Source organism: Streptomyces sp. NPDC051664 (assembly GCF_044453545.1).
Classification (GTDB): Bacteria; Actinomycetota; Actinomycetes; order Streptomycetales; family Streptomycetaceae; genus Streptomyces.
Genome location: NZ_JBITCU010000014.1, coordinates 57,672 through 112,977, shown reverse-complemented (window position 1 = coordinate 112,977; position 55,306 = coordinate 57,672). Strand labels below are relative to the sequence as shown.

Below are 55,306 nucleotides of genomic sequence, written 5' to 3'. Positions count from 1 at the left end.
GCCCGGCCTGACCGCGGATGACCATGGCGAGCTTCCAGGCCAGGTTGTACGAGTCCTGGATCGAGGTGTTGGAACCGAGGCCGTTGGACGGCGGATGCCGGTGCACCGCGTCCCCGGCGCAGAACACGCGCCCGGCCGAGTAGGTCGTGGCGTAGCTGTGGTTGACCGTCCACAGCGAGCTCGACGTGATCTCGACGGGGATGTCCCGGTCGCCGATGAGGTCGTGGACGATGTCCCGGGCGGTTGCTTCGTCCATCGCGGGCGGGGGCTGGTCGATGTCGTATCCCCACACCAGCAGCCATTCGTTCCATGGCCGCACCATGCGCACCAGGCCCATGCCGATGCCGCCCATGTGGGCGCCGGGACGCATCACCCAGTACAGAACGCTCGGGCGGTGGGCCACGTGCCGGGAGAGATCGGCCTTGAAGGTGATGTTCATGCTGCCGGCCTTGCCGCTCTGCCCGGCGATCGGCAGCCCGATCTGCTCGGCCACACTGCTGCGGCCGCCGTCCGCGCCGATCAGATAGCGGGCGCGCACGGTGAACTCGTCTCCGCGCAGCCGGTCCCGGAGCCGTGCGGTCACTCCGTCGGCGTCCTGTTCCAGGCTGAGGAACTCGGTGTCGAAACGAACCTTGGCGCCCCGCTCCGCGGCGTTCTTCACCAGGATCGGTTCCAGATAGGTCTGCGGAAGGTCGATCATCTGCACGGGGCTGGCGGCGCCGTACTCGGTCGCCGCGTGCGGGCCGGTGCCCCAGCTGCGGATCCGGCCGATCTCCTCGCCGGCCAGGGCGGTGCACAGGACGGTGTCGCCCATGAGTTCGGCTGGGCTTCCGGCCGCGGTGGCTTCGGCGTCGACGCCGAGGTCGCGCAGCACCTCCATGGTGCGCTGATTGGTGATGTGCGCGCGGGGGGTGTTGGCCAGCCAGCCGTACTTGGTGACCAGCAGGGTGCGGATGCCGTACGTGGCCAGAAGCAGGGCCGCGGAGCCGCCGGCGGGGCCGCTGCCGACCACAAGGACGTCGGTGTCGTAGGAGTGGGTCGATTCCATGGGACTGCTCCTCGTCAGCTTGCCGGTGCGTCGGCGATGCGGGCGATGCGGAAGGTGAACTGCAGGCTGCGCCACTCCCCGTCGACGGCGCGGCCGTCCGGGGTAGGGCCGGTGCGGGGCGCGAAGTCGATGACGAGGCCCTCCTTGACGCCGAACACGGTGTCGGAGTCCAGGTAGGGGCCGCCCTTCACGAACAACTGGGTGACCAGGCGCCGGTGGCCGGGTGCGGAGATCATGAAGTGGAGGTGGGGAGCACGGTAGGGATGACGGCTGACGGCCTGGAGCATCTGCCCCACCGGACCGTCGTCCGGGATCGGATACTCGGCCGGCAGGATCGTCCAGAAGCGCAGCCGTCCCTCGTCGTCCGTGCGCAGGCGCCCCCGCAGTACCGGGCCTTCGCGCTCGGGCAGCTGGACGTCGTAGAACCCGTCCTTGTTGGCCTGCCACACATCCACGACGGCGTCCGGCAGGGGGTGGTCGTCCGTGTCGGTGATGCGGATGTCGGCCCACAGGGGAGTGCCGGCGACACCCCGTGAGATGTCGGCGCCCTGTGCGGTCTCCGGGGGGCCGTCCGTGTAGAACGGTCCGAGCACCGCGGACGGTGTGGTCTCGGGGGTGCGCGAATTGGTGAGCAGGTCGACGATGCTGGAGACCCCGAGCGTGTCGGACAGCAGCACGAACTCCTGACGGGTGCTGGTGCAGATCTGCCCGGTGCGGGTCAGGAAGTCGACGGCGTGCTGCCACTCCGATTCGGTGACGTCGTTGCTCGTCACGAAGTGGTGCAGGTGCCGTACGAGGTCACCGAGCAGCTGCCCGACCCGCGGATCCGGTGCGTCGGCGAAGCTCGCCACCACCTGCTCGGTCAGGCGCTCCAGGTCCGCAGTCGCACCGCGTGCCGGGGGAGCCTGCACCGCGGGAGCTGCCGGACGGCGGCCCCGCCAGGCATCCTGCAGCAGGCTCTCGATGCCCTGGTACGTCAGCTCCCGGGGGTTCGGGTACGGCGTGGCGACGGCCAGCCGCGCGGCCTCCGGCAGATCCGCTTGCGCCATGCCCAGCCGGTCCAGCGAGGTGGGGCCTCCCACGGAGGCGATCAGGTCGAACACCCCGCTCGGGGCGTCCGCCACACCCAGTGCTTCGGCGATCCGGCTCATGACGTCCCTGGCCGCAGGGGCGTTGTAGGCCATGGCGTGCGGCAGGATCACCGCGTGTGTTTCGGCGTGCGGCAGGCCGAACGTACCGCCCAGTGTGTGGCACAGCTTGTGATGGAGTCCCATGCCGACGGAGGCCAGGCAGGTACCGGCCAGCCATGCGGCATGCAGAAGGTCGGCGCGTGCCGCGGTGTCGGACGGCTCGGCGACGAGCGCCGGCAGGGCGCGGGCGATCCTGCCGACCGCGTCGAGCGCCATGCCGTCGATCACCGGGTTCGCCTGCGGCGAGTACAAGGCCTCCACGGCGTGGGCGAGGGCGTTGACTCCGCTGGTGACCGACATGCCTACCGGCAGGTCACGGGTGAACTCGACGTCGTAGACGACGGTCTCGGGCAGAATCGCGGGCGAGGACTGGGTGACCTTGCGTCCGGCCTGCGTCTCGCCCAGCACGGGGGTGACCTCGGAGCCCGCGTATGTGGTGGGAAGGATCAGCTGCGGGAGATCGGTGCGCAGCGCCAGTGCTTTGGCGAGCCCTGTCGTGGAACCGCCGCCGACAGCCACCAGACAGTCGGCGGAGTGTTCCCGGAGCACGTCGAGCGCTCGCTCGGTCACCTCCACCGGGGTGTGCATCGCGGCACCGTCGAACTCCGCCACGGTGAGGTCCCCGAGGACGTCACGCACACGGGCGGCAGCCTTGGCCACCGCCGGGCCGGCCAGGAGCAGGACGCGGGAGCAGCCGAGCCGCTCGACTTCGTCGCGGACCTGACCGACCGTTCCCGTGCCGAAGATGACCCGCGAGGGGTGGGAGGTGTGGACGAAGTTCCTCATCGCTTTCCGCCTTCGCATGTGCCGTGGGTCCTTGGATGTCTGCCACCGAGTGTCGGGGCCGTGGACATCCCGTTTCCTGCACGTTTCGCGCGTATCTTCTGCCGGATTGGCGCGGCGCCATGGTCGTGAGAGGGGCCGCGGACGGGTTTGCGCCACATCGGAAGGCGGAGCAGTGCGCATGCGGTGGGGCAGGCCGGAGTGAATGCGGCGGCGCGGGGCGCGGAATCGAAGGTCAGCAAGCCCGACGGAAGGCAGCAGGGGTCGTGCCCAGCTTGGCGCGCATCACGCGGGTCAGGTGCTCCTGATGGGAGAAGCCGCAGTGGGCGGCCAGGTCGGCTATGGGCAGCGTTGTGGTGCGCAGCAGCCGACGTGCGTGGTCCAGCCGCAGTTGGAGCAGGAACTGGTGGGGTGACTTACCGGTGCTGGCTCTGAACTGCCTGCTGAACTGGCTCGCGCTCAGACCGGTGGCCGAGGCCAACTCGGCGACGGGCAGCGGCTCGGAGAGCCGTGTCTCCATCAACTCACGTGCGGACATGAGCTGTCGGCTCGTCAGACCTGATGACGCGCTGTCGCGGTCCATGGGCCGGCCGGCCGCGTGTGCCCGGGCGAGCTGAGCAGCGAGCGTGCCCACAAGGTGATCCACGTAGGTACGGGCGGAGGGCTCCCGGAGCCGCACGACGCCGTCCAGTGCCAGGACGAGTTGCTCGATCAGCGGATCGGAGCTGCCCAGCTCCTCGGCGAGTTCCACCGTCCCGCCCTCACCGTGCGCTTCCTGCAGGACCGAGTCGCTGAGATAGAGGTGGACGGTGTCGAGTCCCCCTTGGAGCTCCACGTCCAGCGCGCGGCCCGCGGGGTGGAGGAAGATCCCCCCGGCCGGAATCCGCTGGGCCCGCATCGACCGGCTGATGCGGCGCCGGACGGTCACCGGGCCGCCCAGGTGCAGGATCAGCAGGTGGGTGGGTGCAGCCTCGAATGTGGCGCGATACGGCTGTTCCCGCTGGGTGGAGACGTAGACGTGCTCCCATCCCAGTCCTGAGCTGGTCCGCTCCGGGCTGACCCCTGGCCGGCGCAGGATGCCAGTGGTGTCGAGGAGTCCCAGCTCAGGCATCGCTTCGCCCGAGGTTGAAAGTCCCATGCGATTCTCCCGTGCGGTCCGCGCCGTATTAGTTTTATTGAATGTTGGATCATTGTGATGTATTCCCTGCCGGGCCGCCAGGGCCTGCCCACTGATCCGGTCGGCCATCGGCGAGCGTTTGCCCGAGTCGCACAGGTTGCCGCCGCCGCGGCGGCCCCTTCCGACTTGAAACCCGACGTCAGCACCCCTGACACCTCTCGTGTGCTGAGCCGCGCGGGCAGGCCGGCGACGGCAACAGGTGAGGGGCGGGGCGGGCCCCCGCCCCTCACGGTCGACCTCCGGCCGGACCAGGCCGGCGCCTCGCGGATCGGTGCGCTGTCCTGGAGCGCTCCTACCGTTGCTCAGCAGCTCACAGGCTTCATCCAGGAGCATTCGAGGTCGGTGCGCCCGGACTGCTCATCCCTGGCAGCGGGCGCATCGGTCGAGGCACGGTCGGACCGGGCCGTACCTTGCGTCTGCTGTGCGCCCTCCACGCTGTAGCCGGCGAGCGCCGCTCCGACCGCATCCTCGATGTTCTTGACCGAGCTCGCGACGTAGTTGTTGCTGACGAAGCTGAAGACGAGCTTCCGGCCGTCGGCGTCCGTGACATAGCCGGAGAGCCCCGAGACGCCGGTCAGCGAGCCGGTCTTGCCGTGCAGATTGCCCGCAGCCGAGGTCCCGCACATGCGGGAGCGCAGCGTCCCGCCGGTCATCCGGTCGGACACGCAGGCGATCGGCAGGGCGTCGTACCACTCCTGGAACCACGGTTGATGGCGTGCGGCGACCAGCAGTTCGGTGAACTGCTCGGTGGACACCACGTCCATCCTCGACAGGCCGGAGCCGTCCATCTGACGCAGGTCAGCGGGGTCCAATCCGAGGGTACGCAGGTGGTCGGCGATCGCCGACAGCCCGGCCGACCAGGTGCCGCTGCCCTTCACCTCGTAACCGATGGTCTTGACCAGCACCTCGGCATGGTTGTTGTTGGACAGCTTCAGAAACGGCGTCAGAAGATCCTTCAGAGGCATCGACGGATGGGAGGCCAGTGTCGTGGCACCTTGCGGAACGGCCTCGCCCAGCACCGTCCCTCGGGTGACCTTCACTCCGTGTGCGGCCAGCGCGTCCGCGAAGACGGCGGTCGCATAGCCTGTGGGCTCCCAGACGCTGGTCCACGACGTGGCGGGTGCGCTCTCGACGGGGATCTTCCCGCTGACCACGATGGTGTTGCTGCCGTGCATGCGATCGACGGTGATCGTACGACTCTCACCGGCGGCGACCGTGGTGGCACGGTTGTCGATGCGGACGTAGTCGTTGGACGGGGTGACTTTCACCGCGGGCGCTGCACCGGGCGCGGAGCCCGGGGTCACCGAGAGGAGCACGGTGCCCGCGTCGTAGTCGGTGTCCGGGGCCACCGTCAGTGGAGAGATCTGCGACGAGTAGTAGGCGGACTCGTCGTCGGCCGCCCAGGACGCGCCCAGCCGGTTGCTGTCGAACCGGGTGTCGTCAGCGACCAGTCGGCCGGTGATCCGGCGGATCCCGGATGCGGCGACCGTGGCGGCCAGCCGGTCGTAGTCCTCGGCCAGCATCGTGGGGTCGCCGGTGCCGCGAAGATACAGGTCGCCCCGGACCACGGACCCGTGGCGGGAGCCGTCCGCGAGTACATCGGTGCTGAACCGGTAGTCGGGGCCGAGCAGCGCCATGGCCGCGGTCGACGTCAGAAGCTTGGTACTGGATGCGGGCACCAGGCGGCCGTCGCCGTTGCGTTGATAGAGCGTCTGCCCGGTTTCGGCGTCCCTGACGACGACTCCGGCCTGGGCGCCGTTCAGCCGTGTGTCGCTGAGAATCTGGTCAAGGGTCTGCGACAGGCCGGGCGCCGGGGCGTCGGCCCCGGCCGGGGCTCCTGAGGTGGCGGTGAGTGCCAGGCTCGCGGCGACGGCCCAGAGCAACGCCCGATGGCGGAATCTTCGGTGAATCGTTGGCATGCGCATGGAAAGAGATGATCAGGCATCCGGATCCTAGGCGGAAGGCCTACGTCGTTCGGATCCGGGGGCAACCGGGTCGGGGTGCAAAGGGGAGGCAGCTGGACCGGAGCCCTACTCCTGTCCGCAACCGGTACAGCTGCCCGTTCATGCAGTGAACAGGGTGGATCTGGAGGGAATCTGATGAGGATTCAGGGGGCATTGACTGATTCGACCGTCCCGGAATGCACCCTGCCCCCGCTCCGTCGCAACGTACCTGATGCGCGACGGAATTTATGCCGGGCCGAATCGATTACGAGGGCCGCGCAATGTGGGAACACAGCAGGCGTCAAGGGGTAGCGAGCTCATTCCGACTTACGGGGCGTGATTCAACACGGCGTCTCCTGTGATGAATCGATCGAGTTGGACAGGATTATGGGTGGAAGGAGTCGAGTGGTGGAATGTGCGTCTCTCGACTCCGTGGCACTTCCCCTTCTTCCAGCGATCTCTGTATCAACGCAGGGCGGCAAGTGGGGGGTTACCGTATTGCTTCCGGGGCGGGCGTGCGCACACCGCTGGTTTCGACGCGCAGGATCAGGATGGTTCGCATGAGCAGCCGAGGCGTCGACTGTCATCAAGAGCTGTCCCGCAACGCCGAGCAGAGGTCTCGCTGCATTGCTGCGGCCTGCCGTGTGACCGATTCCTGATTCCTCCGCGAAGCGGACGGGCCCAAGGGGTACTCGTCCGAAGAGGATGAAGAGAGGGATCTTGCGAAGCTCGCCCGCTTTGTTGAGAAGCTGAAGAAGATCGATTCAGCAGCCTTCGAAGGCTACGTCGGGTTCATCCGGCCGGAGCCCCTCGACATCCCTTAGCGATGGCGATCACGATGCGCCTCGTCCGGACGCCCGGTATGCAGCAAGCCGGTGGGCCGGGCGATGCTTCGCGGCGAGAGCGACACGGAGATCAGCCCCCGGCCCTCCATCGCCGGCACGCCGCTTGCGCTTCCGGACGGCCCCGGTGGGCGGGCAGGGCGTTTGCGCACCGTGACGGCCATGCCGAAGGCGTGCGGCACCTCCTGCGCCCATCGGGACCGTCGTTCGTGTGAGCCTGCGCGACCTGGCCGGAGTGCGGCCGCCTGTGCGCCGCAGCCGGTGGAGATGCGTGACGCGCTGTCGCCTCCCGCGGGGGGACGTCCGCCCCGACGAGGCGAAGGCATCGCTCGGCCGCCCGCCAATGTCTCGAATGTCCCAATTTTGGCAATAGAGATAAATTGCTCTCTTTGCTGGCGAATGCATGACTCGCACAGGCCGAGGTCCTGCCTGTCGGGCAAATCGCCCTTTTCGGACTAAGTGGCGAGAGTCACTTTCCGGGACCGCGGACGCGACGGCGTACCGCTCGGTTCCCTTCTGCGCGAAGGAATTTGGCTTCGCGGGCGGGCATGGATTGCCGATAATTCCCCGACTCGATCTTGTAAATGAATTGTGATCGAAAAGTGGGGGCTTGTTCAGGTCGGAGTTTCTCGCTTACGGTCACCGTCAATCCGGATGGAACGCCGAATCCTGCCGCCGTCCGGGAATCCGACCACTCACGTACGGCAGGAGCGGGGGACCCAGGTAAGCAGCCGATCCGGTATCCGGAACGGCTAGGGGTGAAGCCGTATTCCCATACGGCCAGGCAACTCCAGCCTGAACCCGACAGCTCACCTCGTAGGCGCCGGAGAGGAACGCATCATGCCCGCAACGGGTAACCACCGTCGTCGTAAGTCCGGTTCGCTGACTCGCGGCTTCATCGCCGTGGGCGCGGGCGGAGCCGCTCTCGCACTTCCTGTGATCGGTGCGACCGCTGCCTCGGCAGCGCCGGCGCAGTCCGTCGCCACCGTCGCAAAGACTGTGGCGCCTGCTGCGGCCCCTGCCAAGGGAATTTCCGCCGCGAAGGCTACGCCCTCCGTCTATTCCGTGATAGCCGGTGACACCCTTTACAAGATCGCCACTGGGCATTCCGTGACTGGCGGCTGGCAGCAGCTGTACCAGGACAATCGCGAGGTCATCGGAGCCAACCCCGCTCTGATCAGCCCGGGCATGAAGCTGACCCTCGGTGCCAAGGCCGAGACCGCGGCTGTCGAGTCCAAGCCGGCCGCGAGCAGTGCCACTCCCGCCGCCGTGAAGCCCGCGACGTACACGAACGACCTCGACGGCTGGATCAAGGAGTCGCTGGCCGTCATGGCGCAGCACGGCATCCCCGGCAGCTACGACGGCATCCACCGCAACATCATGCGCGAGTCCTCGGGCAATCCCAAGGCCATCAACAACTGGGACTCGAACGCCGCCAAGGGCACGCCGTCCAAGGGGCTCCTGCAGGTCATCGACCCCACGTTCAAGGCCTACCACGTGCCCGGCACGTCGATGGACCCCTACGACCCGGTCGCCAACATCACGGCCGCGTGCAACTATGCCGCCGCCAAGTACGGTTCGATCGACAACGTGTTCGGGGCGTACTGACGCCCGGTTGCGTTGATGCCGGTTCAGGAGTGACGGGTGGCGAGGTCCGAGGGGGCCTCGCCACCCGTTCCTGTCTCTGCCCGATGGATGCACACGCGACCGCCGCGATCAGCGGCGCGCGGGCGACCATCAGAAGTCGATCCGCATGACGGCCCGCCTGAGTGTGGGCCTGCTCACCTCGACGAACCCTGCGTCGGCGAAAACGTCACGGCTGCCGACGTGGAGTTCGCCCCAGGTGATTTCCACCCCTGGCCGCGTGATCATCGGGTAGCCCTCGATCGCGCGGGCCCCGCGGTCGCGCGCGAAGCCGATCGTGGCGCGCGCGAGTGCGTACGTGATGCCGCGCAGACGGAAGCCCTTGCGGGTGACGAAACAGGTCACGGCCCAGACGCTGTCGTCGGTCCTGTCCTCCTGCCGTCCGGTCCAGGGGACGCGGGCGCGGAGCAGGCGGGGGTAGGACGTCCGGGGCTCGATCGCGCACCATCCGACCGGCTCGTCGTCCAGATAGGCGACGAGACCGCTTGTCGAAGGAGCACCGGCATTTCCGCAACCGGTCTGCTCACGCAGGCGCTCGGCACGTTCGGCCAGGGGGACCGAACCCCACTGGGAGCCCCTGATCTTGAAGCGCTGGCACTGGCACATGGACGGATAGTCCGTGGTGCCGAAGATCGTCTGCAGGTCGTCCCACGATGCTTCGTCGGCGGGGACGATAGCGAGCTGGTCATCCGAGATCGGCTGGGCCATGCCTGACATCATCACCACCCCGCCGCTACCGGAACCGGCCTGTCCGAGAGTGTCGGTTTCATCGTGGCGGGTCCTCTCCGACGAGCCCGTCGATGGATTCGCGGATGAGGTCGGCGTGTCCGACATGGCGTGCGTACTCCTCGATGAGGTCGATCAGCAGACGCCGGAGACTGGGTGACTGCCCGCGGGAGTTGGTGAACGCCGCGAGGTGTCCGACGCCATGCTCGGCCAGCGCCTGCCGGACGTTGGCGCGGGAGCGGACCGCAGTGTCCTGCCAGAGCGCCATGAGCTGCTCGGGGGTGTCCCCGGCGGCCGAGGACCACTCCCAGTCGGGATCGGCGTCCCAGTCCACCGTGTCCCACGGGGGAGCCGGCTCCCGCCCGAGCAGCTTCTGGGACAAGACGTCGTCCTCCACGAGGGCCAGGTGCTTGAGCAGCCCGCCCAGGCTGATCTTCGAGGCGGCGGCCGTCGTCCGCAGACCGGCCGCGTCCAGGCCCGCGCACTTCCACGCCAGCGTCCTGCGCTGGCGTTCCAGGGAACCCACCAGGGTGTCGATCTCGTTGCCCGCGACCGGTGGTTCCTCGAGCAACGGCTCGTTGTTCTCGCTCATGGTGGGCAGGCTACGGTCCATTCCGGTCGATCTGCTTCCGGAATATGGGGAGTTGTTGTCGGAGCGCGAGGAGTCCCGATCGAATCCGTCCGAGCACCTCACGGGGCTACTGCATCGGCCGCGGATTCCAGCTTCCTCGCCTGATGTTCGCGACCCGTCATCGGACCCTGCTGCATGAGTCGGTGCTCGGTGCTCGGCTGCGGTCGAGCGGCACCGAGCCGGGACCGGCCCGCTGTGCGCTGACGCACGGCGTGGTGTGTCCGGGGCGTGCCGTGAGCGGGCGCAAGTTACCCGCAGGTATGTAGTGACTTGACACGCAAACGGCAGTAGAACCAGTTTCACTCCGTCGAGAGTGAGGCGTGTCACATGAGTGACTCTACCATGCATGATATAGGCCCCAAGGGCGTTTCGCGGCGAAGATTCATCACAGGAACTGGTTCTATTTTAGGAGCCGTGGCCCTCGCGGGTCACAGCACCCCGGCCCAGGCCGGGGTCGGCTCCGCAGCCGCTCCGATCGACTCCGGGGCCCATGTCCCGGCCCTCGTGATCGGCACCGGATACGGCGGATCCGTCGCCGCTCTGCGTCTCGCCCAGTCGGGCGTCGACGTGCACATGATCGAAATGGGCATGGCCTGGGACACCGCCGGCCCGGACGGCAAGATCTTCTCCAACACGACATCCCCGGACAGCCGGTCGTACTGGCTCCGCACCAGGACCAAGCAGCCCCTCAGCAACTTCCTCGGCTTCCCCATCGACAAGGACGTCACCCGCAGCACCGGAATCCTCGACGCCGAGGAGTTCAGCGGGATCACGGTCTACCAGGGCCGCGGCGTCGGCGGCGGCTCGCTGGTCAACGGTGGCATGGCCGTCACCCCCAAGCGCGAGAACTTCGGAGCCGTACTCCCGTCGGTGGACGCCGACGAGATGTACGGCATCTACTACCCGCGCGCCAATGCCGGCCTCGGGGTCGGCACCATCGATCCCGTCTGGTTCGAGACCGCCGCGTGCTACCAGTACGCCAGGGTCGGGCGTAAGCACGCCCAGCGTGCCGGCTTCCCGTTCGTCTTCGTGCCCACGGTGTACGACTGGGACTACATGAAGCAGGAAGAGGCCGGAACCGTTCCCAGGTCGGCGCTGGCCGGCGAGATCCTGTACGGCAACAACTACGGCAAGAAATCGCTGCAGAAGACGTACATCGACCGGATCAGGGCCACCGGCCGGGTCGTCATCTCGCCGCTGCACAAGGTCACTTCGGTCGCACCGGCGACAGGCGGCGGCTACACGGTCGTCATCGACCAGATCGACACCGGCGGTGCCACCACGGCAACCAAGACGGTGACCGCGGACCGGGTGTTCTTCGCGGCCGGCAGCGTGGGCACCAGCAAGCTGCTGGTCAAGCTGAAGGCCACCGGCGCGCTCCCCGTCCTGAACAACGAGATCGGCAAAGGGTGGGGCGACAACGGCAACGTCATGTGCGGCCGGGCCAACCACCTGTGGGACCCGACCGGCAGCCTCCAGGCTTCCATTCCCACGGGCGGTATCGACAACTGGGCCGCCGGTGGTGCGTTCGCCGAGGTCGCCCCGCTGCCCACCGGTATCGAGACGTTCGCATCGTTCTACCTGTCCATCACCAAGAACCCGAACCGGGCCGAATTCACGTGGAACGCCGCGACGGGCAAGGTCGACCTGAACTGGCAGACCGCCTGGAAACAGCCGTCCATCGACGCCGCCAAGACGATCTTCGACAGGATCAACCAGAAGGAGGGGACGATCTACCGGACCGATCTCTTCGGTACCTACAAGATCTGGGGCGACCACCTCACGTACCACCCGCTCGGCGGCGCGGTGCTGAACCGGGCCACCGACAACTACGGCCGCCTGCACGGCTACTCCGGCCTGTACGTCATCGACGGCTCGCTGATCCCCGGCAACACCAGCGTCAATCCGTTCGTCACCATCACCGCGCTCGCCGAACGGAACATCGAGAAGATCATCGCCACCGACCTGTGACGATCAACGGCCGGGCAGCGCACACACGGTGTCGAGGCCCAGCACATGGTTGAGCCGGCCGAACGCCAGCCATGATCCGATGCTCATGCTCAGCTCCACGATCTCGAGCTGGCTGTAGTGCGCGCTCATCCGGGACCAGAACGCGTCGTCGAGGTTGTGGTGATCGAGGGCGTACCGCTCGGCGTATTCGGCGGCCAACCGGGTCCGGTCGTCGAAAACGTCGGTGGTACGCCACCGGGCCACCGCGTCGGCGAAATCCTCCTCGACCTTCACGCCGTCCCGTTCGGTCCGCCAGTCGAGGCAGAAGACGCACCCGTTGATCTGGGCGATCCGCAACCGCGCAGCTTCGAACTCGCGCAGTCCCAGGGTCGTATGGGCGTACACCGCCAGCGAGAAGTTCGATGCGGCGATCCCGATCCCGGGCACCATCTCGCCCCACACGTACTCGATCGCGTCCTTGCCCTCGGGGATGTCGATGTTCAAGGTTGTCTCCTTCCGAGCCTGCCGACTGCGGGGCGCAGCGGGACGTCGAGCGCGTCGTAGAGTCCTGGTTCCGCATTCACGAGCCAGTCGATGGCGCTCACGAGCCGGCCCACCGCGGTGGCGTTCCCGCCCGCGGATCTGTTCTCGCCCTCGTCGGTGGCCTCGACCGTGACCTCGATGCGCGGGCGGCCCTCGATGATCACTCGATGTGCGCCGTCGCCGTCGGGCGGCGTCGGCCAGTCCGGTGCGCAGGAGGGGTGAATGCGCGTGATGTGCTCGATGACGATGCGGGGCTCGCCCCCGACGATGCCCTGCACTTCGAACCGCACCGCGCCCTGGGTGCCGGCCTCGAACGAGCCCATCGTCCTGGTGCTCACCGTGGCGTCGAGCGGGCGCCGGTCCAACGTCTCCCGGATGTCCTCGAGTTCGGCTCCCAGGGCCCTGGCCATCAGCCGTATCTGCCCACCCCACACCATGGTCGGGACGGTCGGTGCGAGCATCAGCGGTTCGTACTCCATCGGCTGGCCCATGCCGACCAGGTACCGGACCGATTCCTCCTGCTCGTAGGTGGAGTAGTCGAAGATCTCCTGACAGCGGATCACGTCAACGGAGGTGCCGAGGCCGCTGATCAGCAACGGGAGTACGTCATTGCCCCAGCCGGGATCGACACCGGAGACGAACAGCGAACCGCCACCGTCCGCGATGGCCGCCAGCACCGGATCACGCAGCTCCGGCGGGGCGCCCAGCTGGTCGTACAGGGCGTACAGCGCGGGGGTGACGACCACGGCCCCCGCACGGATCGCCCTGCTGATGTCGGCGAGGGCATCGTCGGGGCGGATGTCGCCGGACGCGGCGTACACCACGGCCCGGGGGCCGGTGGCCAGCACGGCACCGACGTCGTCGTCCGCCACGACCCCCAGCGGACGACCGAGCCCACCGAGCTCACCCGCGTCACGCCCCACCTTGTCCGGGTTGTGGACGAGCACGGCCGTGAGCTCGAGCGCCGGATGGGCCTCGACAGCGCGGATTGCGGCGCGGCCGACGTTGCCCGTGCCCCAGACCACCGTGGAAATCATGCGCGGAGGGTAGCGAGAGGGCCTATCAGTTCCTAGTGCCGTGACGCGACGAGTTTGCCGGGCGGGGACACGGGAGTCGGCCCCACCGGGACGCGGCTCGGGCTGCGCCCGCTACGTCGTCAGGGCAATGGCTGCACCGCGGCACCGGGTGTGCTGCGCACCGGGCTCGCGTGGTTGGTTCCGGTCACGCTGCCCCGGCCTCCGAACGACTGGGAGAGGTGTGCGGCGAGCGAAGTATGTGGGCTGAGCACACGGCCACGACGCAGAACCCGAGTGGCAGCAGAAAAGTCAGGTTGAGCGGCATGAAATGCGTCAGCGGTCCGATGACGGCGGGGCCGGCGAGCATACCGAGATAGCCCAGGCCGGCGACGCGCGAGACATTCCTTCCGGCGGCGCTCGGATCGGCGTGGCCCGCGGCGCTGAAGAGCTGGGGGATACAGCCGGACAGCCCGGCCCCGAACACGGCCCAGCCGGCCAGGGCCAGCGGGATCCACGTGGAGAAGGTGGCCGTCGTCAGACCGACCGCGGCCAGCGCCGCCCCGTAGCGAAGGATGGCCACCGGCCCGAAGCGCATGGCCACTCGGTCGGCCAGCAGTCGACCGATGGTCATGGCGGTCGAGAACGCGCCGTAGGCGAGAGCGGCGATGGCGGCGGAGGCGTTCAGGACATCCCGCAGATGCAGAGTGCTCCAGTCGTTGGCGACGCCTTCGCAGAGCATGAGCATCAGCGCGAGCGCGGCCAGCGCCCAGATACGGGGGGATGTCCGGTGCACCGGTTTCGTGGCGGGAGCCTCCGCGGCAGGCGAGGGGGCCTGTGCGGCCGGCAGGAGCCCGCGGGCGGCGAGCACAGCGACGGCGAGACCGAGAACGGCGACTGAGCCGAGGGTCACCGCCGGGCTCCAGCCCCAGCTGAGCGTGCACGCGCCGAGCAGCGCGGCAAGGACGCCGCCGATGGAGAACGTGGCGTGGAAGGCGGACATGACGGGGCGTCCGTAGCCCCGCTCGACCTGGATGGCGTGGGCGTTCATGCTGACGTCCAGACAGCCGTTGCCGAGCCCGAGCAGCGCAAGTGCCGCTCCCAGCGTCCACGCGTCCGTGGCCAGGCCCGGCAGGACCACGGCTGCGCTGCACAGCGCAGCGCTCAGCGGTACGACGGTGCGGGCGCCCCACCGATCGGTGAGCGGGCCCGTGATCCGCATCCCCGCGAAGGCTCCCGCGCCGAGGAGCAGCAGCAGCCAGCCGAGCACGGCATGAGTGATGCCCACGTGGCCCTCGACGGCAGGGATGTGGACGACCCACATTCCCAGGACGAAGCCGTTCAGGGCGAAGTAGGCGGTAGTGACCAGTCGGCCGGCCCGCAGTGATCTCTCCATGCCGATGAACATATCGAACATGTTTGATGTTTGAAAGATTGCATTTTGAACATCGATGGTGTTCTATCGCTGATGTGGCGAGTACGGATCGACTGAGACGGATCACCGAGGCGGTACGCGACGCGGGCAGTGCCGGCGTCGCGGAGTTGGCTGCCCTGACCGGCGCGTCGGAGATGACCATCCGCCGTGACCTGGAGACCCTGGCCGAGCAGGGCGTCCTGGAGCGGTGCCGCGGAGGAGCGAGGAGCCTGCTGCTGCGCGGCGACGAACCGCCCTTCGGGCTGCGGGCGACGGAGGGACTGGAGGCCAAGCGACGCATTGCCGCCGAGGCCGCCGGGCTGATCGCCGACGGGGAGTCCGTGGTCCTCGACAGCGGTACCACCTGTCTGGAAGTGGCCCGCGCGCTGGAGCACCGGCGCCTGACGGTCATGCCGCTCTCCCTGCACGCGGTGAACGCCCTGACCGGAGGGCCGGACCTCACGCTGCTGGTGCCGGGCGGCCGCCCCCGGCGGGGCGAGCTCGCACTCACCGGCCCGCTCGCCGAGGCATCGCCGGCCGCCCTGCGTTTCGACACCGCGGTCATCGGCTGCTGCGGACTGAACGCGGCGAACGGGCTGACGGCGTACGACTTGGACGACGCCGCCACCAAGCGGGCCGCGATCGCATCGGCCCGCCGGGTCATCACGGTCACGGACGGCGCGAAGTTGTCCCGTACCGCCCTTGCCTTTGTCGCGCCCGCCACCGCACTGCACGCCGTGGTCACCGACGAGACCGCGCCCGAGGACGAGGTCGACGCACTGGCCGCGGCGGGCGTGCACGTGCGACAGGTTTGACCTGGGCACGAGCTGAACGGTACGCGCCCCAGCGTTCCGTCTTGATGCTGTCCAGAATGTGAGTGCTCGACGCGTTGAGCGCACTGCGGAGCACATCATGGCCACGGACAGGGCGTGCGACCGACCGCTCTCGTGTCGCGTACCGCTCAGTTACCGCGTCGCGTCACTCGACTGTGCGCCCTCCCCATCGGACGTTCCGTCGGCCGACGAACAAGCAGAGCGAGCCGACTCAGCACAGCTCCGACAACGCGCACGCCAGCGGCTCCAGCGCGGTCGGTGTGTACGGCGGCCGCAAGTAGACGATCGCGAGCTCCGCGCCTGCCGCGTGGAGTGCCGCGGCTGTTGCGGCCGTCGCTGCCGGGTCGCCGGTGAACTGCACCTGGCTGGACAGCAGGATCTCTGCCGGGTCGCGACCGACGTCCGCGCAGTGCTGGTGCAGCACGTACCGCGCCCGGCTGAACTGTTCGAGTGTGCCACTGTCGAAGTTCCAGTGCTGGGCAAAACGGGCCGCGGTGCGGAGTGTGCGTTTCTCCCCACTGCCGCCGATGCAGATCGGCGGGTGCGGCTGCTGTACAGGCCTGGGGTTGCACCGCGCGTCGGTCAGTTCGTAGTAACTGCCCTTGAACGTGGTGGTCTCCTGAGGAGACAGAAGTCCGATGAGCACCTCGCAGGCCTCTTCGAACCGGTCGCTGCGCTGCCTGGGCGTGCCCAGCTCGATGCCGTAGGCGCCGGACTCCTGCTCGTTCCAGCCGGCGCCGAGGCCGAGCTCCAGTCGGCCTCCGGAAATGATGTCAAGCGTGGCTGCCATGTTGGCCAGTACCGCCGGATGCCGGTAGTGAATGCCGCTGACCAGTGTGCCCATCCGCAGTCGTCTCGTCGCCTGTGCAAGTGCGGTCAACGTGGTCCAGCCCTCAAGACGGGGGTCGGCGGGGGAGGAGGTGTGGGTCGGGTAGAAGTGGTCGGAGGTCCAACCGGACTCGAAGACCTCGATGTCGTCGGCCGCCCGCCATACATCGAGCATGGCGTCCCAAGTGGTGTTCTGGGGCGAAGTCTTGAAGGCGAATCGCATGGCTCCAAGCTAAGGCTTGTCCCTTAAATGATCTTTGGCTGGGTGTGGACGCGGTCGGTGGCCGGTCCGGCTGCTCGCATATCCGGCGAGGTCGAGGTTGTGCAGGCGGGCGATGCCGAGCAGCACCTGGTCCTCCGGCGGAAGGCCCACAGGCGCCCTTTCGGACCGGATCTGCACCTTAACGGTGCAACGTAGTCACCGGCTTGCCGAAAGGACGCGGGCTCAGCCCGGTGAACGGGGCTGTCCGGACGCCTCAGGCATTCAGCGCGTCAAATTCGGCCGCGATCGGGCGACTTCGTTGTCGAACACGGACTCCTCGATTTGAGGTGCTCGACGAGGGCGAATGCGGCCGGAACACCATGACTGACGACCTTGGCGCCGACCTGGCTGCTTGACGGCAATTGGCGGAACAGCCCGTTCGCAGTAGCTGTTCCAGCCGCAGTCGTGCTGCTGTCTGATCTGACCAGGTACGTCACGACAGATGCGTACACGATTCCACTGCCGCTCGGGTGATCTTCGACTACGACACGAGCGGCTCGCGATCATCAGTTCGGCGGCGCTGAAGAATAGCTCTACCCGTTCCTATGGGTGATGTGACACGTATGCAATTGAACACACCCACGACATGCGCGTAATTGCGATGTGTTTACTTCAAGTTCCGCAAGGAAGGTCCTCTGGTGAGTCGCAAAACCATCCGTAATTCCCGGCTGAAAACAACCACGTTGGTATCGGCGAGCACACTTGCCGTAGTGCTCAACGTTGTTCCGAGCACGGCGGCCGTCGCCGACGCGATCTACAAGTCTGCTACCGAGCACAGCCTCGGACTGCCTGGCCCGAACGGGGCTATTTCCGCTGACCGGGACCGTGACAAGCACAAGCACAAGGACAAGCACCGTGGGCCGAAGGGAGATCGAGGAGAGAGGGGTCCGCAGGGTCCACCGGGTGCCCAGGGCGGTACGGGCGCGCAGGGTCCGCAGGGCGACACGGGCGTTGGTGTGCAAGGCCCGCAGGGCACTCAAGGTGGTACCGGTGCGCAGGGGGCCACGGGTGTTGGTGTGCAGGGTCCGCACGGCACCCAGGGCGACATCGGCGTCGGCGTGCAAGGCCCGCAGGGTGACACCGGTCTGCAGGGCGGTATGGGTGCCCAGGGTCCGCAGGGCGACACGGGGGTTGGTGTGCAAGGCCCGCAGGGTACCCAGGGCGACATCGGTGTCGGTGTGCAAGGCACTCAAGGTGGTACCGGTGCGCAGGGGGCCACGGGTGTTGGTGTGCAAGGGCCGCAGGGTACCCAGGGCGACATCGGTGTCGGCGTGCAGGGCACTCAGGGTGACACCGGTCCGCAGGGTGGCACGGGTGCGCAGGGCGACACGGGTCTTGGTGTGCAGGGTCCGCAGGGCACTCAGGGTGACACCGGTCCACAGGGTGGCACGGGTGCGCAGGGCGACACGGGTCTTGGTGTGCAGGGTCCGCAGGGCACTCAGGGTGATATCGGTCTGCAGGGTGGTACGGGTGCCCAGGGCCCGCAGGGTACCCAGGGCGACATCGGCGTCGGCGTGCAGGGCACTCAGGGTGACACCGGTCCGCAGGGTGGCACGGGTGCGCAGGGCGACACGGGTCTTGGTGTGCAGGGTCCGCAGGGTACCCAGGGCGACACTGGCGTCGGCGTGCAGGGCACTCAGGGTGACACCGGTCCGCAGGGTGGCACGGGTCCGCAGGGCGACACGGGTCTTGGTGTGCAGGGCCCGCAGGGCACTCAAGGTGACACCGGTCTGCAGGGCGGTACGGGTGCCCAGGGCCCGCAGGGTACCCAGGGCGACATCGGCGTCGGCGTGCAGGGCACTCAGGGTGATATCGGTCTGCAGGGCGGTACGGGTGCCCAGGGCCCGCAGGGTACCCAGGGCGACATCGGCGTCGGCGTGCAGGGCACTCAGGGTGACACCGGTCTGCAGGGTGGCACGGGTGCCCAGGGCCCGCAGGGCGACACGGGGGTTGGTGTGCAAGGCCCGCAGGGTACCCAGGGCGATACCGGCGTCGGCGTGCAAGGCCCTCAAGGCCCGCAGGGTGACCCGGCGGCCGTCGGCACCGTTTACGTCACGGTCGCCGACACCGCAACCCCTAATCTGTCGACGGCTTCCTGCAATCCCGGCGACGTCGCCGTCGGCGGCGGCTGGGACACTTCGGTCGATACGGTCGTCAACTATGATGGGCCGATCCCCGCCACGGAGGGTGCCGCACCCACTGGGTGGCAGGTCACGAGTGACTCAGGAGTCCCTCTCACCGCCTACGCGATCTGCACGGCGACACCGTGACCACGTGTGAGCGACGACGTGAGGGAGCACGTCAGTCATTGCTGTCTTCTGCCGCTGCGGATTCCGCTGCGGCGGCGGCCGATTCGGCGGCATCCACGAGTCGCTTCATGCGGGTGACCTCTGCGGGGTTGGTCGTGACGGGACGGTCGGCACTTCCGCTGCCCTTGTCGTCACCGCCCTGACTGCAGCCGGTGACGGCAGTGAGAAGCAGGAGGGTGGCCGCGACAGCGGCGGCGGTGCTGCGGGCCATCAGTTCTCGCTCCCGTTGTTGTCGGCCTTGCACCAGGTCTTGACCGCGGTCAGGTCCTTCTGGCGCTTCTCGAGGGTGGGAACTAGGGAGCGGCGGAAGGTGAGCTTGTCGTTGAGGTAGGTCTCGATCTCGGTGTGACCGGCTGTCTTCGCGTTTTCCACCCGCTTCGCCAGCCGGGCGATGGAGCCGCGCCGCGTCGCGTCCGCGCCGAGGCGCTTCAGGGCTCGTTCGAGACGCTTCTCGACCTTCGGTACCCGCTTGCACAGCGCGTGCGCTCCGTCTCCGGTCGGCGTGGCGTTCGGCGCCGGCGTTCCGCCGCCGGCCGAGGCTGTGCCTGCGGCGGCGAGCAGTGCGCTGACGGCGGTGAGAGCCAGGGCAGCGGTCTTGGCGGTCCTCATGACGGTGTCTCCTCCGGGAGCGGGTGCGAGGCCCATGTGCCTGCGCATGCGGAGAAGTTAGGAGCCATCTTTGTGGAAACCTTGTGGGCGCTCGGCGGTCACGATCAGCCAGTCCCGCTCGGCCGGCAGGGGAATCTCGGTCTGCCTGCTGTCTCGCACGGGGAGCCGGACCTCGATCCGCGTACCCCGGCCGCCAGGGCAGTCCTGGATCCGGACACGGCCTGTGTGCAGGGCGGCCTGTTGCGCGACCAGGGTCAGGCCGAGTCCGGAGCCGGGGCTGTCCGGTCCGCGCTCGAAGCGATGGAACACGGCATCACGCTGCGACGGAAGGATGCCGGGGCCACGGTCGTCGATCGTCAGCACGGCGGTCGGTCCCGTGGGGTGTCCGCCCGCTCGAAGGCCCAGTTCCACTCGTGCCCGTCCGTCCCTGCTCCGTCCGTGAATCAGGGCATTGGCCAGGAGGTTGTCGATGATGGTTCGCACCCCGGGCTCCCATGCGTGCACGCTCAGACGCGGCATGACCGGCACAGTGATCTCCGCCGTTGGGTACCTGCGCCTGGCGTCGGCGACGGAGGCGTCGATCACTTCGGTGAGGTCCACCGGGCCGAAGGCATCGGCCTCGACCAGGTCGCCCCGTCCGAGTTCCCTGAGCATCACCAGCAGGCCCAGCAGCCGAGCGTGCTCGGCCTGGAGATCTCCCAGGACCTCGTCCCGGTCCGCCGATGCGAGGTCGGGATGGTGCGCGAGGATCTCCAGGTTCGTCTGCATGCTCATCAGCGGGGTGCGCAGTTCATGGGCCGCGGCGGCCGCGAACGACCGGGCGGTGGTCAGGGCCTCCGTGGTCCGCGCGGCTTGTTCGTCGTAGCGGGCCAGGACGGTCTGCAGAGTCCGGGCGAGATCGTCGACCTCGATGACCCCGGTCCGTGTGTGGTCGAGCCTGGCCGCATCCACCCTCGGGTCGAGGCCGCTGGTGCGCTGTTGCAGTCGGCGCAGCGGGCGGCCGGCCCGTGAGGCGACAGCCAACGCCATCAGACCGGATGTCACGGCTGCCAGCAGCGCCACGGTCACCACGCGTCGGCGTACGAGAGCCAGTTGGTCCTTGCTCGCGGTGTCGGGGGAGAACAGCCACAGTGTGCCCTGGACTCCGGGGCGTGAGCCCTGCACACGGACCGACAGCACCCGCCAGCTCCTGGCCCCGTCCTCGACGGTGACCGGCGTTCGTGCACGGGTCGGCAGGGGCACGGAGGCGTCGGGCTGCGGGCCCCCCGAGACGATGCCGTGCGGCCCCGTCAGCCGGATGCCGACATCCAGGCCGGAGGCGTACAACTGCCGTTCACGGGCTTGCTCGACCGCTGCGGGACGGTCGGCGGCGGTGACCCGCAACAGCTGGCGGGCATTCCCGGCGGCTGCGTCGGCGCGCTCCCGGAGATGAGCGTCCTGCTCAGCATGCAGGTCATTGCCGACCAGCAGGAGCAGCAGCCATCCCGCCGCCAGCACCAACACCGGCACGGTGGCACCGACGGCGAGCGCGATGCGCGTGGCCAGCTTCACTCGTTTCCACCCCCGCTGTCCGGGCGCAGGACGAAACCGACTCCCCGGACGGTATGGATGATCCGTGCCCGGCCGCTGCTCTCGAGCTTGCGCCGCAGATAGCTGACGAAGGTGTCGACGGCATCGGTACGCACCTCGACGTCGTATCCCCAGACACGCTCCAGCAGCTGGTCCCGGGTGAGTACGATCCCCGCATTGCGAGCGAGGACCTCCAACAGCTCGAACTCCCGCCGGGTCAGCGCCAGCAACTCGGTGTCCAACCGTGCTTCACGGGAGGCCGGTTCCAGCACCAGACGGCCGACGCGGACCATGTCCGTGTTCCTGGGTGGCCGTCGGCGCAGCAGAGCATCCAGCCGCAGCACCAACTCCTGCAGCGAGAACGGCTTGATCAGGTAGTCGTCGCCACCCGCCTGCAGCCCGGCGATACGGTCCGCCGTCTCGTCCAGCGCCGACAGCATCAGCACGGGCAGGTCGTTGCCGTACTCGCGCAAGGCCCGGCACACCTGGATTCCGTCGAGATCGGGCATGGAGATGTCGAGGACGACCACATCGGTCGGTTCCCGGCGCACATGAGCCAGAGCCGGCCGCCCTCCCCCGGCAAGGGCTACCGCGAAACCGGCCAACCGCAGTCCCCGCTCGAGCGAACGCCGGATCGCCGGATCGTCGTCCACCACCAGCACCTGTCCGCGACCGACGCCACTCATCCGGCCCTCCCTCTCGCGGTCCCTGCACCGGAGTGGTGCATACCTCACCGTGACTACCGTGACTACCGGGACAATGCCAGAGATGTGTCTCGCTCACCCCTGGATGCCTGATCGAGGATGTGAGAGGGAGCGGTTGTTCGGGCGGGCACCGTGTGACTGCGGCGAACGGGCGGCCTGCTCAGAAGGGCAGTTGGAGTGGGGATTTCCTGGGTCAGGACGGACTGCCCGGCCTCGCCGCAGCTGCCAGTGCCGGCTGGAGGCGGCGGGCGGCGTTGAGGTGGTCGGCGGTCCAGATGATGCGGACGGTTGTGGCTGTGGCCGGCCCGTTTTCGTCACGCAGGTCGTGGCGGAGGGAGTGGACCAGGCGAGCCTCGGCGGCAGGATTACGTGGCAGCGGATCCGGGAGCGAGGTGTGCCGACCGAGGCCGGCCGCCAGGTCGCGGTACCAGTCGGACACTCGCCCGGCGACGTCCAGTAGTACGAGGCGGCCTTCGGCCCGGTCCGCTTCGGTGTGCTGTTCGCTGTCGCGCTGCCATAGTCCGAGCACGGCGTCGGCGGCGAGGCGCAGTCCGACGACGCCGGTGACCAGGGTGGTCATGTCCGCCAGCGGCACACGTTTCGGACCGCGTTCGGCGAGGTAGCTGCGGAAGGCGTCGTCGAGTCTTCGGGCGGCGGCGGCCGCTTGGCGTCTCTCCTGCACTGGAGCGTCGGCTGGTGCAGGCCCGGAGCTGCAGCGGCTGACCGCGTAATCCACCGCCCCGGCCAGATACCGGGCGCTGTCCGTGTACGCCTCGGCGAGCGCCTGGTCGACGGCGGTGGCGGCGCCGCGCGGCCAGAAGAACAGGCCCACCAGGACGCTTACCGCGCAGCCGATGCCGATGTCCTGGATCCGCAGCAGCGCGATGTGCCAGTCCGGGTTACGGCCGATGTTGAACATGATCACCAGAGTGATGGTGAAGGCTGCCTGGCCGGCGGCGAAGGAAATGGCTGAGGGGGCGATGCCGGCGATCAGTACGGCGAGGGGCAGCAGGAACCAGAGCAAGGTGCCGTGGTGGCCGATGAGATGCAGCAGTCCGGCCCCGATGAGCGAACCCGCGATCGTGCCGCCCAAGGCGCGGACCGCGTTCTGCCCGGTGTTGAGCGCGTTCGAGCGCAGCACCGAGAGGGTCCCCAGGAGTACCCAGAACGAGTGCTGAACGCTCGTCAGGTCGGCCAGGGCAACCGCGATGCCCAGGCCGACCGCTCCCCGGAGGCTGTTGTGCAGCCAGACCGAGTTCGGCCGGAGATGGGCGGCTGCCCGTTCGCAGGCCGACGCCAGCGGTCGAGTCAGGGCGCCGGGCTCGCGGCCGAGCAGCCGATCCCGCCAACTGCGTCGTTGGGCCGCCGCTGCCAGGTCCACGTTGCTTGCGATCTGGCGGGTTGCGAAACCCAGTTCCTGGGCGCGGAACGACATGTCCAGGGTTTCGATGAAGGCGCGGGGCTCCCACTCCGTGCCAGGCCCGGGCGGGTGCGTGGGCAGCCGGGTGGTCGCGCCGCGTTCCATGGCGGTCATGGCCTCGTGCAGGTCGACCGAGGCGGTTCGGAGCGCGTCTGGTGCGCCGTACGGTGCGTCGAGCAGGTCGGCCGCCTGGTCCAGGACCGCGGAGGCACCCTGTCGAACGGCGTGTGCTTCGGGATCACAGGTCGGGCGGCCGCGGCGCGGGGGACTGCTGTCGGCCACGATGGTGCTCAGCCAGGTGAGTTCGTCGACCAGACGGACCAGGGCGCGAGAGCTGGTGGACAGTCCGGTGGGCCGATAGGGGGTGGCGTCGAAGGCAGTACGGAGGTCGGATGCCGCTGCAACGGCCTGATCGGCGGTGTCCTTGCACTGCCGGGTGCTGGGTGCGTCAGGTTCCTCGGTCAGCCGGTAGGCATCGGCGCGTAGTTGTGCTGCGGCGGTCCGGCAGACACGGGCGGCGTGCGCAGCGAGCGGGTCGGCGGCGGGTCGGGGCCACATGAGGGAGATCGCGAGCAGGGCGCCGACCGCCGCAAAGCCCGCTCCAGCGAGTCTGTCGGGCAGCTGGGACAGTGGTGCGGGCGAGGCCACCGGCAGGATGAAGGCCAACAGCAGAGCGGTTGTCGCCTCCGCGAGGACGGAGCTGACCACGCCGGAGAAGAGCACCAGGAAGCCGACCACGACGGTGACGATGACCGCGAGCCAGGTCTCGCCGGCCACGAGCGTGCTCAGGCAGATGAGTACCGCCCAGGCCATCGCGAGGCCCAAGTGAGCGCGCAGCCGTTGCACCATCGGGCCGGTGAATTCCACCAGCAGCAGCATCGAGAACGAACCGAAGGCCGCGAAGGTCGCCATCGTCGGCGAGTGGAGCACCTGGCTGCAGAATGCGAACAGCACGGGCATCACCAGTGCAGTGCGTGCGGCCCGGCGGGTCGCAGCCAACTCCGGATCGTGGGTACGCAACCACGCAAGGGGCCGCCCGACCCGGATGTGGCCAGGTGTCTGCATTCGCTCGCACACCTCCTGTCGCGGGGCGCCCGCGTATCCCATCGAGCGACAGTATCTGCCCGGCCGGTCTGACCGGCCCGGGGCTCGCGCAGTGTTGAGTGACGCTCCACCCGCGGGTCGTCGACACCGTTCAGCTGAGCTGAGCTGACGAAGGCCTAGGCATACGGCGCAAGGGGCCCGGTGCGTTCACCGGGCCCCTCCGTATGGGCCCCGCCATCGCCGGTGTCCTTGTCGAACGGCGACTGGAGGCGGGGCGAGGGTGAGGCCGGCGGTCGAGTGCACCGTGGAAAGCGGACCGGACCGACGTCATCTGTTCTCCGTCAGTCAGCTGCCATGGCACGCCGGACGCATTCGCGGAGGAGGATGCGACGCGGCTCGTGTACCTCGGGGGGTTCCTGGGCGGTTGCCGCGTAGACGTTGCTGACCGGTGACCAGGCCATCGACATGGCAATGACCATGGCCATCACGTCGAACGGATCTCCCTGGCGCACCAGACCGGCGGCTTGGGCTTCGGCGATGGCGCGCAGCTTGTGGTCGTCGAGGCGGTCGCGGCCGTCCACCAGGTGACCGGCCGGGCGGCGTTCCAGACGCGCCCACGTGGCCAGCCGGATGAGGTCGGGGCGGCGGAGGTACTCGTCGTAGAGGCGTACCGCCCAGTCCGCGAGGTCGCTGGCGCCGATCGGGACAACGTTCGTGATCCGCTCCAGCGAACCGAAGAAGATGGCGTCGAAGAGCCCTTCCTTGTTGCCGAAGTAGGCATACAGCTGCGCCTTGTTGGTGCGGGCCGCGGCCACGATCCGCTCGATTCGTGCTCCGGAGATCCCGTGCTGGGCGAATTCCTGGGTGGCCACATCGAGGATGCGCTGGTAGGTCGCCGCACCACGCGAGGTCAGGGGCTGGTCTGCCATGCCCACCAGGCTACCAAACAGAACAGTTGGTTTGCCTTAGGGCCCCGGTTGCGTCTACCTTGAAATAGACAGAACAGTCTGTTTTAGGAGATGTGCTGTGCGAACAACAGTTGGCTGGCAGGCGGACGGCTCGACGGCGGCACTGCGGCGAACGCCGCTGAATCGGCGTGATCTGCGCCCGGAGGACCTCGCGGTCCGGGTGGACTACTGCGGCGTCTGCCACACCGATCTGCACGCCCTTCGCAGCCACGACGGCGACGAGACCCGTCCGTTGGTACCGGGACACGAGTTCACCGGCGTGGTGACCGAGATCGGACCCGCGGTCACCCGCTTCTCCGTCGGCGACCCCGTGGCGGTCGGCAACATCATCGATTCATGCGGCCGGTGTCCCATGTGCCAGGCCGGTCAGGAGAACTTCTGCCACGCCTTCCCGACCCTGACCTACGGCGGCGTCGACCGGCAGGACGGATCGACCACCCTGGGCGGCTACTCCCGCGAATACGTCGTCCGCGACCGATTCGCCTACCCCCTTCCCGCCGGTCTGGATCCGGCCGCCGCCGCTCCACTGCTCTGCGCCGGGATCACCGTCTGGGAACCCCTGCACACCCTGGGGGTGGGGCCGCACAGCCGCGTCGCCGTGGCGGGACTGGGTGGCCTGGGCCATCTCGCGGTCAAGATCGCCGTAGCGCTCGGTGCCGACACCTCAGTCATCAGCCGCTCACTCGACAAGGCCGACGACGCGCGTCAGCTCGGCGCCCACGCTCTCATCGTCTCCACGGACCCGGAACAGATGGCCGCCGCCCGTGACCGCTTCGACGTCGTCATCGACACCATCTCCGCCCCGCACGACCTCGGCCCGTACCTGCGTCTGGTCGCCATGGACGGCACGCTCAGCCACCTCGGGCACCTCGGGCCCGTCACCGTGGAGACCATGGACCTGCTCGTGGGACGCAAGAAGCTCAGCTCCGCAGGCAGCGGCGGCCGGCCTGCGACCGCCGCCATGCTGGACTTCTGCGCCGAGAAGGGCATCACCGCCGAGATCGAACTGCTCCCTTCGGCGCGCGTGAACGAGGCCCTGGACCGCCTCGGACGCAACGATGTCCGCTACCGCTTCGTACTCGACATGTCCGACCTGAGTTGAGCGGCGAGGGCGCGGGGCTCAACCTGCCTCGGCGTGGCGCCCTGTCACTGAACCACCTTCTCTCTCCCGAGAGTTCGAGTTCTCCAGTAGGCCATGGCCTCCGCGCCGAAGCCGGCCACAAAGAACAGGCATCCCAGCCAGAAGAACGACGTGCTCTGCCGCGCCACGCCGCCGAGCAGTACCCCCACCATGCCGAGGACGGGAAGAAAGACCGCGCCGGCCGTCCACCACCGGCCTTTACGAGCTTTGCCGATCGCGGAGGCCAACCCGAGCACGAAGATCGGCATCATCGCTGCCGCCGCTATCCACATGGCGGCAGTCTGCCGCGTCCTCGCGTGCCGCGTAATTCGTGGACCGCCTGCCGGAGTTGCTCACGGAACGCGTTCAGCACTCCATTCGCAGATCGGCGTGGTCCGGATCGGTATCTTTGCCCTGTGCCTGAACTGATCGCGCCCACCAGCCGCCTGTACGCCGCCTGGCGGGAAGCACGTGACGAGTGGGGTCCTGGCCTCCATGAGGATGGATTCGGGCTGGGGCCGGCCGACGAGGTCGACTCGCCGGCCGGGTTCGCGGCCTGGGTGGCTCTGCTGGCCGACGAGTCGGGTCCGAAAGCCGTGGGGACCGGCCGGGGTTGTACGTATCGATGGATCGTCGAGGGCGACCGGGTGCACGGCGGAATCGCGTTGCGGCACGGGCTCGACGACTACGTGCTGCAGTTCGGCCACATCGGCTACGGCGTCCGGCCGTCTTCGCGTCGGCGTGGGCTGGCCACCTGGGCGCTGGGCCGGATGCTCGACGAAGCGCGGACGCTCGGCCTGGAGCAGGTGTTGATCGTCTGCGAAGTCGACAACCTTGCCTCGGTGAGGACGATCGAGCACCAGGACGGCGTCCTCGAGGGCGTCCGGGACACCGAACACGGCCCCGTGCGGCGGTACTGGATCGAAATCTAGTTTGTGATCTTCCGAGGGAGCCGGGGTGGACGCGGCTGCCGCTGTCCCGCCTGCTGGGTTTCATTTCGAGACCAACCGTATGCTGGCACCCATGAGGCGGACATCCTTTGCCCACTGGCCCTGCTCGGTCGCCCGCACCATGGACCTCCTGGGGGACTGGTGGACGCCACTGGTGCTGCGGGAGGCGTTCTACGGGATCCGGCGATTCGACGCGTTCCAGGAGTCGCTGGGAATCGCGCGCAACACGCTCAACGACAGGTTGCGGCGGCTGGTGGACGAGGGGCTGCTGATCAAGCAGCCCTACCAGACCGACCCGGTACGCCACGACTATGTGCTCACCGAGAAGGGGCGCGACTTCTACACCGTGCTGCTGGCGATGAGCCGGTGGGGGGACCGCTGGCTGGCAGGCGAGCAGGGCCCGCCTGTGACGCATTTCCACGACGTCTGCGGACAGGAAAGTCACGCCGAAGTGGTCTGCGCCGCCTGTGGCGAGCCGATGACCGCCGAGAACACCCACCCTCGGCTGGGTCCGGGCTATCCGCCTCACCTGGCGGAACGGCCGGACGTGCAGGAACGGTTCGCGCACTGACACAGCGATGCTGCAGAGACCGAACCAAGCCTTGACAGGTAAGTCTATCTACGCAACTTTGGTGGTCAGGCCCTGTTTTCTACAGGGATCTTCGGTATTGACAAGGGGGTTGCCGGTCCATGGACTGGACGGGAGCGCGCTATGCGGACACACCCACGGTCGAGGTGCAGGCCTGGATCTCCGCACCGCAGGAGCGGGTGTGGGAGCTGGTGTCCGACATCGCACTGATGCCGCGCATGAGCTCGGAACTGCAGTCGGTGGAGTGGCTGGACGGGGCGACCGGTCCCGCGCTGGGGGCCCGTTTCGTGGGCCGGAGCAAGCACGAGGCGCTGGGGGACTGGGCCACCACCTCCCACATCCTTGAGTACCAGCCGCCGCGGGTGTTCGCCTGGGCGGTGGAGGATCCCGAACACCCCACGGCGATCTGGCGGTTCAGCCTCGAACCGCAGGACGGCGGCACGCTGCTGCGCCAGTGGATGCAGATGGGACCGGCCAGGTCCGGCCTGTCCTTCGCGATCGACCGGATGCCGGACAAGGAACAGAAGATCGTCTTCGTGCGGATGCGGGAATTCGAGCACAACATGGGCGTCACGGTCGACGCGATCAAGAAGCTGGCCGAAGACCCCGGAAAGGCGGGTGCGTGATGCGCACGTCGACCACGATCGAGGCGTCCGGGGGCAATTGGCCGGAAGCGGTGGACTTCGTGACCGAGGCCGAGAAGCTCGGCCTGGACATCTGCTGGGTGGCCGAGGCGTGGGGCTCGGAAGCGCCGTCACCCCTGGGGTACCTGGCCGCGCGGACGGATCGCCTGCTGCTCGGCTCCGGGATCATCCAGCTCGGCACCCGCACGCCGATGGCCATCGCCCGAGCAGCGATCACCTTGTCGCAGATCTCCCAGGGACGGTTCGTGCTGGGGCTGGGCCCGTCGGGTCCGCAGGTGATCGAGGGCCTGCACGGTGTCCCGTTCACCCGCCCGCTGTCGCGGATGCGGGAGACCGTCGAGATCGTGCGTAAGGCGATGGCAGGCGAGAAGCTCTCCCACGACGGGCGGGAGTTCCAGATCCCGCTGCCGGGTGGGGACGCGAAGCCCATGCGCCTGTCGATGCGCGCTGAGCACGACATCCCGATCTACCTGGCAACTCTCTCGCCGAAGATGCTGCAACTGACCGGCGAGATCGCCGACGGCTGGCTGGGCACCAGCTTCGTACCGGAGGGGGCGAAGGAGGCCTACTTCGACCATCTGGACGCAGGCCTGGCCGCTGCCGGCCGCTCGCGCGCCGATCTCGACATCTGCCAGGGCGCCGAGGTGGCCTTCGCCGAGGACGAGGACGCGTTGGGCGCGATCGTGGCGGGCCGCAAGAAGGAACTGGCCTTCAGCCTGGGCGGGATGGGTTCCGTCGGCAAGAACTTCTACAACGACGCCTACAGCCGTCAGGGATGGGCCGAGGTGGCGGCCGAGGTCCGGCAGCGCTGGCAGGCCGGGGACCGGCAGGGGGCGGCCGGGCTGGTCACCGATGAGATGGTGCTGGGCACCACGCTGATCGGCACCGAGGACATGGTGCGCGAGCGGCTGCGGGTATGGCGCGACGCCGGGGTCGACACCGTCCGCTTCTACCCCGCCGGCGAGACGCTGGACGCCCGGCTGGCCACCCTCGGCCGCGCCCTCGATCTGGTCCGTGACATGAATAGGACCGCATGATGGCCTCATCCGCGGTGGAGTCGAACAGGCGTCAGCCGGGGCGGTGCAGGTCGAGGCCCGGCGCGCGAAGACAGGCACACCGCAAGCCGCTCGCCGAGGGACTGATCGGCAGCTCGACAGCGAAGGGAACACCCCGGCTCAGGCCCTCCGTTGCCCGTGCCCCACAGCTCAAAGATCAAGTCGGACCCGCGTTCCGGTGGGCAACACGGCACGGGCGATGCCGGTGAGGTTCCCCTGCAGGACGAGGACCTCCCTCCGGTTCGATCCGTCGAGATCGGCCGCGTACACGTTCCCGGCCAGGTCGGTCACGTACATGCGGCCGTCGTCCGGATCGAGGGTGAGGCCGATGCCTTCCATCAGGTGGGTCAACAGGATCTCGGGGGTCCGGCGCCCGTCCGGCGGGTCCATCGGCGAGCGGTTCACGCTGTTGCCCCGCGGCGGGTCCCCGCGATCCGTCCAGTACAGCGTGCGCTCCGCGAGGTCGAGCTCGAGGTCGATCGGCTCCGGCAGCCCCTCGAACAGCACTTCGATGTCGCCGCGTTCGGCCGCTCTCTCCCCGGCGGGCAGGTCGACTCCGGCCCGTAGGATCTTCCCGAGCCCCGCGTCACTCGGGCCCTTCTGCGTCCAGTAGAGGTGTCCGTCCACAGGGTCGACGGCGACTCCCACGCACCATCTGGTTTCGTCGCGACGGTCGTCATCTCCCTGCCCCGTCTGCACGAGGGTTTCGACGTTCGAGCCGTCGAGGTCGCAGCGCATCACGCGCATGCCCTCACGGTCACCCCAGTACAGCTTCCGGCCGGCGGCCTCCAAGTGGAGTTGCTTGGGCGTGTGCGTGACGCCGCTGGGGACGATCGTCGTCCGGTTGCCTCCGTCCAGGTCCACGCGTTCGATCGAGCCGTCGTTCTCCGGTGGAAGGCCCATGTTCGTCCAGTAGATGTGCCCGGCCACGACATCGACGGCGACCCCGTCGGGGATCCTGCACCCGGTGACGACAATCTTCTTGTCGGAACCGTCGGGGTTCACGGAGAACAGTCGACCGCCACTGCTGGCCTCGAGCACGAACAGTTTCTCCCGGCTTCCCGTCACGGTCCCTCCTTCGCCGGGCGACCGGCGGCGGCGCTCGGCGGGCCGGACGGGTCGTACTGCCCGCGCACGGCCAGCAGGGCCGAGAGCATCGCGTCGCGCCGAGCGGCCAGTTCGTCGACCGAGCGGCCGTCCGCCTCCTCCATGACGCCGCGCACGATCTTCTCCTTGAGCTCGGGCGTGAACTCGGGCGTGCCCAGTTCCTGCCAGGACGCCACCATCCGAGGCATGAGGGTGTCCATGAAGTGCTCGATGCCGCCCTCTCCTCCGCCGAGATGCCACAGCAGATGGGGGCCCATGACGCCCCATCTGAGCCCCGGTCCCCAGGACACCGCGTCGTCGGAGTCCGCCACGTCGAGTACCCCCTCCTGGACCAGGTGGACGACCTCGCGGTACAGCGCGGCCTGGATACGGTTGGCGACGTGCCCGGGCAGCTCCTTCTTGAGGTGGATCGGCTTCTTGCCGATCGCGGCGTAGAACGACATGGCGTCCCGGATCGTCTCCGGGGCGGTCTTCGTGCCGCCGACGACCTCGACGAGCGGGACGATGTGCGGGGGGTTGAAGGGATGGCCGATGACGGTCCGCTCCGGACGCCGGCACTCGGCCTGGATGACGCTCATCGTGATGCCCGACGAACTCGACGCGATGATCGCGCCCGGCGGCGTGGCGTCATCGATGTCGGCGAACAGCGGGACCTTGAGCTCCGGGCGTTCCGGCGCGTTCTCCTGTACGAAATCGGCGTCCGCGACGGCCTGACGCAGGTCCGCGGTGAAACTCAGGCGATCGGGCGAGGCACCGGGCGCGAGCCCGATCGTGGCCGCCGCGTCCCATGCCGCCTCCACGTACGCACGCAGGGCCGACTCGGCGGTGGGGGCGGGGTCGGTCGCCGTCACGTCGAAGCCTCGGACGAGATAGTGCGTCGCCCAGCTCGCACCGATGGTGCCGGTGCCGACGATTGCCACGCGGTGGACGGGTCTGTGCGCATTCATGGTTGGTCACTGCTCCTGGGAGTCGGACGCGGGCTGTGGGGGAGGGGGCGGCTGACCTGGCCGGCTTCAGCGGCCGTGCCAGACAGGGGCGCGCTTCTCGGCGAACGCCTGTGCGCCCTCCCGCGCGTCCTCGCTGGAGAACAGCCCGCTCGTGAGCTCGTCCTGGCGTGTGAAGGCGTCGCTCTCGTTCAAGCCCTGCGTTTCACGCAGAACCTCCTTGACGGCCGCCAGTGCCAGCGGTGCGTTCCGCGCGACGCGCTCCGCCAGCTCGCGGGCCGCGTCCAGCGCGGCGCCGGATGGGGTCAGCTCATTGACGAGGCCGTACTCCTTGCCCTCGGCTGCGGTCAGCGGCTCGCCCGTGAGCAGTACGCGCGCGGCTACGTGGTACGGAAGGCGGCGCGGCAGCCTGACCAGTCCGCCCGCTGCTGCCACAAGACCGCGCGTGACCTCGGGAAGCCCGAACCGGGCGTCTTCCGCGGCCACGATCAGGTCGCAGGCGAGCACCATCTCGAAGCCGCCGCCGAGCGCCCAGCCCTCGACCGCGGCGATCAACGGCTTGCGCACCGCCGTGCCGGTGAGCCCGCCGAAACCCCGGCCGGGGAGCACCGGCAGCTCACCCCTGGAGAATGCCTTCAGGTCCATGCCGGCGCTGAACACCCCGCCCGCGCCCGTGAGTACGCCGACAGACAGCTCCGGGTCCGTGTCGAGCAGGTCCAAGGCCGACGCGAGCCGTACCGCGACCTCGTGGTCCACGGCGTTCTTCTGCGCCGGGCGGTTCAGGGTGATGGTCAGCACGCCGCCGCGGCGCTCGTGGAGCACCGTGTCGGACGCTTCGGACGCCGTGCTCATGGCGACGCCTCGCCTTCCGTCGTGCCGGGGATCGTTCCCTGGGCGCGCAGCTCGGCGATCTCGGCGGGGCCGAATCCCAGCTCGGCGAGGATCTCGTCGTTGTGCTCACCGAGATCGGGCGCTCGTTTCGCCGGCACCTTCGGCACCCCTCGGAGGTTGACCGGACTGCTGATGGTTTCGTCCAGCCCGCTGACTCCTTCCAGTGGCACCACGATGTCGTTCGCGCGTAGCTGCGGGTCCTGCGCGGCCTGCTCCGGCGTCTGAATGAGGCTGTAGGTGACGCGTTCCCGGCCCAGGGCGTCCTTCCAGTGGGCGAAGGGCTGCGTGCGGAACTCGGCGTCGAGCAGCTCGCTCAGTGCGGCGGAGTTCTTGACGAAGCCCTCGATGTCCGAGAAACGGGGATCCTCGAGCAGCTCGGGGTGCCCGATGGCCCGCGCCAGTCCCGGCCAGTGCGGGGGAGAGGCGACCAGCATGAACCACTCGTCGTCCGCGGTCCGGTAGGGGTTGATCAGCGGGTTCGCCGGGGCCTTCCGGTCGTGCAGCTCGAACGGCGTGCCGCCGGCGAGCGCGCCGGCCACGAGCGTTCCCGTGGCCCAGACGCCCGCGGCGAGCAGCGACGTCCCGACACTGGCTCCTTGTCCCGTGCGCTCACGGCGGTACAGGGCGGTCACGATCGCCGCGTAGATCGCGATCGCCGACATGTAGTCGCCGCTGCCCCAGACCGGCACCGTCGGCGGGGCTCCCGCGTCCCGGGTGGAGGCCAGCAGTCCGCTGCGCGACCAGGCGGCGGTCAGGTCGAAGCCTGGCTGCCCGGCGTCGGGGCCGGTGTCCCCGAAGCCGGTGATGTCGGCGTAGACGACCCGGGGGTTCCAGCCCGCGACCTCTTCGTAGCCGAGGTGCAGCTTTTCGCGTGTGCCGTGCGGGAAGTTGGTGATCACCACGTCGGCCCACTCGACGAGGCGCTTGAGGACCGTGGTGGCCGCCGGTGACTTCAGGTCGATCACCATGCCGCGCTTGTTGCGGTTGGCGAGGTGCCAGCTGTAGTTGGCCTGCGCCTTGGGGCTGGGCGGCACGGAGCTCAGCCGCCGCTGGGGATCGCCCGTCCCCGGCGGCTCGATCTTGATCACGTCCGCTCCGAAGTCGGAGAGCACGGTGGCCGCGGCCGGTCCTGCGATGAAGCTCGACGCGTCGAGGACCTTCAGGCCGGTGAAGACGGATTCGGTGGTCATCTGCTTCACCTCACGAAGGCGCTCAGGCCGCCGGTCACGGCACGTCCGACGATGAGAGTCTGGATCTCCCGCGTGCCTTCGTACGAGTAGATGGCCTCGGCGTCGGCGACGAAGCGGCCGATCTTGTAGTCGAGGATGATGCCGTTGCCGGCCAGCAGTTCCCGCGCCCACCCCACGTTCTCGCGCATCCGCACGGTGCAGTAGGCCTTCGCCAGGGCGGACTGCTCGTCCCGGTACACCCCGGCGTCCTGCAACTGGGCCAGGCGCGCCGTCATCCCGCACGAGGCCGTGGCATTGCCGAGCATCTTCACCAGCAGGTCCTGCACGAGCTGGAAGCCCCCGATCGGGCGCCCGAACTGCTCGCGCTCCTTCGCGTACTGCAGGGCGATCTCGTAGGCGCCGAACATCACTCCCACCGCCTCCCACGCCACGCCGCTGCGCGTCTGGCGCAGGATCTTGGCGGTGTCCTTGAACGAGTTCGCGTTCTGCAGCCGGTTGGCCTCCGGAACGCGGCAGCCGTCGAGCACGATGTCGGCGTTCTGCACGATCCGCAGCGCCATCTTGTTCTCGATCTTCGTCGCGGTGAACCCGGGGGTGTCCTTCTCCACGACGAAGCCGAGCACGTGCTTCGTCTCGACATCGCGGGCCCAGATGACGACCAGGTCGGCGAACGTCGCGTTCCCGATCCACCGCTTCGCGCCGTCGAGGATCCATACGTCGCCGTCGCGCCGCGCGGTCGTCCGCAGGCCGCCGGCCACGTCGGAGCCGCCGTGCGGCTCGGTCAACCCGAAGGCGCCGATCTTCTCGAAGCGGCTCATCGCCGGCAGCCATCGCCGCTTCTGTTCGTCGGAGCCACAGGTGAGGATGGTGCCCATGGCCAGACCCGTGTGCACGCCGGCGAACGTGGCAATGGACGCGTCGACATGCGCCATCTCCAACGCGATGAAGCCCGCGAGGAGGTTGCTGGGCCTGGATTCCGGGGAGTCCGGGTCGGCCCAGTCCATCAGGCCGAGCTTCCCGAATCCCTCGACCAGCTGGAAGGGGAACTCGGCCCGGGCCCAGCAGTCGTCGACGATCGGGGCGACCTGCGTGCGGAGGAACGCGCGAAGGGACTCGACCTTCTCCCGCTCGCTGTCCGACAAAAGTTCCTCGTAGGCGTAGAAGTCGGCGGGCAGCAGCCCTTCGTCCAGGCAGGGACCGGACGGTGTCGGCAAAGCCGTTGTGCCGCTCATGGCGATCTCCCTCAAGCGCTGTGGGGCGTGGCCCGTGGATCCGCGCCCGTCAGCGCTCTCCGTGCCCGGCGTTCCGGTTCTCGGACGCGATTAAACGCGGATCCGGAGCCGGCCCCCCGGACCCGAGCCGCCCACGGGTGCCGTGTCGCCACGGACCACCCCACTGGCCCGTAGAGGTGAGGCGGGACCGCGAGGACTGACGGGGCGTCATGTCAGTGGGCCGTCTCTGCTGCGTGTGGGTGCCGGACATTCGTCCGGTCGGCCGGCCCCCCGCCGAGTGCAACTCAGGCGGCCGCCCGCATCCGGCGACATCTCGCAGGCGATCGCTGCGCGGACCGGGCGCGCGCCGAAGCGGCGGTGGGCAATGCCGGCGACGGCCTAGATCCTGTCATGTCCGGTGCTAGCGTCTGAGAGAAGTTCCGGGACACGGGGGAACCGAATGCAGGAACTGAATCGGCTCACCACACTGCGGCGCCGAATCATCCAGTACGAGCAGGGCGCGCGCGACGCGGTGACCGACCGGACGGCAGTGACCGCCGCCGAGGAACTGCTGGCCCAGGCACCTCAACTGGACCTGGAGGCAGCCGCCGTACTGGCCTGGTTCTACTGGTATCTGCGTCTGGAGATTACCGGGCACGCGCACGAGGAGGCGACCGGCGCCGCTGTGCGGATGTTCTTCCGGATGCGCGACCTGGATCCTGCTGCGGTGCTGCCGCCGCTGATGGAGCAGCAGTATGCGGCCCGTGCCGCTGCCCGGGAGCTGGACACAGCCTTGGCAGCGGCGCTCGCGCGCGATGCCTCGCAGATGCGGGATCCAGACGCGACGTATTGGGCGATCGCGGTCCTGACCGAGGCCGAGGTACTGGCCATCGAGGCCGGCGCGCACGCCGACCGCGTGGTCTACCGGTGCCTGCGCGGCCATCAGCTGTGCGCGCTCTACGAAGTGCTCGGCCGGGCGGAGGACCTGGACAGAGCCGTCGCCGATCTGAGCAACGCAGTGCTGCATGCCCCCGACGACCCGGCGACGGCGGCCGTGATGCGCGGTTACCTGGGCCGGGCCTACTTGCGGCGCCACCAACTGCGGGGCCGGCCTGAGGACCTGGAGGCGGCCTTGGCCGAGCTGCGCCAGGCCCACCGAGGGCCGGCCCCCCTCGGTCCGGACGACCCCGAGTGGCTCGCGCCCGCCCAGAATCTCGGCGCCGCTCTGCTTTTGGCCGGTCACTACGAGGAGGCGGCGGCCGTTCTGCGGCGCCTGCTCACCGTCCACCCTCAAGGCAGTCCGGAGTCGGCACAAACGCACCACATGCTCGGCAGCGCCTGCCGAGCGCTGTACCTCAGGCACCATCGGCGACAGGACCTCGACGACTGTGTGCTCAGCCTGCGAGCCGCCTACGGCACGTCGGTGTCCGCGTACGGGGACGCACGGATGGGGGCCGAAGCCGCTCAGCTGCTCGCGGCCGCGCTGCTCGACCTGTACCGCGTCGACGGGGAAGGCCGGTACCTCGAAGAGGCCGCACTGACGGTCCGCGAGTGTCTGGAGCGTGAGGACAGGACAGAGGCGCGTATGCGGCTTCTGGTCCGCCGGTCGGAGGTGCACTACGCGGCCTACCATCACACCGGAGACCGCGACGAGTTGGTTGCCGCGATCGCCACCGCCGACGAGATTCTCCTCGAAGCCGCGGCCGACGCCGAGGCCTCCCGGTCCGTGCAATGGGAGTCCGCCATCGGCCCGACCCTGGCACAGGCCTTGTGCGACAGGTTCCGTCTGGAGCCGGATCCGAATGACCTCGACCTCGCTGTCGAGATGGCACAGGACGGCGTGGAACGGTCGGCCGAGGACGGCCGGAGCATGGCCGGATGCGCCTCCCAGCTGCTCGTCCTCGGCTACGCGCTGACACTTCGCGGGGAAGCATTCGGTTCACCCTCGGACATGGACCACGCCGTCGAGGCCCTCGCCAAAGCCCTCGACATCTCTCCTGCCGACTCACCGCAGCGCGCTCGCACCCACGCCGAGCTGGGCAACGCGCTGCGGGCCCGCGCGGCGATCTCCGGGAATGTCGGTGACCTCGACGCCTCAATCGCCGCTTACCGTGAGGCCGCTGCGGCCGGCGCCGATCACTTCGCTCTCGCCGGGTTCGCGACCGCACGCCTTGACCGCTTCCTGCGCCGCGGCGGGCGCGCCGATCTCGACGAAGCCGTCACACTGAGCCGAGGCGCCGCACAGGCCGCTCCGGAACATGAACGGCACACCGCACTGCACCTGGCCGGGATCGCCATGCGGTTGCGTTTCGACCACTTCGGCGACCTGAGGGACCTGGATGAGGCGATCGAGACAGGCGGACAGGCTGTCCGGGCGATACCGCCCCGCCATACGTTGCGCCCCGCCTATCTGTCGAATCTGGCGCTGGCTCACAGCAGGCATTTTCACGAGCTGGCACCACCGCTCGATCTCGACGGCTCGTTCAGCGGGGCTGCCGATGAGACCGACATGCTGACGTACGACATCGACAGGTCGATCGACCTGTTGTGCGAGGCGGTTGACGCCGTTCCCGTCGGCCACCGCTTTCGCCCGGGCCTGCTGGCGAACCTGGCGGACGCGCTGGCGGCCCGCTTCTCGGTGAGCTCACGGTGGGCTGACCACCAAGCGGCGCTCACCAGTGTCGCCGACGCCCTGGAGGAGTGCCCTACGGGGCGGCCGGAGCGAGCCCAGCTGCTGTACCTGCGGGCACGGCTGCTGCTCAAGGGGGCCGAGGTGCACCCCGGCCCGGCCGCGGCAGCCGACCGGACATCCGCCTCCGAAGCGCTGCGGTCGGCCGCCGAGGCGGCGACGGCTTCCCCCCTGTTGCGGATGACAGCACTGCGCGAGCTGGCTGATCAGGCGCCCGAACCGGCCGCCGCCCTGGCCGCCTACGAGCAGGCGATGGCCTGCGTCCCCCTGGTCGCCTGGCACGGCCTCGGCCGCCGTGACCGCGAGCGGCACCTGACCCGCATCGGCCCGCTCACCCAGGAGGCCGCCGCCGCGGCCCTGGACGCCGGCCGTCCCGAACGGGCCGTCGAACTGCTGGAGCACGGCCGAGCCATCCTGTGGAGCCAGTTCCTCGACACCGATCCCGACCTGGACGCGGTATGCCGGACGGCGCCCGAACTCGCCGAGCGGCTGGACCGGGTGCGCACCCGTCTGCTTGCCATGGACGCCGGACCGGACCGCCTGAACGTCCCAGCTGACCACACGGACCTGCGCATGGACCTGGCCCGTGAATGGGACGCGCTGTGCGAGGAGGTACGACAGTATGTCCCCGGATGCGGAGACTTCCTGCTCCCGCCCGGCTTCGCCCACCTGCGCACCGCCGCCACGAACGGCACAGTCGTCCTGATCAACATCGCCGAACGCCGCAGCGATGCCCTGGCGCTGAGTCCGGACGGGCTGACGGTGATCTCTCTGCCACAGCTCAACCCGGACGTCGTGCAGCAACGCGTGACCACGTACATGAGCGCCCTCGAATCGTACGAGTACGTGGATCTGCTGCTGGCTCTTGACATGAAGCGCGACGCGGACGGACAACTCGACGTTCTCGGCCTGATGGTGCGGGACGTCCTGAACTGGCTGTGGGACGCCGCCGCCGAACCCGTCCTGGACGCGCTCGGCCACACCGGCGAGCCGACCGACGGCGCCTGGTCGCGGGTGTGGTGGTGCCCCGCCGGCCCGCTGACCTTCCTGCCGTTCCACGCCGCGGGTCGCCACCACCCAGGATCTGGACCGGGGGCCTGCGTACTGGACCGGGTCGTATCCTCCTACACACCGACACTGCGCACCCTGATCAAGGCCCGTACTCGTCCGTCTCCCCGGCCCGGGCGGCGCCGTATGCTGCTTGTGGCGATGCCCGAGACACCTGGTCGGCCACCGCTCCCGGACGCGGAAGAGGACGTTGAGGCCGTGAGCGCCTTCTTTCCCGACCGGACCAGCGTCATCGCCGGCCCCGAGGCCACTCGGGACGCTGTGCGCCGGGCGCTGGGCGACCACGGCTGGGCACACATCACCTGCCACGGCGACCTGGCCCCTCTCGACCCTTCGCACAGCGGGCTGCGACTGCACGACGGGACGCTGACCGTCGCCGATCTGGGCCGACTGAGCCTGGACGACGCGGAGTTCGCCTTCCTGTCCAGCTGCAGTACGGCGCTCACCGGCTACGGTCAGCCCGACGAGGCGATCCACATCTCCGCCGCGCTCCAGTTCGCCGGATACCGTCACGTGGTAGCAACCATGTGGACGGTGCTCGGCCGCTATGCTGGTTTCGTCGCCGATCATCTGTACAACTCTCTGGTAGAGAAGGGGGAGTTGGCATCCGAGGAGTGCGCGCTCGCACTCCACAACGCTGTGCGGGAGCTGCGTGCCCAGCCGGATATGGAACTGGCGATCTGGACACCCTTCATCCACACGGGCCCGTGAAGTCCCAGGGTCTGCGCTGCGGCTCACGAGCCGACAAAGAGGATCGGTACGCACGTTCGCACGATGTGCAAGGAGGCACTGATCGTGGGCGATGACGCGGGCGCCGGCGCCACCACTTCCACCCCGCCACCGAAGCCGCGCGGACGGCGGCCGCTCACCAGCCCGCGCGAGGAACTCCTCAACGGCCCCAAGCATGGCGGCCAGGCCGTGGTCGCCGGCGTCGGCCTGCCCGCACCGGCCTCCGGCATCCCTGGTGCACCGGCCGGCCCCGCCGACAGCACTTCGTCAGACAGTGCCGGGCGGCAGGGGGAGCACCGTACGGACGACACGGAGAGCTGAGGCGCCGTGCCCAGTTCCCTTCTCGGACTGGTTCTCTTCGTCGTCTGCCTGGTCCCGGGATTCATCTATGCGGCAGCCCGCGACGTGCACCTGCCCGAGCGCACCTCGTCCGCGTTCCGCGAGACCACCCGTGTCGTACTGGCCGGCCTGGCTTTCGACGGGATCGCCCTCGCGGTATTCGCGCTGATCCGTACGGCGGCACCCGGCCTCACCCCCGACACCGGACGCCTCGTGCGCGACGGCTGGGCCTATGTGCGCGACGACTACGGGCGATTGACGCTGTGGTCCTGCGCGCTGCTCGTCGCCGCGGCCGGTGCCGCGCTGGCCGCCGCCAAGCTGCTGCCGCGCGGTCCCGGCCCACTGTCGGCCGAGTCGTCGTGGTGGCTGCTGTTCGGCCGTTACCCGGCACTCACTGGGGCGAAGTGCACGTACGTCGGCTGCGAACTCGTCGACGGATCGTATCTGGCCGGCGTGCTCAAGCACTTCGCACACCAGGCCGAGGAGACGGGTGACCGCGAATTGGCCCTGGTCGCTCCCCTGGAATACCGCTCTCGCCCCGGGATACCCTCCCGACCGCTCACCGATCACCAACTGGTGTCGGTGAGCGCACGCCAGATCAAGTTCCTGACCGTGACCTATCTGGATCACATCCCCCGGCCCGGGCAGGTCCCGGGCGGCCGACCCGAGCAGGGGGGGCCCACACGATCGATGCCGGCCGGCTCGCCGACGTCCGCCACGGATACCGGCAACCCTTCCCCTCCCTGATCGAAGGGCACTGCAGCTGTGTGCATCTCGGCCGGATGCGGGCCGAGGCCGTCGACTCCGAGTGTGACGTGGCGTCGGTCGCCGCCGTGGGCGGCAGCTTCGTCTGCCCCGGTGACCGTGAGTGGCCCAGCCAACTGGTGCCGCGTCAGGCGACGTCCGCCCTGCTGTGACGTGTCGTCCGGTTGCCGCGCTGGGCAGGACCGGACGGCCAGAATGATCACGTCGCTGAATGGGTGCGGGTCCGGGAGATTGATGACGGCGAGGGGCAGCGGCTGCTGCGGATCGTCCGTAGGGGCACCGGGTCGGTGGTGACCTGGCGGCGGGGCCAGATGGTGCTGCTGTCCGCGCAGGGTATGTCCGTGGCGAAGATCGCCGAGGTGACGTTCACCAGCGCTGACCGGGTGCGGGACGTGCTCCACAACTTCAACGACGACGGTTTCGACTCGCTCCACCTGAAGTATCGGGCGGCCGTCCGAGGACCTTCACGCTGCCTGAACGCCGTGAGGTCAAGAAGGTCGCCAAGTCCAAGCCGGTCGAGCACGGCCCGCCGCTCTCGACGTGGAGCCTGGCCAAGCTGGCCGACTTCCTGGTCGCCGAGGGGGTGGTCGACGACATCAGCCACGAGGGCCTGCGGGTCCTGCTCCGCGAGGAGGGCGTCTCCTTTCAATGCGTGAAGACCTGGAAGACCTCCCGTGACCCCCGACTACGCCGCCAAGAAGGCCCGCGTCGAGCACCTTTACGCGATCGCTGACAGCGAGGTCATACCTGAGGAAGGCGAGCCCGAAGTCATCTTCTGCATGGCCGAGTTCGGGCCACTCAACCTCCAGCCCCACCCCGGCAAGCAGTGGGCCGCACGCAGCGGCAGAAGCAAGGGCCTCGGCGTCCTTCGCGAACCGCTGCCGCGGTTGCAGCGCGAGGAGCGGGCCGAGGTGGTCGATGATCCGGTCGGCGGCCGACTTGGAGACGCCGAACAGCAGGGCAATCTGGCGCATCGTCAGGTTCGTGTGCCAGTACGCCGCCACCGACAGGACCCGGTCCTCCAGAGGCAGCCCCCAGAGTCGTCCCCGACGGACATCATCGGCGCCCTCACGCCGCAGGGCGGTCACCAACTTCCCGAAGCAGCGCGGGCTCGGCCCGGCGAACGGGGCTGTCCAAGTCGACTCCGACGCCGTGATCACACCAGCCACGCCAAGATCATCCCACTGCCCAACGGCCGCGGAACATCCTCTAGCCGAGAGCCTTGGCGTACCAGTGCTCCGCCTTCCCGTGACCGTCGTAGGGTGCGGTCTCCTCATAGCCATGCGCCGTGTACAAGGCCCGCGCCTCGGTGAGTTCGGAATTGGTCTCGCACACGATCCGGGAAGCACCCAACTTCTGTGCTGACGCTTCGACGGCCAGTAGCAGGCCGCGGCCCAGGCCCGCGCCCCGCCCCGCGGGCTGTACGTACATACGCTTCAGCTCCGCTGTCGCCGGGACGCCTGCCAACAGCCGCACCCCGGCGTATCCGAGGAGCTTGCCGTCGCCATCGCGAGCGACGAGAAACTCGCCGTGCGGCGGGCTGAGATCGTCATGTGGGTCTTCGTTGAGCACCTCCCGAAGCTCCGCCTCCGTGGCCGGGCGCCCCAGCACCCGCAGTCCGATCTCGGTGAAGTACTGCGACATCGCCTCGTCAATACCCGTGCCGGTGACGGGCTCCGCGTTGATAGTCCAAGTGGGCATACAGGTCATGGTCCGAGATCTCACCCGTGTTGTCCACAGTCATCCCGGTGGGGCACAGAGGGCTCATCACGATCTTCGCAGGCATTCTGTGGGCCCCAGCCCGGCCACCGCACTATCTTGAAGAGTCCTCACACCTCACCAAGATCACGCAGTCGCCGTCCTGTTCCGCGACGAACGACGAGATCACGGAGTCCTGCTGGTACTGGCGCCTGGACCCGCTGGATCCCGAGCCGAAGATTGCCGGACACCGGCAATGCGCAGAGATCCGCCGCGCATGCATGCTGATGTCTGCTGGCAGAAACGGGGGGGCGTCAATGGAAGCAACCACAACCCGCAGCGTGGCGCGTGCACGCATGGGATCGGGCCTGGCGGTGACGGTCCTTCTGCTGCCTTTCGGCGGCTACGGGCTGGCCAGGGCGGGGGCAGTCCCCGAAGGCGCACCGATCGTGCTCGGCCTGCTGTCCGTGATCGCCAGCTCCGTCCTGCTACCGGCACTGTGCGAGGAGCGAGCCCCGTTCCGGCACTCATCGTCGCACCTGGCTGCGCACACCTTGACCGGCGAACGGTCCGTCGACCTCAACCGGATCGCCACCGTCCGGCTGCTGACGACCTTCTCGTACGGCAGCACGTACCGGACCCTGTTGGTGCGCGATGCCCACGGTGTGCGACTGGGTATCACGACCGAGAGAAGCCGCAGGAAGCTACGCCGAGCGATCGAGAAGGCGGACGCGAACGCCGCGCGAGGTGTCGCCAGGCCCCGCGTGAGCCGTGCGGCCCGGGCACATCTGGGGCTTGCCCCAGGGCGAGGGCTCGTCGTCCACACGGTTCTCGCCTTTCTGCTTCCGACGGTGTCCGTGAGCCTGTACGTGGTTGCTGTACTCCGACTCGGCGGGCAGTAAGCCTTCCCCTGTAATGACTTATGAGCCCACATGGCCAACTACCACGGTGATCCCAGGTCCGATGACGGCGATCCCGCCCTGGGCTTGATCCGCTTTGACGGACATCGGAGATGAGGGGCTTCGGTCCCGGGAGGATGTCCATCATGGAGAGCATGGGGAAGAAGAAGCGCGACTGCTCGTCCGCCTGATCCTTGGTCCCCGCAAGGAGATCACCGATGCTCGAATTCCGCCCGGCGGACGGCGCCGGATGCTGCGGACGAGGCGGATGACCGGCGCAGCCTGACGCTCTGGCCGGAGGGGATTATGCCCCTCCGGCCAGCCCAGGTCCGGCTCTTGATAACTATTGTTCGGCGGTCAGAGCCCAGCGGACGTCGGAGGGAGCTCTCACCCGTACGCTTCCCTCGCTACGCGCCCTTTTCAGGATGATCTCGTTGTAGGTGCTACTCACCGACTTCGCATGACTCGGTGGTCCACCGCCGACCTGCTCCTGTCCTGTGCCTCCGCGGCCATCGCCACGACGCCGTGCACCGGTGCACGGGCGACGACGGGTGGCCGGCAGCCCAGTGCGCGCCGCCACCCAGGTGAGCCCGTTCAAAGGAACCCGCATGGTCCAGATGCCCGGCACCGTCAAGTCCGCCCGCGCCGTGCTCATCGTCGTGGGCGCAGGGAACATCGTCGCCGCCCTGTGGCTCATGATGGTCGCTGCCACTCTGCAGACCGGTGCCATGGGGCAGTTGGTAATTGGCCTACTCTTCCTTGCGGCGCTCCCGTTCGGGACGCTCGCCGCAGCTGCGTTCGTCATTGCCGCGAAGTTCACCACCGGCGGCCACCAAGTCCGCATCGGCGCAGTTGTCGTCGGATCATTGGTCATCGTTGGCTCATTGATCATCGCCGGCACCGCGATCAGCGCGAAGCTGCACAACGGCGTGTGGGGGATTGTCGTCGCAGTCGGCGCTCTCGTGATCGTCCTCTCGACCAGACAGGACACCAGAGACTGGTTCGACCGTCCGCGCCAGTGACGGAGGCGTCTTCCATGGGCTTGACTGCGGGTCGTCCTGTCCATAGCCCTGCGGAATCCCGTCCGCCGAACCATGGACTGCGACGGCGTCCCACTGCGCCGACGCATCACAGCCTCAGCGGCCAAGGTCAGGATCGACACCGAGGGGATGCCAGGGGTCACAGGGATGGTTGCGTGGCGCATAGACAAGGTCAACAAGTAAGCCGCAAGCTCACCCCGCCCCACAGCACAGCACGCGCGGCACTGCCGAATCTGATGGTGTCGTACGGCCGCAGGTCAACCCGCTTCCGTGGGCATCCCCTTGTCCGTCGGTCCCGCGGATGCGTCCGAACCCTCATGTGCGTGCCGCGGCCTGCGCGGATAACGGTGGGTGAGCCTTCGAGATGCGCGGGCAGAGGCGCGCTGCTTCGCTGGTGTGGCCCGCTCTTCCCCGATGACACCAAGGAGTGATCATGAGCGTTGCAGGCGAGTCCGGTGCCCGTGCCCAGCAACTTCTCCAGAAGGCACAGGAGATGGAACAGGCCGCAGAGCGTATCTCCGACCCGCAGGAGCGTCAGCGGCTGAAGGACAAGGCCCGCGAGCTCAAGCAGCAAAGCAAGCAGGCGAGCGGCGGGGACATCGACCCCATGGTGTAACAGCCGTGTGCATGCGCCAGCCGGTGGCTGCCCCGCGACCTGCCAGTCGCGCGAGGCCATCGGCTGGTCATTTGTGTGGGGCCGAGCCGACTGCACACCTCCACTCGGTGCGTGATTTCCGCGCCGGCCGTCGCGGCCGAACTTGGGCAGGTCACTTCGGATACGGGTCGTAGCAGTCCAGCGCGGGATGGTAGAGCACCTGCCAGGTGTCCTGGTCGACGACCCCGGTTCTGCCCAGGCCGTGGCATCCCTGAATCCAGATGATCTTCTTCGACGTGGCGGTGCCGAAGACCCCGTCGACCGCGAGTTTCGGAACGCCGCCCCACACGTTGCTCAGACACTGCGCCTGCTTCACGGAAAGACCGGCGCTCACGTACGTGAGCGCGGGACGATCGATGGAGGACGTGTAGGGGCATGTCTTCTCAGCGGCGGCGGCCTCGTGCGTCGTCGTCGCCAGGGCCCCGGCGGTCAGCAGCGCTGCGCCGAGGGCCGAACACTTGCGGCGGATCATCTCGGGCACTCCTCTCCGTACGGGCCATGTGCACACCCATCCAGCATGGGGGCGCAAGCGTCGTCCCGCGCATTTTCGGACTGGCGCGCCCGCGCAAGGGTCCTGACCAGCGCCGTGCCCGTGGGTGAAGAGGCCCGGGCGGATCAGCTGTCGTCGGACAGGGCCGCGTGGGCGGCGTGGAGGATCTCGTCGGACAGTGGGGAGCCGTGGGTGGCGCGGGCCAGCACGAGGGCGCCGACCAGGGTGGCCAGGTGGGCCAGGCCGTCTTCGTCGTCGGTGGCGAGCCACTGGGCGAAGTCGCGTACTCCCTCGATGTAGACGTCGTGCGCGGCGTCACCCGCGTCCCGGGCCATGTCGGCGGCGAGCGCGGCGGCGGGACAGCCGTCGCCGGAGTTGTCGCGGTGCCGGGTCGACAGATAGTGGTCGATCAGGCCCTGACGGGCGGCGTCACGTCGCCCGTCGTGCGCGTCGAGCTCTGCCGCGCGGCGCGCCTCCAACTGGGCGAAGGCGTGGACGGTGGCCTCGCCGACCAAGGCGTCTTTGGAGGCGAACTGCTTGTAGAAGCCGCCCTGGGTCATCCCGGCCGACTTCATCAGGTCCGCGACGCTGACGCCGGTGCCCTGCTCCCGGAACAGCCTGGAGGCGTTGGCGACCACGCGCTTCCGGTTCTCCTGCGCCTGTGCCTGTGACACGCGGCCCATCGGGCTACCTCCTCCACATGGCTGTCGTTTGCAATCTATCGTACGACCCTGTTTAGATTGTTAGCGAAATCTATTTTGGTCCGCTGCGCTCACGAAGGGTGGTCGCCGCGGCCGGTACAGGGAGAAGCATGGGACTGAAGGACTCCGTCACCGGCGGGCACCTGCCTGGGTACGGGGCCCACCCCGCGGCCGAGGCCGCCTCCTGGGCGCTCATCGGCTCGGTCGGCCAGGGGTTCGTTCCGCGCGGCATCGCCGTATGCACCCTGCACGTCGGCCTCATGGACATGTCCGCCCACGTCCTCGCCGGCCAGAAGATCGACCCGGCCCCGCAGGCCCTGGACGGCCTGCAGTACGGACTCCCCGAGATCGTCGCCGACGACGTCAGCCGCCAGATCGAGCAGAGCCTGGCCACGCAGCCGGCCGCCGCCTGACGCAGCACGGCCCCGCGGCCTCGCGCGTCCCCATCAACTTTCAGAACACCGGAGTTTTCTCATGACACCCACCGTCGGTCCCGCCGTCCGCAGCGAGGAAGTGACCACACCGCCCGGCTCCGTCCCCGGCGAGGCGTCCGCGCCGCGCCACCCGGGCCCGAGCAGCCGGCCGCCGCTGCGGACGCTGCTGCAGCCCGCGGTGATCGCCCTGGTCCTCGTCTCGGCCTTCATCAGTTGCTACGTCGGGCTGCAACGCGACCCGAAGCCGCATCAGCTGCCGGTGGCGGTCGTGGGCAACACCCTCGCGCACAAGATGGAGGTGTCGCTCGGCGACAGCGTCGACGTACGTCCCACGGTGAGCGCGGCCGCAGCCCGCCAGGCCGTGGAACAGCACGACGTGGTGGCTGCGCTGAGCTCCGGCGGCGCCGGACAGCTGAACCTGGAGGTGGCCGGGGCGAACGGCCTGTCCACCACGGGCGCGGTCAAGAGCGTGGTGTCCGCGTACGCCGCGGGATCCGGCGAGCAGGTCACGACGACCGACGTGGTGCCGCTCGCTCCCTTCGACGGGCGGGGTCTCGCCGGGTTCTATGTGTCCTTCGGTGTCACCCTCGCCGGGTTCGTCCTGGCCCAGAACGCGCTGGGCATGGCGAACGTGCTCCACCTGCGGCACCGGTTCTGGCTGATCACGGGCGTCTCGGTGGCGACCGGCACCGTTGCCGCGATCATCGCAGGCCCCGTCCTGGACGCGGTCCCTGCCCCGTTCTTCCCGCTGGCGGCCACATTGGCGCTGCTGGCGGCCGCGGCAGCGTTCACCACGAAACTGCTGGGCACCTACCTCGGCCCCATCGGCGTCCCGGTGGCGACGTTGCTTCTGCTCACGGTCGGCAACTCCACCAGCGGCGCCACCATCAGCTCCGATCTGCTGCCGGCGGCCGCCCGTGCCGTCTCCGCTCTGTTGCCGCCCGGCGCGGCGGTACGGGTGGTGAGCGATCTGAGCTACTTCGACGGTGCCCACGCAGGAGTGCCACTGCTCACCCTCGCCCTCTGGGCGGTGCTGTCGGCCGTGCTCGTGGGCATCAAGTCCCGTCTGCGCTCCACCCGCCCCACGGCGCACGCCTGATCCGGCAGAGTCCCTGCTCCGCCGGGCGATGGCCGCCCGGAGGAAGCTGCCACCGGACGACGGTTGCCACTCGGGCCACAGGGTCTTTCGTTCGGATCGAGCCCAGCATGATCCAGACGAGAGGCCCTGGCCCTGAGATTCAGGGCGCTCCAGGGGCTGTCGCGTCGTCAGGCCGTGCTCCCGCCGATCCGAGGGCAGAACCCTTTCGTATCAGGGCAGGAAGTTCATGAAGAGAAGCGATCTCGTGCGACGGGGGACGTAGCAGGGGGTCGCGCACCATGTGCGACCGGTTCAGCCATATCGAGGCACCCAGACCCGCGTTGAGCGCTCCGCCGACGTCGGTCACCAGGCTGTCGCCCACGTGGCAGACATCGGCGGGCCCGAGCCCCATGCGTTCGAGGGTGATCTCGAAAATCCTCCGGTCGGGCTTTGACACGGCCACCTCGCCCGAGATCACGGTGAGCTCCAGGAACCTGTCCAGACCGGTCGCCGTGATCTTGTCCCGCTGCGCGTCGCCCGGACCGTTGGTGACAAGCCCCAGCCGGTACGAGGCGCTGCGAAGAGCACTCAGTGTGTTCACCACGTCGTCGAACAGGACGTAGCGCCGACGACGCTGCCGCTTGTATTCATCGGTCGCAGGGCCGGCGAGTTCGGCGTGCCCGCACTCGTCGAGCGCCTGCCGCCAGCACTCCCTCCAGATGGAATCGGCATCCGGGATCCGGCCGGGCGGGTGCTGCGCACCGTCCCCGCCCGCGCGCATGTGGTCGAGATAGCGGCGTGTATAGGCACCCTGGAGTGAGTCGGCATCGAGGTCTGGGGCCGACCGGACCAGGGCATCGCACACAGCCCTCACGGTCGCCCTCCAGGCGGGTGCACCGAAGTCGAGCAATGTCGCGTCGAGGTCTAGCAATACCGCCTGGATCATCCGCAGAGCATACGCACCGACTGCGCGATGAGAAGCCTGTAGTGAGACGGCAGTTGAAGGAGCTGCTACGTCTGAGCAGTCGCGTACACGCAGCTCACGAATTCAGCGATCTGCTCGTCGCTCAGGTTCTTCGCGAGATCGGCCTCCGTGATCATGCCGACCAGGCGGTGGCCGCCCTTCACGTCGATCACCGGCAGTCGCTTGATCTGATGTTCCTCCATGGTCGTCAGGACATCGGCGGCGTCCGCTTCGGTATCGATCCAGTGGATCTTGGCATTGAGGGATCCGGCCTGCACGGTTGCAGGGTCGATGCCCTCGGCGCAGCACTTGACGACGATGTCCCGGTCGGTGATCAAGCCGGTGAGCCTGTTGTTGTCGCCGCAGACGGGAAGGCAGCCGACGCCCAGATCGCGCATCGTCTTCGCCACCTCCAGCAGCGACTCGTGTGCGCCGACGCACTGCACGCCACCGGTCATGATGTCTCGGGCCAGCAGCTTCTCGGACATGATGTCCTCCTGTCTCGACCGGCGTGTTTCCCTGTCTTCGATCACAACACGAATGGCTCAACCCCGCTTGCCGGCTGCTCCGGCGAGGTAGCGGATCCCGAGCCGACCGCGATCGGGCCCGGCCAGGGCGCGGGGCCTGTGATGTCGGTCCGGCGACTCTGCGTCGCCATCAGCGCCTGGAGCGCCGACTATGACGGCTCCACATGACCGAAACCCACCTCGAAATGCTCGACCGAGGCAACGCGCTGGCCTTCCCTGTGAGCAATCTCCTCGCGGAGCCGGGCGGCACTGTCCTCGCTGGCCCGCATGGCCTCCTCGTCCTCCCACAGAGTCAGCGACGCAGCCTTCCCGGAGGCCCGGTCGACGAGGTAGAACACACCCCGGAAGCCCGAAGCCTCCTGGATCTGCTGGAGAGTCGCTTCCCAGTTCGCGGTCAGGTCTCCCTCTGCAGGAACCGGTGAACCCTCATAGGTGCTCAGCCTCGCGAACATGGCTGCCACCCCTTTCCTGGCCGGCTGCCGGTCGGGCGGACAGGCAGCTTCAGGACCAGCGTGCTCCGGCGCACCGCGTGTCGCATGCCGAGCACCCCGGGATGCTCACTCCAGGGGTGGAACGGCGCGCCTTCTGGGCTCTGACCTGCTGGAACAGACAGACCTATCTCGGCCAGTGGCCCGAATTTGACATTAGCTTGCCTTATGAAAGATAAAGAAGGTCCTTTGGGCTGAACTTCACGCAGCGTGATATTCGACGTGTGGCAGCCGACGATCGTCTACGCGAATGAGTAAAGCCGTGTCCCACGCCGCCGTCCCGGACCAGCCGACCGACCCCGCCGCGGACTGGGAGGCATGGCGCGCCGGGCGACGGCGCTCCATCACTTCGCCCTCCGGGAACCTCGCGCTCGTGGAGACCCGCTGGGCCCCGGCCGGTGAGCGCCCCGACCTCGATGTGGCCCGTGCCGGACAGCCGGAGAGCGTGACCGTCAGCACGGTCCAGCGCACCGACCTCGTCACCGGCGAGCCGGAGCACGGTCTGCGCTTCTGGGACGCGCAGTCGCCCGCGATCCAGAACTTCGAAAGCACCGATGTCTTCCCGTACGACCCGGCCTGGGTGCTGGAGGCCTCGTACACCCCGGTGCCGGGCGCCCGGCGGGTCGGTTTCGAGCACATCCGCGACAACGGCGGAACCCGTGACCTCGCCGTGCCGGGTGACATCGCGCTCACCCTGGACGGACAGGAGTACGTGCTGAGCGCCTTCGACGACGACGGCACCCTGCTTCTCGTCTTCGGTGACCCCACCAACGGTGACATCACCTACGGCGCCGGGCGCTTCCTCTTCGTCACCCACACCGGCGAGGGCCGTGTCCTCCTCGACTTCAACCGGGCCTTCGTGCCGCCGTGCGGATTCTCCGACCAGTACAACTGTCCGATGCCGCCACGGCAGAACCGTTTCCACCTGCCCGTCGAGGCCGGCGAGAAGCGCCCCGTCTTCCGCGACGGCTTCCTCGCGCAGCACTGATCAACCCCGTACTCCCGCCTCGCCGCACGAAAGCGCGTACTCCTCATGAGCATCAAGAAGACCTCCCTGTACGGCGGCGCCACCGCCGCTGCCCTCGCCCTGACCCTCACCGCCTGCGGCGGGGGCTCCAACGGGGGCGGCGGCGCCGGAGGAGGGGCGTACGACAAGAACGCCACGGTCAACATCGGTTCGCTCTACGAGCCGCAGAATCTCGACAACACCGCGGGTGGCGGCCAGGGCGTCACCGAGGCGCTCAACGGGAATGTGTACGAGGGGCTGTTCAAGCTCACCGACGACGGCAAGGTCGAGAATCTGCTCGCCCAGGACTACAAGGTCAGCGGCGACGGACTCACGTACACCTTCACCCTGCGCGACGGCGTGAAGTTCCACAGCGGCAAGATGCTCACCAGCCAGGACGTCAAGTACAGCCTGGAGAAGGTGATGGCCAAGGACTCGCAGTCCGCGCGCAAGAGCAATCTCGAGGTCATCAAGTCCCTCGGGACACCGGACGCGCGCACGGTGAAGGTCCAGCTCTCGAAGAAGTCGATCTCCTTCGTCTACAACCTCTCCTACGTATGGATCATCAACTCCGACGCGAAGAGCCTCAAGACGAGTGAGGACGGCACCGGCCCGTACGAGCTGAACAAGTGGACCCGTGGCTCCGCTCTCGGCCTCGACCGGTTCGCCGGCTACTGGGGTGACGCGGCCAGGAACAAGCAGGTCGTCTTCCACTACTACAAGGACGCGACCGCACTCAACAACGCGCTCCTGACCAACGCCGTGGACGTCGTCACGAGCGAGCAGTCGCCCGACGCGCTCGACCAGTTCAAGAGCAACCAGAACTACAAGGTCAACGACGGCAACTCGACGACCAAGCTGCTCCTCGCCTTCAACGACAAGGCCAAGCCCTTCACGGACGTCAAGGTCCGCCAGGCCGTCTCCTCCGCCATCGACGACAAGAAGCTGCTGGAGTCGGTCTGGGGTGGCTACGGCAAGCTCATCGGCTCCATGGTGCCGCCCACCGACCCGTGGTACGAGGACCTCACCGAGGTCAACGCCTACGACACCGCGCGAGCCAAGAAGCTGCTCGCCGATGCCGGATACAAGAACGGCTTCACCTTCACCCTCGACACCCCCAACTACGACCCGCACCCGACGGCGGCGACCTTCATCAAGTCGCAGCTCGCCAAGGTCGGCATCACCGTCAAGATCAACACGATCACGCCGGACGAGTGGTACACGAAGGTCTACAAGAACCACGACTTCACCGCCACGCTCCAGGAACACGTCAACGACCGCGACCTGGTCTGGTACGGAAACCCCGACTTCTACTGGGGCTACGACAACAAGCAGGTCACCAAGTGGGTCGAAGAGGCCGAGCAGGCGTCCGGCACGGCTGAGCAGACCGAACTGCTGAAGAAGGTCAACCGCCGGACCGCGGAGGACGCGGCCAGCGACTGGCTGTACCTGTACCCGCAGATCGTCGTGGCGAGCAGCAAGCTGTCCGGATACCCGGTCAACGGCCTCAACTCGCAGTTCTTCGCGTACGACATCGAGAAGGGCTGATGGCCCGGTATCTCCTGCGCCGCCTCGCCTTCCTGCTGGTGTCACTGGCGCTCGCGAGCGTCGTCCTGTTCGTGCTGCTGCGGATGCTGCCGGGCGACCCCGCCAACGCGCTCACCTCGGTTGGCGCCAGCCCCGAGCAGATCGCGGCGGCGCGCCACTCCATCGGCTCCGACAAGCCGCTGCCCGAGCAGTTCGTCCACTGGATCGGGCAGCTGGCCGGCGGTGACCTCGGTACGTCGTTCGTCAGCTCGCTGCCGGTCGCGCCCGAGGTCGCCTCGCGGCTGAACGTCACGATCCCGCTCACGCTCACGGCGTTCGTCCTGGCCGTCCTCATCGCCGTCCCGGTCGGTTTCGTCGCCGCGCACCGACGCAGGACCTGGTACGGCGCGCTGCTCAGCGGAGTCTCCCAGCTGGGCATCGCCGTGCCCGTGTTCTGGCTCGGGATGATCCTGATAGCCGTCTTCGCGCTGAATGCCGGCTGGCTCCCCGCAGGCGGATTCCCACCGGACGGCTGGTCGCAGCCGGCCGAGGCGGTTCGCTCGCTCGCCCTGCCCGTCATCACCATCGCGCTCGTGATGAGCGCATCACTGATCCGCTACGTCAGGTCGGCCACGCTCGACGTACTGGACAGCGACTATCTGCGCACCGCGCGAGCCCTGGGCTCGTCGTTCGGGCGGGCCATGTGGCGGCACGGGCTGCGCAACGCCTCGGTGCCGGTGATCTCGATCCTCGGCATCGAGCTGGCGTCCACACTGCTGGGCGCGGTCGTCGTGGAGTCCGTGTACGCGCTTCCCGGCCTCGGCTCGCTGCTCGCGACCGGCATCGCACAGCACGACTACCCGGTGATCCAGGGCGTGCTGTTCGTCTCCACGCTCGCGGTGCTGGTCATCGGCTTCGCCGCCGACTTCGTACAGCGGATCATCGATCCTCGGCTCCGCGGCAGGCTCTCCGGAGGCGTCCGATGAAGCAGTCGACGAAGCGCTCGTACACGCTGACCTTCGGATGCGTGCTGGCCGGTCTGATCGCGCTGCTTGCGCTGGTCTCGCTCTTCTGGGCCCCGTACGCCGCCGACGACACGTCCGGCGGGCGGCTGACCGGCCCCGGTGCGGGCCATCTGCTGGGCACCGACAAGCTCGGCCGTGATCTGTTCACCCAGCTGATGACCGGTTCCCGGGTCGCCTTCGAAGCGGGCCTGGGTGCGGTCCTCATCGCGGCCGCCGTCGGGGTCACGCTGGGCGTGCTGGCCGCGTTCGCCCAAGGCTGGCTCGACGACACGCTCTCCGCGTTCCTCGACATCCTGATCGCCTTCCCGACGCTGCTGCTTGCGATGCTCATCGTCGCCGCGCACTCGGCCACACTGGGATCCGCGGTGCTGGCGATCGGCCTCGCGCAGAGCGCGGTCGTGGGGCGGCTTGTGCGGGTCCTGGTCAAGCGGGTCCTGGCACAGGACTACATCACAGCCGCGCGCACGTCCGGCACGTCGTGGCCGCGGATCGTGGCCGGGCATGTGCTGCCCAACATCTGGCCGACGCTTGTGGTGAACCTGGCCCTTCAGTTCGGACTCGCGGTGCTGGCCGAGGCCGGCCTGTCCTACCTGGGCCTGGGGGCGCCGCCGCCCAACGCCTCGTGGGGCCGCATGCTCCAGGAGGCCCAGGCCACCTTCACCACGGCCCCGGCCGGTGCGCTGGCCCCCGGCATCCTGCTCGTCCTGCTCGTCATCGGTGTGAACCTCGTCGCCGACGGACTGCGCGACACCCTGGACCCGGCGGCCCGACGGAGGAGCGCATGAACATCCTCGACGTACGCGACCTCGCGATCCGTACGGCCGACGGGCGCGTCCTCGTCGACGGCCTCTCGCTGACCATCGCCCCCGGCGAACGACTCGGCCTCATCGGAGAGTCGGGCTCCGGGAAATCGCTGACCACTCTCGCCGCGCTCGGCCTGCTGCCCGACGGCATGACGGCCACCGGCAGCGCCGAACTCGCCGGCACCCAGATCGTGGGCGCGAGCGAGAAGCAGCTCACGGGTGTGCGCGGCCGGGACGCCGCCATCGTCTTCCAGGAGCCGCTCACCGCACTCGACCCCCTGATGCGCGTCGGCAGGCAGATCGCCGAACCGCTGGGCAGAAGGCGAGGGCTGAGGGGCACCGGGCTGAAGCGTGCCGTCGTGGAAGCCCTGGAGCAAGTGCGGCTGCCCGAGCCCGACCGCATCGCCCGTTCCTTTCCGCACGAGATCTCCGGCGGCCAGCGGCAGCGCGTCGCACTTGCCATGGCCCTGGCCTGCGACCCGAAGCTGCTCATCGCGGACGAGCCGACCACCGCCCTCGACGTCACCGTGCAGTCCGACATGCTCAACCTGCTCGACACCCTCGTACGGGAACGGGACATGGCCGTCCTCTTCGTCAGTCACGACCTCGCGGTCGTCTCGAAGGTCACCGATCGCGTCCTGGTGATGAAGGACGGTCGCGCCGTGGAGCAGGGCGACGTCCGCGAGATCGTGCGGGCCCCGCGCGAGGAGTACACCAAGGCGCTGGTGGCAAGCGCGCGGCAGCTGGAATCGGCTCTTGACCTGAGGAGCGCACGATGACGCCCGTACTGGAGCTGAACGCGGCCTCCTTCGCCTACCGAGGACACACCGCGCCCGTCGTCGAGGACGTCTCCTTCGCCGTCGAGGCCGGGCACAGCCTCGCCCTCGTCGGCGAATCCGGCGCGGGCAAGACGACTCTGCTGCGGCTGCTGCTCGGGCTGGCCCGGGCAACCTCCGGGACCATCCGGTTCGACGGCGACGAGCTGAAGCCGCGCGACCGCGAGCAGATGCGGCGTTTCAGGCGCAGCGTGCAGTGTGTCTTCCAGGACCCGTACTCGTCGCTGGACCCGCGTAGGCGCGTCAGCAGCATCGTGTCCGAACCACTGCGTTCCCTCGGTATCGACAGCCGGAGCACGGCCGGGCCCAAGGTGGCCGACGCCCTGGAGCGGGTCGGTCTCCCGGCTGACGCCGCCGAGCGCTATCCGCACGAGTTCTCCGGCGGTCAGCGCCA

At 68.6% G+C, this 55,306-nt stretch carries 52 protein-coding genes, 3 pseudogenes and 1 riboswitch (2 of these 56 only partly in view); of the genes and pseudogenes, 24 read left to right on the top strand and 31 right to left on the bottom strand.

Translation table 11 applies throughout. From position 1 onward, the window contains the following. The 4 genes from ACIA8E_RS25190 to dacB all read right to left on the bottom strand — a co-directional run. Positions 1-1,048: the 5' portion of an FAD-dependent oxidoreductase gene (locus ACIA8E_RS25190; protein ID WP_399301579.1), read on the bottom strand. 716 nt of this gene lie to the left of the window's left edge; only the first 1,048 of its 1,764 coding nucleotides appear in the window; its start codon is at positions 1,046-1,048; its stop codon lies beyond the left edge, outside the window. A 14-nt stretch (positions 1,049-1,062) separates the two neighbouring features. Further along, positions 1,063-3,024: a maleylacetate reductase and hydroxyquinol 1,2-dioxygenase domain-containing protein gene (locus ACIA8E_RS25185; RefSeq protein ID WP_399301578.1), complete on the bottom strand. Its 1,962-nt coding sequence runs from the start codon at positions 3,022-3,024 to the stop codon at positions 1,063-1,065. Positions 3,025-3,256: 232 nt separating this feature from the next. Further along, entirely contained in the window at positions 3,257-4,159 is a 903-nt protein-coding gene (locus ACIA8E_RS25180; protein WP_399301577.1) for a helix-turn-helix domain-containing protein, read from the bottom strand. 341 nt (positions 4,160-4,500) lie between these two features. Further along, complete coding sequence (gene dacB, locus ACIA8E_RS25175) at positions 4,501-6,123, bottom strand: D-alanyl-D-alanine carboxypeptidase/D-alanyl-D-alanine-endopeptidase (protein WP_399301576.1); 1,623 nt, start codon at positions 6,121-6,123, stop codon at positions 4,501-4,503. A gap of 1,510 nt (positions 6,124-7,633) precedes the next feature. Beyond that, positions 7,634-7,819, top strand: a riboswitch (cyclic di-AMP (ydaO/yuaA leader). 4 nt (positions 7,820-7,823) lie between these two features. Between dacB and ACIA8E_RS25170 the strand changes: the two genes are divergently transcribed. Continuing rightward, the gene (locus ACIA8E_RS25170) at positions 7,824-8,591 is read left to right on the top strand and encodes a transglycosylase SLT domain-containing protein (RefSeq protein ID WP_399301575.1); all 768 of its coding nucleotides are present in this window, start codon (positions 7,824-7,826) and stop codon (positions 8,589-8,591) included. A gap of 129 nt (positions 8,592-8,720) precedes the next feature. Here ACIA8E_RS25170 and ACIA8E_RS25165 read toward each other — a convergent pair whose 3' ends face one another. After that, the gene (locus ACIA8E_RS25165; protein WP_399301574.1) at positions 8,721-9,335 is read right to left on the bottom strand and encodes a GNAT family N-acetyltransferase; all 615 of its coding nucleotides are present in this window, start codon (positions 9,333-9,335) and stop codon (positions 8,721-8,723) included. A gap of 58 nt (positions 9,336-9,393) precedes the next feature. Further along, positions 9,394-9,945, bottom strand: a complete 552-nt coding sequence (locus tag ACIA8E_RS25160; protein ID WP_399301573.1) for a DinB family protein — start codon at positions 9,943-9,945, stop codon at positions 9,394-9,396. Positions 9,946-10,311: 366 nt separating this feature from the next. On the opposite strand from ACIA8E_RS25160, the gene ACIA8E_RS25155 reads away from it, so the two are divergent. Next, positions 10,312-11,955, top strand: a complete 1,644-nt coding sequence (locus tag ACIA8E_RS25155; RefSeq protein ID WP_399301572.1) for a GMC oxidoreductase — start codon at positions 10,312-10,314, stop codon at positions 11,953-11,955. 3 nt (positions 11,956-11,958) lie between these two features. Here ACIA8E_RS25155 and ACIA8E_RS25150 read toward each other — a convergent pair whose 3' ends face one another. From ACIA8E_RS25150 to ACIA8E_RS25140, 3 genes are all read right to left on the bottom strand, one after another. Then, positions 11,959-12,438: a carboxymuconolactone decarboxylase family protein gene (locus ACIA8E_RS25150; protein ID WP_399301571.1), complete on the bottom strand. Its 480-nt coding sequence runs from the start codon at positions 12,436-12,438 to the stop codon at positions 11,959-11,961. After that, positions 12,435-13,514: a dihydrodipicolinate reductase gene (locus ACIA8E_RS25145; protein ID WP_399301570.1), complete on the bottom strand. Its 1,080-nt coding sequence runs from the start codon at positions 13,512-13,514 to the stop codon at positions 12,435-12,437. Before ACIA8E_RS25145 ends, ACIA8E_RS25150 begins: the two co-directional genes overlap by 4 nt. A gap of 184 nt (positions 13,515-13,698) precedes the next feature. Beyond that, positions 13,699-14,886 carry an MFS transporter gene (locus ACIA8E_RS25140; protein WP_399301569.1) on the bottom strand — a complete coding sequence of 396 codons (1,188 nt, stop codon included), beginning with the start codon at positions 14,884-14,886 and terminating at the stop codon, positions 13,699-13,701. Between the two features lie 74 nt (positions 14,887-14,960). Between ACIA8E_RS25140 and ACIA8E_RS25135 the strand changes: the two genes are divergently transcribed. After that, positions 14,961-15,719, top strand: a complete 759-nt coding sequence (locus ACIA8E_RS25135; protein WP_399301568.1) for a DeoR/GlpR family DNA-binding transcription regulator — start codon at positions 14,961-14,963, stop codon at positions 15,717-15,719. A 229-nt stretch (positions 15,720-15,948) separates the two neighbouring features. Here the strand turns inward: ACIA8E_RS25135 and ACIA8E_RS25130 are convergent, their stop codons facing one another. From ACIA8E_RS25130 to ACIA8E_RS25090, 9 genes and pseudogenes are all read right to left on the bottom strand, one after another. Next, positions 15,949-16,788 (bottom strand): LLM class F420-dependent oxidoreductase, encoded by an 840-nt coding sequence (locus tag ACIA8E_RS25130; protein ID WP_399301567.1) that lies wholly within the window; start codon positions 16,786-16,788, stop codon positions 15,949-15,951. Between the two features lie 117 nt (positions 16,789-16,905). Beyond that, positions 16,906-17,014: pseudogene (locus ACIA8E_RS25125) on the bottom strand (IS5/IS1182 family transposase); the annotation flags it as partial. A gap of 346 nt (positions 17,015-17,360) precedes the next feature. Next, positions 17,361-18,839 (bottom strand): hypothetical protein, encoded by a 1,479-nt coding sequence (locus ACIA8E_RS25120; protein WP_399301566.1) that lies wholly within the window; start codon positions 18,837-18,839, stop codon positions 17,361-17,363. Between the two features lie 289 nt (positions 18,840-19,128). Beyond that, positions 19,129-19,347 (bottom strand): hypothetical protein, encoded by a 219-nt coding sequence (locus ACIA8E_RS25115; RefSeq protein ID WP_399301565.1) that lies wholly within the window; start codon positions 19,345-19,347, stop codon positions 19,129-19,131. Continuing rightward, complete coding sequence (locus ACIA8E_RS25110) at positions 19,347-19,745, bottom strand: hypothetical protein (protein WP_399301564.1); 399 nt, start codon at positions 19,743-19,745, stop codon at positions 19,347-19,349. Before ACIA8E_RS25110 ends, ACIA8E_RS25115 begins: the two co-directional genes overlap by 1 nt. 57 nt (positions 19,746-19,802) lie before the next feature. Then, positions 19,803-21,296 (bottom strand): sensor histidine kinase, encoded by a 1,494-nt coding sequence (locus ACIA8E_RS25105; protein ID WP_399301563.1) that lies wholly within the window; start codon positions 21,294-21,296, stop codon positions 19,803-19,805. Then, positions 21,293-22,000: a response regulator transcription factor gene (locus ACIA8E_RS25100; protein ID WP_399301562.1), complete on the bottom strand. Its 708-nt coding sequence runs from the start codon at positions 21,998-22,000 to the stop codon at positions 21,293-21,295. Before ACIA8E_RS25100 ends, ACIA8E_RS25105 begins: the two co-directional genes overlap by 4 nt. 211 nt (positions 22,001-22,211) lie before the next feature. Then, on the bottom strand, positions 22,212-24,437 hold the full coding sequence (locus ACIA8E_RS25095; RefSeq protein ID WP_399301561.1) for an FUSC family protein: 2,226 nt from the start codon (positions 24,435-24,437) through the stop codon (positions 22,212-22,214). Between the two features lie 386 nt (positions 24,438-24,823). Next, positions 24,824-25,411, bottom strand: a complete 588-nt coding sequence (locus ACIA8E_RS25090; protein WP_399301560.1) for a TetR family transcriptional regulator — start codon at positions 25,409-25,411, stop codon at positions 24,824-24,826. Between the two features lie 97 nt (positions 25,412-25,508). Here ACIA8E_RS25090 and ACIA8E_RS25085 point away from each other — a divergent pair, with 97 nt between their 5' ends. Then, positions 25,509-26,552, top strand: a complete 1,044-nt coding sequence (locus ACIA8E_RS25085; protein WP_399301559.1) for an NAD(P)-dependent alcohol dehydrogenase — start codon at positions 25,509-25,511, stop codon at positions 26,550-26,552. A gap of 44 nt (positions 26,553-26,596) precedes the next feature. Here the strand turns inward: ACIA8E_RS25085 and ACIA8E_RS25080 are convergent, their stop codons facing one another. After that, on the bottom strand, positions 26,597-26,863 hold the full coding sequence (locus ACIA8E_RS25080) for a hypothetical protein (RefSeq protein ID WP_399301558.1): 267 nt from the start codon (positions 26,861-26,863) through the stop codon (positions 26,597-26,599). A gap of 123 nt (positions 26,864-26,986) precedes the next feature. Here ACIA8E_RS25080 and ACIA8E_RS25075 point away from each other — a divergent pair, with 123 nt between their 5' ends. From ACIA8E_RS25075 to ACIA8E_RS25060, 4 genes are all read left to right on the top strand, one after another. Beyond that, complete coding sequence (locus ACIA8E_RS25075; RefSeq protein WP_399301557.1) at positions 26,987-27,502, top strand: GNAT family N-acetyltransferase; 516 nt, start codon at positions 26,987-26,989, stop codon at positions 27,500-27,502. Between the two features lie 91 nt (positions 27,503-27,593). Next, positions 27,594-28,091: a winged helix-turn-helix transcriptional regulator gene (locus ACIA8E_RS25070; RefSeq protein ID WP_399301556.1), complete on the top strand. Its 498-nt coding sequence runs from the start codon at positions 27,594-27,596 to the stop codon at positions 28,089-28,091. Positions 28,092-28,210: 119 nt separating this feature from the next. Beyond that, the gene (locus tag ACIA8E_RS25065) at positions 28,211-28,735 is read left to right on the top strand and encodes an SRPBCC family protein (RefSeq protein ID WP_399301555.1); all 525 of its coding nucleotides are present in this window, start codon (positions 28,211-28,213) and stop codon (positions 28,733-28,735) included. Next, positions 28,735-29,790, top strand: coding sequence for an LLM class flavin-dependent oxidoreductase (locus ACIA8E_RS25060; RefSeq protein ID WP_399301554.1), 1,056 nt, complete (start codon positions 28,735-28,737; stop codon positions 29,788-29,790). The genes ACIA8E_RS25065 and ACIA8E_RS25060 overlap by 1 nt, the downstream gene beginning before the upstream one ends. Positions 29,791-29,958: 168 nt before the next feature. On the opposite strand, the gene ACIA8E_RS25055 is transcribed toward ACIA8E_RS25060, so the two are convergent. From ACIA8E_RS25055 to ACIA8E_RS25035, 5 genes are all read right to left on the bottom strand, one after another. Next, a complete protein-coding gene (locus tag ACIA8E_RS25055) occupies positions 29,959-30,876 on the bottom strand; it encodes a 3-hydroxyacyl-CoA dehydrogenase (protein ID WP_399301553.1) in 918 nt (305 codons plus the stop codon). Then, on the bottom strand, positions 30,873-31,862 hold the full coding sequence (locus ACIA8E_RS25050) for a 3-hydroxyacyl-CoA dehydrogenase NAD-binding domain-containing protein (RefSeq protein WP_399301552.1): 990 nt from the start codon (positions 31,860-31,862) through the stop codon (positions 30,873-30,875). Before ACIA8E_RS25050 ends, ACIA8E_RS25055 begins: the two co-directional genes overlap by 4 nt. 66 nt (positions 31,863-31,928) lie before the next feature. Further along, positions 31,929-32,711, bottom strand: a complete 783-nt coding sequence (locus ACIA8E_RS25045; RefSeq protein WP_399301551.1) for a crotonase/enoyl-CoA hydratase family protein — start codon at positions 32,709-32,711, stop codon at positions 31,929-31,931. Further along, positions 32,708-33,940: a CaiB/BaiF CoA transferase family protein gene (locus tag ACIA8E_RS25040; protein ID WP_399301550.1), complete on the bottom strand. Its 1,233-nt coding sequence runs from the start codon at positions 33,938-33,940 to the stop codon at positions 32,708-32,710. The genes ACIA8E_RS25045 and ACIA8E_RS25040 overlap by 4 nt, the downstream gene beginning before the upstream one ends. Before the next feature lie 5 nt (positions 33,941-33,945). Next, positions 33,946-35,172 (bottom strand): acyl-CoA dehydrogenase family protein, encoded by a 1,227-nt coding sequence (locus tag ACIA8E_RS25035; protein ID WP_399301549.1) that lies wholly within the window; start codon positions 35,170-35,172, stop codon positions 33,946-33,948. Between the two features lie 439 nt (positions 35,173-35,611). Here ACIA8E_RS25035 and ACIA8E_RS25030 point away from each other — a divergent pair, with 439 nt between their 5' ends. The 5 genes and pseudogenes from ACIA8E_RS25030 to ACIA8E_RS25010 all read left to right on the top strand — a co-directional run. Further along, positions 35,612-39,619 carry a CHAT domain-containing protein gene (locus ACIA8E_RS25030; RefSeq protein ID WP_399301548.1) on the top strand — a complete coding sequence of 1,336 codons (4,008 nt, stop codon included), beginning with the start codon at positions 35,612-35,614 and terminating at the stop codon, positions 39,617-39,619. A gap of 84 nt (positions 39,620-39,703) precedes the next feature. After that, entirely contained in the window at positions 39,704-39,958 is a 255-nt protein-coding gene (locus ACIA8E_RS25025) for a hypothetical protein (protein WP_399301547.1), read from the top strand. A gap of 6 nt (positions 39,959-39,964) precedes the next feature. Next, positions 39,965-40,723, top strand: coding sequence for a DUF6338 family protein (locus ACIA8E_RS25020; RefSeq protein ID WP_399301546.1), 759 nt, complete (start codon positions 39,965-39,967; stop codon positions 40,721-40,723). A 20-nt stretch (positions 40,724-40,743) separates the two neighbouring features. After that, entirely contained in the window at positions 40,744-40,893 is a 150-nt protein-coding gene (locus tag ACIA8E_RS25015; RefSeq protein WP_399301545.1) for a hypothetical protein, read from the top strand. 102 nt (positions 40,894-40,995) lie between these two features. After that, positions 40,996-41,595: pseudogene (locus ACIA8E_RS25010) on the top strand (helix-turn-helix domain-containing protein); the annotation flags it as partial. Between the two features lie 9 nt (positions 41,596-41,604). On the opposite strand, the pseudogene ACIA8E_RS25005 reads toward ACIA8E_RS25010, so the two are convergent. Together ACIA8E_RS25005 and ACIA8E_RS25000 are read right to left on the bottom strand one after the other, a co-directional pair. Further along, positions 41,605-41,910, bottom strand: a pseudogene (locus ACIA8E_RS25005) (transposase family protein); the annotation flags it as partial. 40 nt (positions 41,911-41,950) lie between these two features. Further along, positions 41,951-42,442 carry a GNAT family N-acetyltransferase gene (locus ACIA8E_RS25000; RefSeq protein ID WP_399301544.1) on the bottom strand — a complete coding sequence of 164 codons (492 nt, stop codon included), beginning with the start codon at positions 42,440-42,442 and terminating at the stop codon, positions 41,951-41,953. Positions 42,443-42,780: 338 nt separating this feature from the next. Between ACIA8E_RS25000 and ACIA8E_RS24995 the strand changes: the two genes are divergently transcribed. The 3 genes from ACIA8E_RS24995 to ACIA8E_RS24985 all read left to right on the top strand — a co-directional run bounded on the left by ACIA8E_RS24995 (position 42,781) and on the right by ACIA8E_RS24985 (position 44,994). Beyond that, entirely contained in the window at positions 42,781-43,341 is a 561-nt protein-coding gene (locus ACIA8E_RS24995) for a hypothetical protein (RefSeq protein ID WP_399301543.1), read from the top strand. Between the two features lie 605 nt (positions 43,342-43,946). Beyond that, positions 43,947-44,360 (top strand): hypothetical protein, encoded by a 414-nt coding sequence (locus ACIA8E_RS24990; protein ID WP_399301542.1) that lies wholly within the window; start codon positions 43,947-43,949, stop codon positions 44,358-44,360. Positions 44,361-44,811: 451 nt separating this feature from the next. Further along, positions 44,812-44,994, top strand: a complete 183-nt coding sequence (locus ACIA8E_RS24985; RefSeq protein ID WP_030973133.1) for a DUF6381 family protein — start codon at positions 44,812-44,814, stop codon at positions 44,992-44,994. Positions 44,995-45,145: 151 nt separating this feature from the next. On the opposite strand, the gene ACIA8E_RS24980 is transcribed toward ACIA8E_RS24985, so the two are convergent. Continuing rightward, complete coding sequence (locus tag ACIA8E_RS24980) at positions 45,146-45,505, bottom strand: peptidoglycan-binding protein (RefSeq protein WP_399301541.1); 360 nt, start codon at positions 45,503-45,505, stop codon at positions 45,146-45,148. 143 nt (positions 45,506-45,648) lie between these two features. Further along, positions 45,649-46,206: a TetR/AcrR family transcriptional regulator gene (locus tag ACIA8E_RS24975; RefSeq protein WP_399301540.1), complete on the bottom strand. Its 558-nt coding sequence runs from the start codon at positions 46,204-46,206 to the stop codon at positions 45,649-45,651. A gap of 128 nt (positions 46,207-46,334) precedes the next feature. Between ACIA8E_RS24975 and ACIA8E_RS24970 the strand changes: the two genes are divergently transcribed. Together ACIA8E_RS24970 and ACIA8E_RS24965 are read left to right on the top strand one after the other, a co-directional pair. Continuing rightward, a complete protein-coding gene (locus tag ACIA8E_RS24970) occupies positions 46,335-46,637 on the top strand; it encodes a hypothetical protein (RefSeq protein ID WP_399301539.1) in 303 nt (100 codons plus the stop codon). Positions 46,638-46,698: 61 nt separating this feature from the next. Further along, positions 46,699-47,757: a hypothetical protein gene (locus tag ACIA8E_RS24965; protein ID WP_399301538.1), complete on the top strand. Its 1,059-nt coding sequence runs from the start codon at positions 46,699-46,701 to the stop codon at positions 47,755-47,757. Positions 47,758-47,896: 139 nt separating this feature from the next. Here ACIA8E_RS24965 and ACIA8E_RS24960 read toward each other — a convergent pair whose 3' ends face one another. The 3 genes from ACIA8E_RS24960 to ACIA8E_RS24950 all read right to left on the bottom strand — a co-directional run bounded on the left by ACIA8E_RS24960 (position 47,897) and on the right by ACIA8E_RS24950 (position 49,679). Continuing rightward, positions 47,897-48,682, bottom strand: coding sequence for an HAD family hydrolase (locus tag ACIA8E_RS24960; RefSeq protein ID WP_399301537.1), 786 nt, complete (start codon positions 48,680-48,682; stop codon positions 47,897-47,899). A 65-nt stretch (positions 48,683-48,747) separates the two neighbouring features. Continuing rightward, positions 48,748-49,188 (bottom strand): CBS domain-containing protein, encoded by a 441-nt coding sequence (locus ACIA8E_RS24955; RefSeq protein ID WP_399301536.1) that lies wholly within the window; start codon positions 49,186-49,188, stop codon positions 48,748-48,750. A gap of 188 nt (positions 49,189-49,376) precedes the next feature. Then, complete coding sequence (locus ACIA8E_RS24950; RefSeq protein WP_399301641.1) at positions 49,377-49,679, bottom strand: hypothetical protein; 303 nt, start codon at positions 49,677-49,679, stop codon at positions 49,377-49,379. Positions 49,680-49,965: 286 nt separating this feature from the next. Between ACIA8E_RS24950 and ACIA8E_RS24945 the strand changes: the two genes are divergently transcribed. The 6 genes in view from ACIA8E_RS24945 to ACIA8E_RS24920 are tightly spaced (at most 45 nt apart) and all read left to right on the top strand, a layout consistent with a single transcriptional unit that may run on beyond the window. Then, positions 49,966-50,703, top strand: a complete 738-nt coding sequence (locus ACIA8E_RS24945; RefSeq protein ID WP_399301535.1) for a DUF1684 domain-containing protein — start codon at positions 49,966-49,968, stop codon at positions 50,701-50,703. A gap of 45 nt (positions 50,704-50,748) precedes the next feature. After that, positions 50,749-52,269, top strand: coding sequence for an ABC transporter substrate-binding protein (locus tag ACIA8E_RS24940; RefSeq protein ID WP_399301534.1), 1,521 nt, complete (start codon positions 50,749-50,751; stop codon positions 52,267-52,269). Then, complete coding sequence (locus ACIA8E_RS24935) at positions 52,269-53,234, top strand: ABC transporter permease (RefSeq protein ID WP_352267124.1); 966 nt, start codon at positions 52,269-52,271, stop codon at positions 53,232-53,234. Before ACIA8E_RS24940 ends, ACIA8E_RS24935 begins: the two co-directional genes overlap by 1 nt. Beyond that, positions 53,231-54,058, top strand: coding sequence for an ABC transporter permease (locus ACIA8E_RS24930; protein WP_399301533.1), 828 nt, complete (start codon positions 53,231-53,233; stop codon positions 54,056-54,058). Before ACIA8E_RS24935 ends, ACIA8E_RS24930 begins: the two co-directional genes overlap by 4 nt. After that, positions 54,055-54,855, top strand: a complete 801-nt coding sequence (locus tag ACIA8E_RS24925; RefSeq protein WP_399301532.1) for an ATP-binding cassette domain-containing protein — start codon at positions 54,055-54,057, stop codon at positions 54,853-54,855. Before ACIA8E_RS24930 ends, ACIA8E_RS24925 begins: the two co-directional genes overlap by 4 nt. Then, a protein-coding gene (locus ACIA8E_RS24920) for an ABC transporter ATP-binding protein (RefSeq protein WP_399301531.1) crosses the window boundary here: on the top strand, positions 54,852-55,306 show its 5' portion. The gene runs 310 nt beyond the window's last position; 455 of the gene's 765 nt are visible here — the first part of the coding sequence; the start codon lies at positions 54,852-54,854; the stop codon falls past the right edge of the window. The genes ACIA8E_RS24925 and ACIA8E_RS24920 overlap by 4 nt, the downstream gene beginning before the upstream one ends.

Excerpts from the sequence above, each read along its gene's own strand:
- ACIA8E_RS25065 (WP_399301555.1), top strand. The coding sequence starts at position 28,211 with ATGGACTGGACGGGAGCGCGCTATGCGGACACACCCACGGTCGAGGTG.
- ACIA8E_RS25155 (WP_399301572.1), top strand. The coding sequence starts at position 10,312 with ATGAGTGACTCTACCATGCATGATATAGGCCCCAAGGGCGTTTCGCGG.
- ACIA8E_RS25110 (WP_399301564.1), bottom strand. The coding sequence starts at position 19,745 with ATGAGGACCGCCAAGACCGCTGCCCTGGCTCTCACCGCCGTCAGCGCA.
- ACIA8E_RS24975 (WP_399301540.1), bottom strand. The coding sequence starts at position 46,206 with ATGGGCCGCGTGTCACAGGCACAGGCGCAGGAGAACCGGAAGCGCGTG.
- ACIA8E_RS24930 (WP_399301533.1), top strand. The coding sequence starts at position 53,231 with ATGAAGCAGTCGACGAAGCGCTCGTACACGCTGACCTTCGGATGCGTG.
- ACIA8E_RS25100 (WP_399301562.1), bottom strand. The coding sequence starts at position 22,000 with ATGAGTGGCGTCGGTCGCGGACAGGTGCTGGTGGTGGACGACGATCCG.
- ACIA8E_RS25035 (WP_399301549.1), bottom strand. The coding sequence starts at position 35,172 with ATGAGCGGCACAACGGCTTTGCCGACACCGTCCGGTCCCTGCCTGGAC.
- ACIA8E_RS25080 (WP_399301558.1), bottom strand. The coding sequence starts at position 26,863 with ATGTGGATAGCGGCGGCAGCGATGATGCCGATCTTCGTGCTCGGGTTG.
- ACIA8E_RS24940 (WP_399301534.1), top strand. The coding sequence starts at position 50,749 with ATGAGCATCAAGAAGACCTCCCTGTACGGCGGCGCCACCGCCGCTGCC.
- ACIA8E_RS25040 (WP_399301550.1), bottom strand. The coding sequence starts at position 33,940 with ATGACCACCGAATCCGTCTTCACCGGCCTGAAGGTCCTCGACGCGTCG.
- ACIA8E_RS25090 (WP_399301560.1), bottom strand. The coding sequence starts at position 25,411 with ATGGCAGACCAGCCCCTGACCTCGCGTGGTGCGGCGACCTACCAGCGC.
- ACIA8E_RS25185 (WP_399301578.1), bottom strand. The coding sequence starts at position 3,024 with ATGAGGAACTTCGTCCACACCTCCCACCCCTCGCGGGTCATCTTCGGC.
- ACIA8E_RS24955 (WP_399301536.1), bottom strand. The coding sequence starts at position 49,188 with ATGTCCGAGAAGCTGCTGGCCCGAGACATCATGACCGGTGGCGTGCAG.
- ACIA8E_RS24990 (WP_399301542.1), top strand. The coding sequence starts at position 43,947 with ATGGTCCAGATGCCCGGCACCGTCAAGTCCGCCCGCGCCGTGCTCATC.
- ACIA8E_RS25160 (WP_399301573.1), bottom strand. The coding sequence starts at position 9,945 with ATGAGCGAGAACAACGAGCCGTTGCTCGAGGAACCACCGGTCGCGGGC.
- ACIA8E_RS25140 (WP_399301569.1), bottom strand. The coding sequence starts at position 14,886 with ATGGAGAGATCACTGCGGGCCGGCCGACTGGTCACTACCGCCTACTTC.
- ACIA8E_RS25170 (WP_399301575.1), top strand. The coding sequence starts at position 7,824 with ATGCCCGCAACGGGTAACCACCGTCGTCGTAAGTCCGGTTCGCTGACT.
- dacB (WP_399301576.1), bottom strand. The coding sequence starts at position 6,123 with ATGCGCATGCCAACGATTCACCGAAGATTCCGCCATCGGGCGTTGCTC.
- ACIA8E_RS24945 (WP_399301535.1), top strand. The coding sequence starts at position 49,966 with ATGAGTAAAGCCGTGTCCCACGCCGCCGTCCCGGACCAGCCGACCGAC.
- ACIA8E_RS24980 (WP_399301541.1), bottom strand. The coding sequence starts at position 45,505 with ATGATCCGCCGCAAGTGTTCGGCCCTCGGCGCAGCGCTGCTGACCGCC.
- ACIA8E_RS24950 (WP_399301641.1), bottom strand. The coding sequence starts at position 49,679 with ATGTTCGCGAGGCTGAGCACCTATGAGGGTTCACCGGTTCCTGCAGAG.
- ACIA8E_RS24985 (WP_030973133.1), top strand. The coding sequence starts at position 44,812 with ATGAGCGTTGCAGGCGAGTCCGGTGCCCGTGCCCAGCAACTTCTCCAG.
- ACIA8E_RS24970 (WP_399301539.1), top strand. The coding sequence starts at position 46,335 with ATGGGACTGAAGGACTCCGTCACCGGCGGGCACCTGCCTGGGTACGGG.
- ACIA8E_RS25030 (WP_399301548.1), top strand. The coding sequence starts at position 35,612 with ATGCAGGAACTGAATCGGCTCACCACACTGCGGCGCCGAATCATCCAG.
- ACIA8E_RS25000 (WP_399301544.1), bottom strand. The coding sequence starts at position 42,442 with ATGCCCACTTGGACTATCAACGCGGAGCCCGTCACCGGCACGGGTATT.
- ACIA8E_RS24925 (WP_399301532.1), top strand. The coding sequence starts at position 54,055 with ATGAACATCCTCGACGTACGCGACCTCGCGATCCGTACGGCCGACGGG.
- ACIA8E_RS25145 (WP_399301570.1), bottom strand. The coding sequence starts at position 13,514 with ATGATTTCCACGGTGGTCTGGGGCACGGGCAACGTCGGCCGCGCCGCA.
- ACIA8E_RS25130 (WP_399301567.1), bottom strand. The coding sequence starts at position 16,788 with ATGCGATTCGCCTTCAAGACTTCGCCCCAGAACACCACTTGGGACGCC.
- ACIA8E_RS25060 (WP_399301554.1), top strand. The coding sequence starts at position 28,735 with ATGCGCACGTCGACCACGATCGAGGCGTCCGGGGGCAATTGGCCGGAA.
- ACIA8E_RS24935 (WP_352267124.1), top strand. The coding sequence starts at position 52,269 with ATGGCCCGGTATCTCCTGCGCCGCCTCGCCTTCCTGCTGGTGTCACTG.
- ACIA8E_RS24965 (WP_399301538.1), top strand. The coding sequence starts at position 46,699 with ATGACACCCACCGTCGGTCCCGCCGTCCGCAGCGAGGAAGTGACCACA.
- ACIA8E_RS25115 (WP_399301565.1), bottom strand. The coding sequence starts at position 19,347 with ATGGCCCGCAGCACCGCCGCCGCTGTCGCGGCCACCCTCCTGCTTCTC.
- ACIA8E_RS24960 (WP_399301537.1), bottom strand. The coding sequence starts at position 48,682 with ATGATCCAGGCGGTATTGCTAGACCTCGACGCGACATTGCTCGACTTC.
- ACIA8E_RS25165 (WP_399301574.1), bottom strand. The coding sequence starts at position 9,335 with ATGGCCCAGCCGATCTCGGATGACCAGCTCGCTATCGTCCCCGCCGAC.
- ACIA8E_RS25050 (WP_399301552.1), bottom strand. The coding sequence starts at position 31,862 with ATGAATGCGCACAGACCCGTCCACCGCGTGGCAATCGTCGGCACCGGC.
- ACIA8E_RS25045 (WP_399301551.1), bottom strand. The coding sequence starts at position 32,711 with ATGAGCACGGCGTCCGAAGCGTCCGACACGGTGCTCCACGAGCGCCGC.
- ACIA8E_RS25180 (WP_399301577.1), bottom strand. The coding sequence starts at position 4,159 with ATGGGACTTTCAACCTCGGGCGAAGCGATGCCTGAGCTGGGACTCCTC.
- ACIA8E_RS25070 (WP_399301556.1), top strand. The coding sequence starts at position 27,594 with ATGAGGCGGACATCCTTTGCCCACTGGCCCTGCTCGGTCGCCCGCACC.